The organism is Streptomyces sp. NPDC050287 (assembly GCF_044459385.1).
In the GTDB taxonomy this organism is placed as follows: Bacteria; Actinomycetota; Actinomycetes; order Streptomycetales; family Streptomycetaceae; genus Streptomyces.
Window position 1 is genome coordinate 970,394 of record NZ_JBITIY010000001.1, and the last position, 57,671, is coordinate 1,028,064.

The 57,671-nt window shown below is 70.5% G+C and carries 45 protein-coding genes and 1 pseudogene (1 of these 46 cut by a window edge); 26 read left to right on the forward strand and 20 right to left on the reverse strand.

All coding sequences use genetic code 11. The annotated features are described in order from the left end of the window. Positions 1-153 precede the first annotated feature (153 nt). The 4 genes from ACIBK3_RS04295 to ACIBK3_RS04310 are packed head-to-tail and all read left to right on the forward strand — an operon-like array spanning position 154 to position 3,243. Positions 154-900, forward strand: coding sequence for an amino acid ABC transporter permease (locus tag ACIBK3_RS04295; protein ID WP_399361690.1), 747 nt, complete (start codon positions 154-156; stop codon positions 898-900). Beyond that, complete coding sequence (locus tag ACIBK3_RS04300; RefSeq protein ID WP_399361692.1) at positions 900-1,550, forward strand: amino acid ABC transporter permease; 651 nt, start codon at positions 900-902, stop codon at positions 1,548-1,550. Before ACIBK3_RS04295 ends, ACIBK3_RS04300 begins: the two co-directional genes overlap by 1 nt. Beyond that, positions 1,547-2,323 (forward strand): amino acid ABC transporter ATP-binding protein, encoded by a 777-nt coding sequence (locus ACIBK3_RS04305; protein WP_399361694.1) that lies wholly within the window; start codon positions 1,547-1,549, stop codon positions 2,321-2,323. Before ACIBK3_RS04300 ends, ACIBK3_RS04305 begins: the two co-directional genes overlap by 4 nt. 11 nt (positions 2,324-2,334) lie before the next feature. Then, on the forward strand, positions 2,335-3,243 hold the full coding sequence (locus ACIBK3_RS04310; RefSeq protein ID WP_399361696.1) for a sugar kinase: 909 nt from the start codon (positions 2,335-2,337) through the stop codon (positions 3,241-3,243). On the opposite strand, the gene ACIBK3_RS04315 is transcribed toward ACIBK3_RS04310, so the two are convergent. Both ACIBK3_RS04315 and ACIBK3_RS04320 read right to left on the reverse strand, forming a co-directional pair. Next, positions 3,244-4,113: a RimK family alpha-L-glutamate ligase gene (locus ACIBK3_RS04315; RefSeq protein ID WP_399361698.1), complete on the reverse strand. Its 870-nt coding sequence runs from the start codon at positions 4,111-4,113 to the stop codon at positions 3,244-3,246. A gap of 140 nt (positions 4,114-4,253) precedes the next feature. Then, on the reverse strand, positions 4,254-4,985 hold the full coding sequence (locus tag ACIBK3_RS04320) for a FadR/GntR family transcriptional regulator (protein WP_399361700.1): 732 nt from the start codon (positions 4,983-4,985) through the stop codon (positions 4,254-4,256). A 201-nt stretch (positions 4,986-5,186) separates the two neighbouring features. Here ACIBK3_RS04320 and ACIBK3_RS04325 point away from each other — a divergent pair, with 201 nt between their 5' ends. The 3 genes from ACIBK3_RS04325 to ACIBK3_RS04335 are packed head-to-tail and all read left to right on the forward strand — an operon-like array spanning position 5,187 to position 9,465. Next, complete coding sequence (locus tag ACIBK3_RS04325; protein WP_399361702.1) at positions 5,187-6,566, forward strand: SLC13 family permease; 1,380 nt, start codon at positions 5,187-5,189, stop codon at positions 6,564-6,566. Between the two features lie 57 nt (positions 6,567-6,623). Beyond that, positions 6,624-8,117 (forward strand): acyl-CoA synthetase, encoded by a 1,494-nt coding sequence (locus ACIBK3_RS04330; protein WP_399361703.1) that lies wholly within the window; start codon positions 6,624-6,626, stop codon positions 8,115-8,117. After that, positions 8,110-9,465 (forward strand): carboxyl transferase domain-containing protein, encoded by a 1,356-nt coding sequence (locus ACIBK3_RS04335; RefSeq protein ID WP_399361705.1) that lies wholly within the window; start codon positions 8,110-8,112, stop codon positions 9,463-9,465. The genes ACIBK3_RS04330 and ACIBK3_RS04335 overlap by 8 nt, the downstream gene beginning before the upstream one ends. A gap of 35 nt (positions 9,466-9,500) precedes the next feature. Here the strand turns inward: ACIBK3_RS04335 and ACIBK3_RS04340 are convergent. Continuing rightward, positions 9,501-9,629, reverse strand: a pseudogene (locus ACIBK3_RS04340) (RNA-guided endonuclease TnpB family protein); the annotation flags it as partial. 151 nt (positions 9,630-9,780) lie between these two features. Here ACIBK3_RS04340 and ACIBK3_RS04345 point away from each other — a divergent pair. Then, positions 9,781-10,818, forward strand: coding sequence for a rod shape-determining protein (locus ACIBK3_RS04345; protein ID WP_399361707.1), 1,038 nt, complete (start codon positions 9,781-9,783; stop codon positions 10,816-10,818). A gap of 203 nt (positions 10,819-11,021) precedes the next feature. Here the strand turns inward: ACIBK3_RS04345 and ACIBK3_RS04350 are convergent, their stop codons facing one another. Continuing rightward, positions 11,022-11,951 (reverse strand): anti-sigma factor RsbA family regulatory protein, encoded by a 930-nt coding sequence (locus ACIBK3_RS04350; protein ID WP_399362119.1) that lies wholly within the window; start codon positions 11,949-11,951, stop codon positions 11,022-11,024. Between the two features lie 116 nt (positions 11,952-12,067). Further along, positions 12,068-12,421, reverse strand: coding sequence for an STAS domain-containing protein (locus tag ACIBK3_RS04355; RefSeq protein WP_399361709.1), 354 nt, complete (start codon positions 12,419-12,421; stop codon positions 12,068-12,070). A 188-nt stretch (positions 12,422-12,609) separates the two neighbouring features. Between ACIBK3_RS04355 and ACIBK3_RS04360 the strand changes: the two genes are divergently transcribed. The 5 genes from ACIBK3_RS04360 (at position 12,610) to ACIBK3_RS04380 (ending at position 17,923) form a co-directional block, all read left to right on the forward strand. After that, positions 12,610-13,287, forward strand: a complete 678-nt coding sequence (locus ACIBK3_RS04360; RefSeq protein WP_399361711.1) for an ANTAR domain-containing protein — start codon at positions 12,610-12,612, stop codon at positions 13,285-13,287. Positions 13,288-14,037: 750 nt separating this feature from the next. After that, the gene (locus ACIBK3_RS04365) at positions 14,038-15,096 is read left to right on the forward strand and encodes a glycoside hydrolase family 5 protein (RefSeq protein ID WP_399361713.1); all 1,059 of its coding nucleotides are present in this window, start codon (positions 14,038-14,040) and stop codon (positions 15,094-15,096) included. Between the two features lie 132 nt (positions 15,097-15,228). After that, entirely contained in the window at positions 15,229-16,107 is an 879-nt protein-coding gene (locus tag ACIBK3_RS04370) for an LLM class flavin-dependent oxidoreductase (protein WP_399361715.1), read from the forward strand. A 115-nt stretch (positions 16,108-16,222) separates the two neighbouring features. Continuing rightward, on the forward strand, positions 16,223-16,369 hold the full coding sequence (locus ACIBK3_RS04375) for a hypothetical protein (protein ID WP_399361717.1): 147 nt from the start codon (positions 16,223-16,225) through the stop codon (positions 16,367-16,369). Between the two features lie 156 nt (positions 16,370-16,525). Then, on the forward strand, positions 16,526-17,923 hold the full coding sequence (locus ACIBK3_RS04380; protein WP_399361719.1) for a glycoside hydrolase family 43 protein: 1,398 nt from the start codon (positions 16,526-16,528) through the stop codon (positions 17,921-17,923). Between the two features lie 210 nt (positions 17,924-18,133). Here the strand turns inward: ACIBK3_RS04380 and ACIBK3_RS04385 are convergent, their stop codons facing one another. After that, positions 18,134-18,427, reverse strand: coding sequence for a putative quinol monooxygenase (locus tag ACIBK3_RS04385; protein ID WP_399361721.1), 294 nt, complete (start codon positions 18,425-18,427; stop codon positions 18,134-18,136). Between the two features lie 61 nt (positions 18,428-18,488). Further along, positions 18,489-19,451, reverse strand: coding sequence for a carbohydrate kinase (locus ACIBK3_RS04390; protein WP_399361723.1), 963 nt, complete (start codon positions 19,449-19,451; stop codon positions 18,489-18,491). Positions 19,452-19,756: 305 nt separating this feature from the next. Between ACIBK3_RS04390 and ACIBK3_RS04395 the strand changes: the two genes are divergently transcribed. The 5 genes from ACIBK3_RS04395 (at position 19,757) to ACIBK3_RS04415 (ending at position 27,387) form a co-directional block, all read left to right on the forward strand. Next, positions 19,757-20,773 carry a sugar ABC transporter substrate-binding protein gene (locus ACIBK3_RS04395; protein ID WP_399361725.1) on the forward strand — a complete coding sequence of 339 codons (1,017 nt, stop codon included), beginning with the start codon at positions 19,757-19,759 and terminating at the stop codon, positions 20,771-20,773. A gap of 152 nt (positions 20,774-20,925) precedes the next feature. Continuing rightward, positions 20,926-21,921 carry an ABC transporter permease gene (locus tag ACIBK3_RS04400; protein WP_399361727.1) on the forward strand — a complete coding sequence of 332 codons (996 nt, stop codon included), beginning with the start codon at positions 20,926-20,928 and terminating at the stop codon, positions 21,919-21,921. Beyond that, positions 21,918-22,754, forward strand: a complete 837-nt coding sequence (locus ACIBK3_RS04405) for an ATP-binding cassette domain-containing protein (protein ID WP_399361729.1) — start codon at positions 21,918-21,920, stop codon at positions 22,752-22,754. The genes ACIBK3_RS04400 and ACIBK3_RS04405 overlap by 4 nt, the downstream gene beginning before the upstream one ends. Before the next feature lie 76 nt (positions 22,755-22,830). Next, entirely contained in the window at positions 22,831-23,856 is a 1,026-nt protein-coding gene (locus ACIBK3_RS04410; RefSeq protein ID WP_399361731.1) for a LacI family DNA-binding transcriptional regulator, read from the forward strand. Positions 23,857-24,159: 303 nt separating this feature from the next. Next, positions 24,160-27,387: an NPCBM/NEW2 domain-containing protein gene (locus tag ACIBK3_RS04415; RefSeq protein WP_399361733.1), complete on the forward strand. Its 3,228-nt coding sequence runs from the start codon at positions 24,160-24,162 to the stop codon at positions 27,385-27,387. A 151-nt stretch (positions 27,388-27,538) separates the two neighbouring features. Here ACIBK3_RS04415 and ACIBK3_RS04420 read toward each other — a convergent pair whose 3' ends face one another. Then, a complete protein-coding gene (locus ACIBK3_RS04420) occupies positions 27,539-29,641 on the reverse strand; it encodes a ricin-type beta-trefoil lectin domain protein (protein ID WP_399361735.1) in 2,103 nt (700 codons plus the stop codon). A 671-nt stretch (positions 29,642-30,312) separates the two neighbouring features. Between ACIBK3_RS04420 and ACIBK3_RS04425 the strand changes: the two genes are divergently transcribed. Then, positions 30,313-31,149, forward strand: coding sequence for a class II glutamine amidotransferase (locus ACIBK3_RS04425; RefSeq protein WP_399361738.1), 837 nt, complete (start codon positions 30,313-30,315; stop codon positions 31,147-31,149). Positions 31,150-31,250: 101 nt separating this feature from the next. Here the strand turns inward: ACIBK3_RS04425 and ACIBK3_RS04430 are convergent, their stop codons facing one another. The 4 genes from ACIBK3_RS04430 to ACIBK3_RS04445 form a co-directional block, all read right to left on the reverse strand. Beyond that, positions 31,251-31,814: a TetR/AcrR family transcriptional regulator gene (locus ACIBK3_RS04430; RefSeq protein ID WP_399361740.1), complete on the reverse strand. Its 564-nt coding sequence runs from the start codon at positions 31,812-31,814 to the stop codon at positions 31,251-31,253. Between the two features lie 197 nt (positions 31,815-32,011). Continuing rightward, entirely contained in the window at positions 32,012-32,998 is a 987-nt protein-coding gene (locus ACIBK3_RS04435; RefSeq protein WP_399361742.1) for a triacylglycerol lipase, read from the reverse strand. Positions 32,999-33,062: 64 nt separating this feature from the next. Continuing rightward, on the reverse strand, positions 33,063-34,496 hold the full coding sequence (locus ACIBK3_RS04440) for a prolyl oligopeptidase family serine peptidase (protein WP_399361743.1): 1,434 nt from the start codon (positions 34,494-34,496) through the stop codon (positions 33,063-33,065). Positions 34,497-34,661: 165 nt separating this feature from the next. Continuing rightward, the gene (locus ACIBK3_RS04445; protein WP_399361745.1) at positions 34,662-36,113 is read right to left on the reverse strand and encodes a CitMHS family transporter; all 1,452 of its coding nucleotides are present in this window, start codon (positions 36,111-36,113) and stop codon (positions 34,662-34,664) included. A gap of 180 nt (positions 36,114-36,293) precedes the next feature. On the opposite strand from ACIBK3_RS04445, the gene ACIBK3_RS04450 reads away from it, so the two are divergent. The 3 genes from ACIBK3_RS04450 (at position 36,294) to ACIBK3_RS04460 (ending at position 39,651) form a co-directional block, all read left to right on the forward strand. Beyond that, entirely contained in the window at positions 36,294-37,220 is a 927-nt protein-coding gene (locus ACIBK3_RS04450) for a LysR family transcriptional regulator (RefSeq protein ID WP_399361747.1), read from the forward strand. Positions 37,221-37,460: 240 nt separating this feature from the next. Continuing rightward, a complete protein-coding gene (locus ACIBK3_RS04455) occupies positions 37,461-38,678 on the forward strand; it encodes a CaiB/BaiF CoA transferase family protein (RefSeq protein WP_399361749.1) in 1,218 nt (405 codons plus the stop codon). Beyond that, complete coding sequence (locus ACIBK3_RS04460; RefSeq protein WP_399361751.1) at positions 38,668-39,651, forward strand: HpcH/HpaI aldolase/citrate lyase family protein; 984 nt, start codon at positions 38,668-38,670, stop codon at positions 39,649-39,651. Before ACIBK3_RS04455 ends, ACIBK3_RS04460 begins: the two co-directional genes overlap by 11 nt. Before the next feature lie 234 nt (positions 39,652-39,885). Here ACIBK3_RS04460 and ACIBK3_RS04465 read toward each other — a convergent pair whose 3' ends face one another. Then, positions 39,886-41,322, reverse strand: coding sequence for an MFS transporter (locus ACIBK3_RS04465; protein WP_399361753.1), 1,437 nt, complete (start codon positions 41,320-41,322; stop codon positions 39,886-39,888). 280 nt (positions 41,323-41,602) lie between these two features. Between ACIBK3_RS04465 and ACIBK3_RS04470 the strand changes: the two genes are divergently transcribed. After that, a complete protein-coding gene (locus ACIBK3_RS04470; RefSeq protein ID WP_399361755.1) occupies positions 41,603-42,478 on the forward strand; it encodes a helix-turn-helix transcriptional regulator in 876 nt (291 codons plus the stop codon). A 189-nt stretch (positions 42,479-42,667) separates the two neighbouring features. On the opposite strand, the gene ACIBK3_RS04475 is transcribed toward ACIBK3_RS04470, so the two are convergent. The 3 genes from ACIBK3_RS04475 to ACIBK3_RS04485 all read right to left on the reverse strand — a co-directional run bounded on the left by ACIBK3_RS04475 (position 42,668) and on the right by ACIBK3_RS04485 (position 49,017). Continuing rightward, positions 42,668-45,637, reverse strand: coding sequence for an RICIN domain-containing protein (locus ACIBK3_RS04475; protein WP_399361757.1), 2,970 nt, complete (start codon positions 45,635-45,637; stop codon positions 42,668-42,670). 751 nt (positions 45,638-46,388) lie between these two features. Continuing rightward, a complete protein-coding gene (locus tag ACIBK3_RS04480; protein ID WP_399361758.1) occupies positions 46,389-46,844 on the reverse strand; it encodes a (2Fe-2S)-binding protein in 456 nt (151 codons plus the stop codon). A 22-nt stretch (positions 46,845-46,866) separates the two neighbouring features. Continuing rightward, entirely contained in the window at positions 46,867-49,017 is a 2,151-nt protein-coding gene (locus tag ACIBK3_RS04485; protein WP_399361760.1) for a molybdopterin cofactor-binding domain-containing protein, read from the reverse strand. 258 nt (positions 49,018-49,275) lie between these two features. On the opposite strand from ACIBK3_RS04485, the gene ACIBK3_RS04490 reads away from it, so the two are divergent. After that, complete coding sequence (locus ACIBK3_RS04490; RefSeq protein WP_399362121.1) at positions 49,276-50,334, forward strand: VWA domain-containing protein; 1,059 nt, start codon at positions 49,276-49,278, stop codon at positions 50,332-50,334. A 135-nt stretch (positions 50,335-50,469) separates the two neighbouring features. Here the strand turns inward: ACIBK3_RS04490 and ACIBK3_RS04495 are convergent, their stop codons facing one another. Together ACIBK3_RS04495 and ACIBK3_RS04500 are read right to left on the reverse strand one after the other, a co-directional pair. Further along, the gene (locus ACIBK3_RS04495) at positions 50,470-51,081 is read right to left on the reverse strand and encodes a L,D-transpeptidase (protein WP_399361762.1); all 612 of its coding nucleotides are present in this window, start codon (positions 51,079-51,081) and stop codon (positions 50,470-50,472) included. After that, positions 51,071-51,562, reverse strand: coding sequence for a SigE family RNA polymerase sigma factor (locus ACIBK3_RS04500; protein WP_399361764.1), 492 nt, complete (start codon positions 51,560-51,562; stop codon positions 51,071-51,073). The genes ACIBK3_RS04495 and ACIBK3_RS04500 overlap by 11 nt, the downstream gene beginning before the upstream one ends. A gap of 101 nt (positions 51,563-51,663) precedes the next feature. On the opposite strand from ACIBK3_RS04500, the gene ACIBK3_RS04505 reads away from it, so the two are divergent. Together ACIBK3_RS04505 and ACIBK3_RS04510 are read left to right on the forward strand one after the other, a co-directional pair. After that, positions 51,664-52,593, forward strand: coding sequence for a L,D-transpeptidase (locus tag ACIBK3_RS04505; protein ID WP_399361766.1), 930 nt, complete (start codon positions 51,664-51,666; stop codon positions 52,591-52,593). A 96-nt stretch (positions 52,594-52,689) separates the two neighbouring features. After that, complete coding sequence (locus tag ACIBK3_RS04510) at positions 52,690-53,499, forward strand: DUF4232 domain-containing protein (RefSeq protein WP_399361768.1); 810 nt, start codon at positions 52,690-52,692, stop codon at positions 53,497-53,499. 208 nt (positions 53,500-53,707) lie between these two features. Here the strand turns inward: ACIBK3_RS04510 and ACIBK3_RS04515 are convergent, their stop codons facing one another. Continuing rightward, positions 53,708-55,312, reverse strand: coding sequence for a carboxylesterase/lipase family protein (locus ACIBK3_RS04515; protein ID WP_399361770.1), 1,605 nt, complete (start codon positions 55,310-55,312; stop codon positions 53,708-53,710). A 138-nt stretch (positions 55,313-55,450) separates the two neighbouring features. Then, on the reverse strand, positions 55,451-57,671 hold the 3' portion of the coding sequence (locus ACIBK3_RS04520) for a beta-glucosidase (protein WP_399361772.1). 233 nt of this gene lie beyond the right edge of the window; only the last 2,221 of its 2,454 coding nucleotides appear in the window; its start codon lies beyond the right edge, outside the window; its stop codon occupies positions 55,451-55,453.

Genomic DNA, 57,671 nt, shown 5'->3' on the forward strand with positions numbered 1-57,671 from the left:
CCGCGCGCCCCAAACCGGAGACACATGTTGTGGGTGGGGCGCCCCCGGTCCCCCCCCCACCCCCCCCCCCCCCCCCCCCCCGGGTGGGGGGGGGGGGGGGCCCCCCCCCCCGGGGGCCCCCCCGCCCCACCCGCGACCATGTGGAGGAGTTCCATGCTCACCGACTGGAGCTACGCACTCCAGGACTGGCCCACCTACCTGAGCGCCGCCTGGCTGTCGCTGAGACTCTCGCTCGCCGCCTTCGCCCTCGCCTTCGCGCTCGGCCTGCTCGGCGCCCTGGCCCGCAGGTCCCGGTACGCCGTCCTGCGCGCACCGGCCGCCGCCTATGTCGAGGTCATCCGCAACACCCCCGTCCTGCTGCAGATGTTCGTCGCCTACTTCGCGCTGCCGTCGGCGGGGCTGCGGCTGAGCCCCGTCCAGGCGGGCGTCCTCGCGCTCGGCGTCAACGTGGGCGCGTACCTGACCGAGATCTTCCGGGCCGGCATCCAGGCCGTCCCGTCCGGCCAGCGGGAGGCGGCGCGCGTGCTGGCACTGAGCCCCGCCCGTACCTTCGCGCACGTGGTGCTCCCGCAGGCGCTGCGCAACGTCTACCCGGCCGTGGTCAACCAGCTCGTCCAGATCATCCTGGGCTCGTCGCTGCTGTCCGCCATCTCGGTGCCCGAACTCACCGGCACCTCGATGGTCATCAACTCCCGCACCCTGCTGACCGTCCAGGTCTTCGGCATCGCCGCGGTGCTCTATCTCGTCCTCACCAACCTGGTGGTGCTGGTGGCCGGGCTGATCGGCCGGGTGGCCTTCAAACCACCGCTGCCGACGACCGTACGAGCACGTCCGCCGGCCGCCGTACGCCGGCTGCTGCCCGCGCGGGCCGTGCCCACCGTCCGTAAGGAGGCCGCGTGATGGACTGGTCGGTCATCTGGTCGAACCGCACGCTGTTCACCGACGGACTGTGGGCCACGGCCCTGCTGTCGGTCGCGGCCATCGCCACCGGCACGCTCACCGGGCTCGTCGTCGCGGCCGTACACACCAGCCGCGTCCCGCTGCTCGCCCAGGTCGCCCGGGCCTATCTGGAGGTCTTCCGCGGCACGCCGCTGCTGATACAGATGCTGTTCCTCTACTTCGGCGCGGCCTATCTCAACCTCGCGGGCATCACCGTCTTCGGCGCCGCCCTGCTGGCGCTGACCCTGTATCAGGGCGCGTACATCGCGGAGATCTTCCGGGCCGGCATCGAGGCCGTGCCCCGCGGCCAGTGGGAGGCCGCGCGGGTCCTCGGCCTCAGCCGCACCCAGACCTTCACGACCGTGATCCTGCCGCAGACCCGGGCGATCGTGCTGCCGCCGCTGGTGGGCCAGTACCTCTCGCTGGTCAAGGACACCTCGATCGCCGTCGTCATCGGCTACGTCGAACTCGTGCGCCAGGGCCAGGCGGTCATCGACCGCGCGGGCGACCCGGCGACCACCTATGTCGCGGTCGCCGCCCTGTACTTCGTCATCTGCTACCCGCTGTCGCTCGTCGTGCGGCGGATGGAACGAAAGGCTGTCATCGCATGACGACCACCGAGACCCCCAAGACCGTGGGGAAGACCGTCACGCCCGCCCGTATCGCCCTGTCCGGCGTGCACAAGCGGTTCGGCGCGCTGGAGGTCCTCAAGGGCGTCGACATCGGCGTCGAACCCGGCGAGGTCGTCGTCCTCATCGGCGCCAGCGGCTCCGGCAAGAGCACCCTGCTGCGGATCATGTGCGACCTGGAACGCGCGGACGACGGCGAGGTGTGGGTCAACGGCGTACCACTGCACGACCGCAAGCGGGCACCGGAGATCTTCGGTCACGTGGGCATGGTCTTCCAGCAGTTCAACCTCTTCCCGCACAAGACCGCGCTCGGCAACGTCACCCTCGCCCTGCTCAAGGTCAGGAAGCTGGCGCGGGCCGAGGCCGAGGAGCGCGGGCGGGCCGCGCTGGAGCGGGTCGGACTCGCCGACAAGGCCGACTCGTACCCCGCGCAGCTCTCCGGCGGCCAGCAGCAGCGGGTCGCCATCGCCCGGGCGCTCGCCATGGACCCGGCGATCATGTTCTTCGACGAGCCGACCTCCGCGCTGGACCCGGAGCTGGTCGGCGAGGTCACCGGCGTGATGCGGTCCCTCGCCGAGGACGGCATGACCATGGTCGTGGTGACCCACGAGATGCGCTTCGCGAAGGACACCGCGGACCGGGTCGTCTTCATGGACGGCGGGGTCGTCCTGGAACAGGGCCCGCCTGAGCAGGTGTTCGGCAGTCCGTCCGAGGCCCGCACCCAGCAGTTCCTGCACCGCGTCCTGGACACGTGAGGAAAGCGAAGGTGCCCACCCCTGGCTACGACGTGGTCTGCGTCGGCGAGACCATGGCCGTGCTCAGCCCGCCGGACGCACGGCCGCTCGCCGGCCAGCGCACCCTCGCGCTGACTGTCGGCGGCGCCGAGTCCAACGTGGCCTGCTCGCTGGCCGCCCTCGGGCACCGCGTCGCCTGGCTCAGCCGGGTCGGCGCCGATCCGCTCGGCCGCCGCGTCCTGGACGACCTCACCGCCCGCGGCGTCGACGTCTCGGCCGTGGAGACCGACCCCGAACGCCCCACCGGCGTCTACTTCAAGGACCCGGCCCCCGACCGGACCCGCACCTACTACTACCGCCGGGACTCCGCGGCCACGCTCATGGGCCCGGAACTGGCCCGCCTCCCCCTCCTGCGGGCGGCCCGGTTGCTCCACCTGTCCGGCATCACACCGGCCCTGTCGGACAGCTGCGCCGCCCTGACGGACGCGCTGATCGCCCACCGGGCCGCCCCGGACCCGCTCGTCTCCTTCGACGTCAACCACCGCCCCGCTCTGTGGCGGCACCGCCCCGCCGACGCGGCCCCCGTCCTGCTCGCCCTGGCCCGCGCCGCCGACATCGTCTTCGTCGGCCGCGACGAGGCCGAGACCCTGTGGGGCACCGGCACGGCGGCGGAGGTACGGGGCCTGCTGCGGCCCGCCCGCGTCGTCGTGGTCAAGGACGCCGAGCACGGAGCGACGGCGTACACGCGGGACGGCGAGGAGACCTTCCTCGCCGCGCCCCCGTCCCGGATCGTCGAACGGGTCGGCGCGGGCGACGCGTTCGCCGCGGGCTACTTGTCGGCGACGGTGCTCGAAGGCCTCGGCGCGACGGAGGGCCTGCACCGCGGGCACCGGCTGGCCGCGGCGGCCCTGGTCACCCCGGACGACGTACCGGCGGCCTGATCAGCGAGCCGCCGCGAGGATCGCCGTCACGACCGCGGGCACCGACTCCGGGTGCAGGAACAGGAAGAGGTTGGGCTCCACCAGCTCCAGTTCCATCACCCGGGGCAGGCCGTCCTCCCCGTCGACCAGGTCGACCCGGGCGTACAGCAGCTCCGGCGTGTCCGGTACGGCGGCCAGGGCGCGCTCGGCGACGGAGAGTTCCGCCGGGGCCGGGGTCCACGGCTCCAGTCCCGGGTGGGCGACCTTGTCCGCGTCGAAAGCGGTACCGGGCGCGAGGACGGCCCGCTTGCGGCTGGCGTGCAGCAGCCGCCCGCCGAAGAACTGCAGGGCCCGCTCACCCCGGACATCGATGCCGGCCATGTACGGCTGCACCATCGCGGTGAGCCCTTCCTCGTGCATGCGCGCGAGGTGCCGTACGGCGGTGTCGTGCTGCCCGGGTGTGTAGCGGGCGGCGTACCGGGCGCCCGCGCCGGAGGCCGGCTTGATGACGTACTCGCGGTCGCCGGGGAGGTCTGCGGCGTCCCCCGGCGCGAGGTACCGGGTGGGCACGACGGGCACCCCGGCCGCCGTCAGGTCCCCGAGGTAGCGCTTGTCGGCGTTCCACCGCACGACGTCCACCGGGTTGGCCAGCCGGGTCGCCTTGGCGCAGCGCTCCGCCCAGGCCACGAACTCGGCCGCCCGCCAGCTGTAGTCCCAGGTGGACCGGATGAGGGCGAGGTCGAACCCGCCCCAGTCGACGTCCGGGTCGTCCCAGAACACGCCCTCCGCCTCGGCCCCGCCCGCCCGCAGCGCCTCCAGCAGCACGGGCAGGTCGCGGTCCCTGCTGGTCTCGGGGCGGGGGTCGTAGGTGACCAGGGCTATTCGGGGCACGGCGGGCTCCATCTCTTGTGCGGCTCGACCCGCAGGCTAACCGCCGCCCCCGCAACCACGGCAACCCGTTTGACCTTCCCCCCTTGCGGCGGCCCGGACGACGTCAGCTGTGCGGTCGCGGACGTGGTGGAGACGGCCGCCTAACGCTCCCCGCGCTCGTCCTCCGGACGCTCCTCGTCCGGCTCCCAGTCCAGCAGTCGTACCTTCGCCACCGTGCGGACGTGGTTGCGCATCGCGGTGGCCGCCTGCCGGGGTTCCCGGGCGGCGACGGCGTCCAGGATGGCCTGGTGCTGGGCCAGGGAGCGGGTGGGGCGGCCGGGCTGGCGGAGGGACTCGGTGCGGCTCTCGGCGATCTGGTCGGCGATGGAGCGCATGAACTCGGCAAGCAGGCTGCTGTGTGCGGCCGCCGTCACCGCCGCGTGGAAGAGGCGGTCACCCTCGATGCCGTGACCGTCCGCCCCGATCTCCTCGGCCATGTGCGTGAGCGCGGACCGCATCGCCGTCAGGTCGTCCTCCGTGCGGCGCTCGGCGGCCAGTTCGGCGAGTTTCGTCTCCAGGGCCTCGCGGGCCTCCAGCACGTCCGGGAGCCGTCGGCGCCGCTCGACCATCCGCTCGACCGGCTCGACGTCCAGGCTGTCGCGGACCAGGTACGTGCCTCCGCCGTGCCGCGCCTCCACCAGGCCCTGCACCTCCAGGACCACGATCGCCTGTTTCACGGAGGCCCGGCTGACACCGAGCCGCTGGGCCAGGTCACGTTCCGGAGGGAGCCGGTCCCCGGCCTTCAGGCCGCCTTCGGCGACGTACTGGCGCAGCCGGTCCAGCACCTGCTCGTACAGGCGCTGCTTCGTCATGGGGCGCAGGGCGTCGGTCACGGGGTCCCCCTCTCGTCGGGAGCGTAACACCGGACCCGGCGGTGGCTGAGTGGCTGAGCCAATTCCTGCGCGACCCCTTGACGGGCGCCCCCTGCCCACCCACGCTGATCAGCCAACGCCCCAAGTGGTTCAGCCACTGAGCCACCGGGGGCGTCGCCAGTGCACCCGCAACCGCTCCGGGACCCAACGACGGGAGCCCGTATGTCCCCCGAACTCATCTCGATCCTCGTCCTGGTCGTGGTGTTCGTCATCGCCACCACCCGTTCCGTCAACATGGGCGCGCTCGCCTTCGCCGCCGCCTTCGTGGTGGGGGAACTCGTCGCCGACCTCGACGCGGACGGCATCTTCGCCGGCTTCCCCGGCGACCTGTTCGTCGTACTCGTCGGCGTCACGTACCTCTTCGCCATCGCACGCGCCAACGGCACCACCGACTGGCTGGTGCACGCGTCCATCCGGCTCGTCCGGGGGCGCGTCGCCCTCATCCCCTGGGTGATGTTCGCGATCACCGCCGCGCTCACGGCGATCGGCGCGGTCAGCCCGGCCGCGGTCGCCATCGTCGCGCCGATCGCGCTGAGCTTCGCCGCCCGCTACCGGATCAGTCCGCTGCTGATGGGCGCGATGGTGGTGCACGGCGCCCAGGGCGGCGGTTTCTCGCCGATCAGCATCTACGGCACGATCGTCAACGGCATCGTCGAACGCGAGAAGCTCCCGGGCAACGAGATCACCCTCTTCCTCGCCTCACTGATCGCCAACCTGGTCATCGCGGGCGTGGTCTTCGTCCTGTTCGGCGGCCTGAAGCTGTGGGCACGGGGCGCGGTCACAGCCGACTCAGGCTCCGACGAGGGGGACTTGGCGGAGGACGGTGGTGGGGCCCGTACGGCGGAAACCGGCAGCGGCAGCGGTACCAGCACCGGCAGCGCCACCCGCCCCGCCGCCACCGCCACGCTCGTCGAATCCCGCCCCGACATCCCGGACACCACCCGCCTCACCCCCGCCCGGACCGCCACCCTCACCGCCCTGGTCGCCCTTGTCGTCGCCGTTCTCGCCTTCGACCTCGACGCCGGTCTGACCGCGATCACGCTCGCCGTCCTGCTGAGTACCGCCTGGCCGGAGGACAGCCGCAAGGCGGTCGGCCAGATCGCCTGGTCGACGGTGCTGCTGATCTGCGGTGTCCTGACATACGTCGCCGTCCTGGACGAGATGGGCACCATCACCTGGGCCGGCAAGGGCGTCAGCGACATCGGCATCCCCCTGCTGGCCGCCGTACTGCTCTGCTACATCGGCGCGCTCGTGTCCGCGTTCGCCTCCTCCGTCGGCATCATGGGCGCGCTGATCCCGCTCGCCGTGCCGTTCCTCGCCCAGGGTGAGATCGGGGCGGTCGGCATGGTGGCCGCGCTCGCGGTGTCGGCGACGGTGGTGGACGTGAGCCCGTTCTCGACGAACGGCGCGCTGGTGCTGGCCGCGGCCCCTGACGTCGACCGCGAGCGTTTCTTCCGGCAGTTGATGGTGTACGGAGGGATCGTGGTGGCGGTGGTACCCGCGGTGGCGTGGCTGGTGATGGTCGTGCCGGGCTGGGGGTAGGCCGACCGGCGGCCCCCACCAGCCCGGCAACCGCTGAACAGTTAAGGAGTACGACGCGTGTCCTCTCTCTTCCCGGCCCTGACCGACGGCCGCACCGACCGCCCCGCCCTGCGGTTCGGCGACCGTTCCCTGACCTACGCGGAACTCGCCACCGCGGCCGACGCCGTGGCCCGCCGGCTCGCGGGCCATGCCCGGGTGGCCGTCTGGGCGACACCCGCGCTGGAGACGGCGGTCGCCGTCGTGGCCGCGCTGCGGGCCGGTGCCGCCGCGGTGCCGCTCAACCCGAAGTCCGGGGAGAAGGAGCTCGGGCACATCCTGACCGACAGCGCGCCCGCCCTGGTCCTGGCCGCACCGGGTGACGAACTGCCGTCCGCCCTGCGGGACCTGCCGCGCGTCGATGTCGACGTCGACGCGCGGGCCACCGGCCCCGCCCACGAAGCCACCGACCCCACCCCCGAGACCACCGGCTCCGCCCCCGAGGCCGAGGCGTCCGACGACGACCCCGCCCTCGTCGTCTACACCTCCGGCACCACCGGCCCGCCCAAGGGCGCCGTCCTCCCCCGCCGGGCCGTCGCCACCACCCTGGACGCCCTCGCCGACGCCTGGCAGTGGACCGGCGACGACGTACTCGTGCACGGCCTGCCCCTGTTCCACGTGCACGGCCTGGTGCTCGGGATCCTCGGCCCGCTGCGGCGCGGCGGTTCGGTCCGGCACCTGGGCCGGTTCAGCACCGAGGGCGTGACACGCGAGCTGGAGGGCGGCGCGACCATGCTGTTCGGCGTCCCGACCATGTACCACCGCATCGCGGAGGCGCTCCCCGGCGATCCCGCGCTGGCCAAGGCGCTGAGCGGGGCGCGGCTGCTCGTCTCCGGCTCGGCCGCGCTGCCGGTGCACGACCACGAGCGGATCACGAGCGCGACGGGGCAGCGCGTCATCGAGCGGTACGGCATGACGGAGACGCTCATGAACACCAGCGTCCGCGCGGACGGCGAGCCGCGCCCCGGCACGGTCGGCGTCCCGCTGCCGGGCGTGGAGCTGCGGCTCGTGGAGGAGGACGGCACCCCGATCCCGTCGTACGACGGCGAGAGTGTGGGCGAGATCCAGGTGCGCGGCCCGAACCTGTTCACCGGCTACCTCAACCGCCCCGACGCCACGGCCGCCGCCTTCACCGCCGACGGCTGGTTCCGCACCGGGGACATGGCGGTGCGCGACCCCGACGGTTACGTACGCATCGTCGGCCGCAAGGCCACCGACCTGATCAAGAGCGGGGGGTACAAGATCGGGGCGGGGGAGATCGAGAACGCGCTGCTGGAACACCCGGGCGTCCGGGAGGCGGCGGTCACCGGCGAGCCGGACCCCGACCTGGGCGAACGGATCGTGGCGTGGATCGTGCCCGCGGACCCCGCAGCACCGCCCACGGTGCAGGAGTTGGCCGACCACGTCGCGAGCCGCCTCGCTCCGCACAAGCGCCCCCGTGTCGTCCACCACCTGGCCTCCCTCCCCCGCAACGACATGGGAAAGATCATGAAGCGGGCGCTGACCCGTGACTGACCGCCCGACCGCCCGCGAGACGATCGCCGCTGTCGCCGACGACCTCACCTTCACCGAACTCCCGTACCCGGCAAGGCGGTCCGGCCCCGACGGCCCCCTCTCCTGGCAGGGTTACGACGCCGCCCGTGCCCGCGCCGCCGAACGCACCGGCGAGGAGGAGTCCGTCGTCTGCGGCACCGCGCGTGTCGAGGGCACCCGGGCCGTCCTGCTCTCCTTCGAGTTCGGTTTCCTCGGCGGTTCGCTCGGCGAGCGCACCGGGGACCGCCTGGAGGCGGCGTACACATACGCTCGTGACCACCGCCTCCCGGTGGTCCCGTTGATCGCCACCGGCGGCAGCCGCATGCAGGAGGGCATGCTCGCACTGACCCAACTCCAGCGCGTGGCACGGCAGTCGGCGCTCACCAGAGAGGCGGGGCTGCCGCAGATCGCGGTCCTGCGGGACCCGACGACGGGCGGCGGCTGGGCCACGCTGGGCGCGGGCGCCGACGTGATCCTCGCCCTGCCCGGGGCGCAGGTCGGCTTCGCGGGCTCCCGGGTCCGGCCGCCGGACGCGGACCCGGCGGCGTACACGGCGGAGGCCCAGGTGGCGGCGGGCGCGGCCGACGCGGTCGTGGCACCGCAGGACCTGCGGCGGGCCCTGGGCCGCTGGCTGCGCCTGCTGACGAGCACGTCGAGCGAACCCGCCCCGCCCCCGCCGCCGCTCGGCACGACGGACCTCCCGGCCACCGGCTGGGACGCGGTCCGCCGCGCCCGCGACCCCCGACGCCCGCGCGCCGCACGCTACTTGGACAGGTACTTCACCCACCGTCTCCCGATCAGCGGCGACCGCTGCGGCGGCACCGACCCCGACGGCATGCTGTGCGGCTTCGGCGAGCACGAGGGCCGTACGGTCGCCTACGCCGCACAGACCGGCACGGCGACCCGCCCCGCCGGCTACCGCACCGCCGCCCGCCTGATCCGCCTCGCGGACCGCTTCGGCATCCCCGTGCTGACCCTGGTGGACACCCCCGGCGCCGCCAACGACGCCGAGGCCGAGCGGCAGGGCGCGGGCGCGGCGATCGCGGACGTCTTCGGCGCGGTGGCCGCCGCCCGCACGCCGGTCACCACCCTCCTGATCGGCGAGGGCGGCTCCGGGGGCGCCCTCGCCCTCGCCGCCCCCGGCAACACCTGGGCCACCCCCGACAGCTACTTCTCGGTCATAGCCCCCGAGCCGGCGGCGGCCATCCTCAAGCGCCCGCCGGAGGAGGTGGAGGCGACGGCCGACCAACTCCGCATCCGCCCACAGGACTTGGCCGAACTGGGCCTGATCCGGCATGCCCCACGTGACAACATCGCGTACCGTCCTTGAATCCTCCCCTCCCTGAGGGTGAGGGGATTCCCGGCTCAGGCAGCCTCCTGGAGCAGCGCTCCAGGAGGTCTTGAGCCATCAGCACCAGCGGCACCGGCCGGGTCGAGACCAGCCCGGACGAAGCGCACGCGGGCGGAGTTCTTGTCCCGCGGGGACACAGTGCCTTGGCGCGAACTGACAGGACACAAAGAAACCCCCGTTCAGCCGCTCCCCGCCCGGCCCACCACAAGACGCGTACCCTCCTCCGTCCCCGCAGGATGCGTAGGAGACCGCCACCCGGCGGTCCACCGGTCTGCGCTCTCGGGAGGACCTGCCATGACCGCCAGTCTGGAGCAGCTGCGCCGCTGCCACTTCGCCGTCGACCTGGGTGCGGCGAGGACGCGGGTGTACGTGAAAGGGGCCGGGCTCGTCGTCGACCAGCCGTCCGCCGCCGCCGTGAACACCCGTACCGGCGCTCTGATCGCGGTCGGCGAGTTCGCGGAGAGGATGACGGGCCGTACGCCGGACTACATCCGGGTCGTCAGGCCCGTCTCCGGCGGCACGGTCGTCGACATCGAGATGGCTCAGCGCATGCTGCGGCACCTGCTCGGCGACAAGGTCCGCCGCGCGCTGCGCCGCAAGCCCCGGCTGCGGGCCGCCGCCTGCACCCCGCACGACGCCGACCCGCTGGCCCAGCGCGCCGCCATCGAGACGCTCGTCGGGCTCGGGGCGCGCCGGGTGGAGCTGGTCGACACGCTCATCGCCGCCGCGGTCGGCTGCGGGCTGCCCGTGGAGCGGCCCGAGGCGACCATGATCATGGTGTGCGGGGCCGCGGCCACCCAGATCGCGGTGCTCTCCCTCGGCTCGATCGTCACCGCCGAGCGCATTCCCGTCGGCGGCGAGGCCGTGGACCACGCGATCGTGCAGCACCTGCGGCACGAGCACGAGCTGATGCTGCCCAGCCAGTCCGTACGGCCGCTGCAGCTCGCCCTCTCCGGCAACGGCCTCACCGCCGAGGGCCCCGCGTCCACCGAGATCCACGGCCGGGACGTCGCCACCGGCCTCGCCCGTTCCGTCAAGGTCGACACCGCCGCCATCCGGTTCGCGATCGAGACCCCGCTGACCGCCGTCCTCGACGGCATCGGACGGGTGCTGCGCAACTGCCCGCCCGATCTGGTGGCCGACCTCGCCGACCGCGGGATCATGATGGTCGGCGGCAGCGCCCTGCTCCCCGGCTTCGACCAGATGCTGCGGCACGCGACGGGCATGCCGGTGCACATCGCCGAGCGGCCGGACGTGTGCGCCGCCCAGGGCCTGGGCTACATGCTGGAGGGCAAGATCGAACCCCTGGTCCTGGACCCACTGGCCGCCTGAGCGACGTACCGCGGCAAGCACGTCACCGGGCCCGCCCGGCAACGGGCCCGCCCGGCAACAAACTTGCCTGACTACCGCCTCGCCCGGCAACGGGCCCGCCCGGGCTACAGACTTGCCCCGCTATCGGCTCGCCCGGCCACCGGCTCGCCCGGCAACGGACTCGCCCCCGCTACGGACTGCCCATGTCCTGACCTGACGGCCCATCAGCAGGCGAACCAGCACCGCACCGTCGTCCCGTCCACCCCGGTGTGCACCCGGACCAGGTCCGCGACCAGGTTGACCATCAGCAGTCCCCGGCCGCCGCGCTGGTCGCGGGGCGCGGGCCGGCGTCCGGCCAGCGGATCCGCCAGCCGCCCCTTGTCCCGTACCTCGCACACCACGTGCCGGTCCTCGGCCCACACCCTGAGCACACCCGAACCGCCGCCGTGGACCACGCTGTTGGTGGTCAGCTCGGCGGTGACCAGCGCCAGGTCCTGCAGGCGTACGCCGGTCAGGCCGAGCTGGGCGGCGATGTCGGTGGCGACATGGCGGGCCTGCGAGAGCGAGTCCGCGTCGTAGGTGAAGACGGGCACGTCCGCGACGAGCGGCAGCGGCTCGTTGTAGCGGGCGACGACGTCGTCCGGGGCGTAGGCCTCGCTGGCCGCCGCCGGCCCGGCATCGGCGCGGATGACGACGGGGTGGGTGGCGTACGCGTCGGCGATGACCTGAGGGGCCAGCCGCCGGGTGTCGTACGGACACAGGATGCTCACCGCGCGGCCCGTGAAGGCGGCGTTGATGAGTGCCTCGTGCTGGACGCAGGCGGGGTACTCGGTGTCGCTGCGGCCCGCCCAGATCGGCTCGCCGATGATCCGCACCCTGCGGTCGGCGGGCTGGGCGTCGGCGAAGGCGCGCAGCACGCCCGGGATGATCCGGCCGGGGTTGCGCCCGGCCTCCCGCATGTCCAGCAGGCGCACGGCGTCGGCGTCCGCGCCGAGGCCGTCGCGGATCAGGGCGAGGTTGTCCCCGGGCACGGCGACCGCCACCGGGTCGCCCGCCTCCAGCCCCTCGCGGATGAAGGACACGGTGCCGGCGAGGTACTCCCGCTCGTCACCGTAGAACAGCGCGGGATGGACGAAGGGTTCGAGGGCCGCCATGGTGTAGAGGGGCTCGTCGTACTCGACAGGCCCGTTGAACACGGAAGGCCCGTCGGACACGGAAGGCCCGTCGGGCTTGAAAGGTCCGTCGGACCCGAAGGGTTCGGCCGCGGCACTCATGACATCGACACCTCGATCGCCGACAGGTCGGGCCAGAACATGTCCAGCACGCGCCGCAGGGCGTGCGGCGGGTGGTCCAGCACCATCCGCCGGCCGTCCCCCAACTCCTGGGCGGCGGCGGCCAGCGCCCCGGCACCGGCGACGTCGATGAACGTCACGGCTGACAGCTCCAGGTGATACACGTCCCCGTCCTCGCGCACGGCCCGCTCCAGCGCTCGCTCCCAGACATGGTGCGTCGCCAGACCGACCTCTCCCGCCACGCGCACTCCACTGCGCGTGGTCAGCGGTGACACCGTCAGCGCCGGCGCCGCCGCAACGACTCCGGACGGTGCCTCGTACCGGATGCCCACACCGTCTCCCCACTCTTCCCGGACGGAGCGCACATACCCAGGAACCCACGCCACATGCCTGGGCCTGGTGTGTAGTCCACCGTACGGCGGGCAGGCGCAGCATCAGCACCCCGGGCTCACCGAACGGGCCCGGCGGCGACGGGGCTCGCAACGCCAGGAAGACTGTCCGGTAACCACAGGGGGGAGACATGACCTCAGCGGCGTACACACCTCTCCCGGGGCGACTGAACGCCCTGGTCATCGAAAGCCACGTGGACGGGGACCGAGCGGTGCTCGCGCCACGCGGAGAGCTGGTCCGCGGCTGTGCGGACATCCTGGCCGAGACGCTGGCCGCGTTGCCGGACGGCGTCCGCCGGGTGGAACTGGACATGACCGGGGTGGTCTTCATGGACACCGCGGGACTGCAGTTCCTGGAGACGCTCGCCGACCACGGCCACCGGCACGGGATGCCGGTGGCGACCGTGAACTGGGACGGTCAGCCGCGCCGCATCATGGAACTCGCCGGTCTCGACCCCGCCGACCCGCCGCACGCCGCCGCGGCCACCGACCCGCACGCGTCGGCCTCCTCGGCGGTGGCCCTGGAACGCGCCGAGCAACTCCGGCTGCTCCAGGAGGAGGTCGAGCAGCTCCGCCAGGCGATCGCCTCCCGCCCGGTGATCGACCAGGCGCGCGGCATCCTGATGGCCACCCAGGCCTGCACCTCCGACGAGGCGTGGACGATCCTCCGCGAGGCCTCCCAGCTCTCCAACACCAAGCTCCGCACGGTCGCCGCGGCGGTCACCGCGAGCACCGGCTCCGACGGCACCCCGCCCCCGGAGGAGGTCCGCACGGCGTTGCGCACGGCGATCGCACACCGCGCACACTGACAAACTGTCACGGTCACTGACGCTGACGCTGACGCTGACGCTGACGCCGTGACGGTCACTGCCACTGCCACTGCAACTGCCGCTGCCACTGCAACTGCCGCTGCCGCCCGGCGACCGCCCGTACCAGCGGTGGACTCATGACAAGCGGCGCAGTCAGTACGGCACGATCCGTGCCGTCAGTACGGCAGGATCCGCCCCGACGGAGTCCTGCGGTCGATCGTCACATCGCGCGGGGCCGCGGGCCTACGGTTGACGCGCACCCGGATCTGACGGTTCATGACGTCCTCCTTGGGCCTTGGGCCGGTACGAGGTGACGGGCCACCCCGCATCCGATGTGACCAGCCTCGTCCTCCCGCAACCCGGGCACATCGTGCCCGGGGAGGCAGTCGCCCTGACCCCGGAGCAGGACCCGCGAGGGTCCGGCTGCTTCCCGGGGAGGACGCCCGACCCGCACATCCATGGGGGCGGGCCGAGACCGGCCGTGCTTCGTCTTCGTTGCCATTGCCCCCGCCATACCCTCGCGGCAACGCGATGACTCCTGTCCCGTACGACGCGATGGCCTGCGAGCCCGGGAGGACGGGAGATGTTACGTGCGGGAAACCTTGACGCGACCCAAGCCGGATGCCACGATTCCGGCGCCGCGATGTTTACGTAAACACCGATCGTCTGTTCGATCATGTTTGCGTAAACACGGCGGCCCGACGCGCCTCCCCCACGCGCCGAGCCGCCACCTCCTGAAAGGGCAAGCTGATGCGCAAGACCCCCACCAGAAACCGCCGCACCCCCCGGCTGCGGGCCGCCTTCGTGGCCGTCGCGATCGCCGCGGTCACCGGTACGACCCTCGCCGGCAGCCCCGCCTCCGCCGCCGCGCCGAGCACCGACACGACCCAGTTCAAGGGCGTCAACTGGGCCGACCCGCGCGACAACTTCGCCGACGACCCGGTCGTCCTGTCCGGCCTGTCGCTCTCCGACAGCTACCGGCAGACGTACACCAAGGCGAGCCGGATCATCTCGGCCTTCCGCGCCAACCTCGGCGCCAACACCGTGCGGCTGCCCATCAACCCGTACACGGTCAACGGCAGTTACTGGAAGTCGTACCGCGCGGTCATCGACGCGGCCTCGGCCCAGGGCTTCAAGGTCATCGTGTCGTACTGGGAGGGCACCGGCGCCCAGAAGGACGGCTTCATCGACGACGAGGCCACGTTCTGGCCGATGTGGAACACCGTCGTCAAGGCCTACCAGAACGACAAGCGCGTCTACTTCGAGCCGATGAACGAGCCGCACGGCTACACCGACGCCCAGTGGGCCGACATCGCCGCGAAGTGGCTCGCGACCTACCCCTCGGTCCCGCGCGACCGGGTCTTCGTCAGCGGCGCCGGCTACAACGACCACGTCACCTCGGTCTGCGCCGACCCGCGCCTGAAGGGCACGTACCTCTCCCTGCACCACTACGGGTTCTGGAAGGACTACGCCACCTACGACCAGTGGGTGGCCGACCTCAAGGTGCGCATCGGCGACTGCGCGAACCGCACCGTCGCCGACGAGTTCGGCGCTCCGATGACGACCGGCCTGAACTACAACAAGCCGGACGCGTCCAACAACTTCGTCAACTACGTCCAGGCCGTCACCGACACCTTCCGCGAGCTCAAGATGGGCTCCGTGTACTGGCCGGGCCTGCGCACCGACGACACGTACTCGATGCAGACTCTCATCGGCGACCCGGCCCGCCCCTGGCTGGCCACCACCAACCAGTCCGGCGCCGACCGCCTCGCCTGGGCCTGGGGCCGCGGCAAGCCGGTCCAGCGCTGACCGGAGCACCGCAGCCGCGAAGGCTCCGCCCCGGACAGGGGCGGAGTCCCGCCGTTCGCCGGCCTGTCACCGGAACCGGCGGCCTGGAACACGGCGTTGATCGATTCCGCGAGGGGAGCACAGGTTCCGACGATGACGAACCTTCGGATCGGTGTGATGTACGACCGCGACTGGGCCCCGGAGGGGCTGCCCGGATTCGCGCGGCAGGCCGAGGCACTCGGGGTGGACGACCTGTGGGTGGTCGAGGACCTCGGCTGGAGCGGCGGGGTGTCGGCGGCGGCCGTGGCGCTGGGCGCGACCGAGCGGCTGCGGGTGGGCATCGGGATCACGCCGGCCCCCTTGCGCAGTCCGGCGCTGCTGGCGATGGAACTGGCCACGCTGGCCCGGGTGTTCCCGGGACGGCTGGTGGCCGGGATCGGGCACGGGGTGCGGGGGTGGATGGTCTCGGTCGGCGTCGCGCCGCGTTCGCCGCTGGCCCTGCTGGAGGAGACGATCACCGCCGTACGCGCGCTGCTGCGCGGGGAGCGGGTCGAGGTGGAGGGCCGGGAGGTGCGTCTGGACGGCATCCAGCTGGTGCACCCGCCCGCCGAGCCGCCGCCGGTGGTCGCGGGCGTGGTACGGCCCCGGTCGCTGGAGCTGTCCGGCCGGGTCGCGGACGGCACGCTGATCGCCGAGGGCCACGGCCCGGGTGACCTGGAGACCGCCCGGGCGCTGACCGCGAAGGGCGGAGCCACCTCCGGCCACACGCTGACGGTGCTCTCCTTCTGCTGTGTCGGCGAGGACCCCGACGAGGTGGCCCGGACCCTGCACCCGCACACCGAGGGCCAAGGCGCCTGGCTCGGCCGCGCGCAGGAGGACGTGTTCGCCGTCTCCGGCCGGCCGGCGTCGGCCGCCGAGCAGATCCGCGCGCTGGAGACGGCCGGAGCGGACACGGTCGCACTGCGCATCGTCGGGCCGGAACCACTGCGTCAGCTCGCATCCGTCCTGGAAGCCCTCGGCCGCCGCGACTGACGCGGAGTCGCCCGGGAGTACCTCGCCCTACGGATTCAGAGAGCCGCGGGACGAGAAGCAGGCCTCACGCCCCGCCGCCGGCCGCCGCGTTCCTGACAGCGTCCAGAGCGGCGGCATGCCGGTCTTCGTCGACGGCGTCGGAGCGAAGACCCTGCCCGCGGTGATGATCGTCTTCGCGGCCGTAGCGCTCATCGCGGTCGCCCTCTTTCCCACCGGAATCGATTTTCCCGCTGAAATCAACGAGGAACGTCAGAACAATTGACGCGCACTCGACCCACCTCTACTTTCTGATCGATTCACCGAACTCCGTTCGAAATACCGGCCATCGGTCCTGTCGGACGGAGGGCGCGGTCCTCCAGCATGTCCTCCCCCACGCGGCACGGCCGCCCACCCGCACCGCACGCACCTTGGAGAGCAGATGAGCGCAACACCCAGTCCCGGCTCCCACCCGTCGCGCCGGCTGTTCCTCGGGATGGCCGCGACCGTACCGCTGGCCGTGACCGGAACGCTGACCCTCGGCGCACTTCCCGCCCACGCCGCGGACTCCGCCTACGTCATGGGCTACTTCACCGAGTCCACGACCATGCTCGAGGCCAACTACGGCCTGCACCTGGCGGTCAGCACCGACGGCCTGAGGTGGATGCCGCTGAACCAGAACAACCCGGTGGTCACGCCGACGGCGGGCGCGGGCGGGCTGCGTGACCCGTTCATCATGCGCAAGCAGGACGGCGCCTTCGTCGTACTCGCCACCGACCTCAAGGGCACCGACTGGAACTACAACAGCCAGTACATCCATGTCTGGGACTCGACGGACCTGCGCACCTTCACCGGCTACCGCCGGCTGAAGCTGCACGACATGGTCACCCACAGCTGGGCACCCGAGGCGTTCTGGGACGCCGGTCGCAGCCAGTACGGGATCATCTACTCGTCCGTCAACTCCAGCGGTCACAACGTGATCATGGTGAACTACACCACCGACTTCCAGACCGTGACGTCCCCGCAGGTCTTCTTCGACCCCGGTTACGACATCATCGACGGCGACCTCGCCGTGGGCGTGAACGGCGTCAACTACCTCTACTACAAGAAGGACCAGACCCTCGTCGGCGCACGGTCCACCACCCTCGCCCCGGGCAGCTTCACGCCCTTCAGCACACCGGTCTCCCACGGCGGCACCGAGGCTCCGGTCCTGGTGAAGTCCCTGACCTCCGGCACCTGGTACCTGTGGGGCGACACCTACACGCCCAACGGCGTCTTCTACGCCTGGCAGAGCACCGACCTGGCCGCCGGCACCTGGACCGCGCTGGACCAGCGCCTCTACACCCAGCCCCTCAACTCCAAGCACTGCACCATCGAGACGATCAGCACGAGCGAGTACGACAACCTCGTGGCCAAGTGGGGAAGTCCCGCCTGGAACCGGCTGAAGTCCTACAACTACCCGGACCGCTACGTCCGCCACGCCGACAACGTCGGCCGTATCGACCCCTACCCGTTCGACCCGTACCCCGACTCACAGTGGAAGCTCGTGCCCGGCCTGGCCGACAGTGCGGGCGTGTCCTTGCAGTCGGTGAACTACCCCACCCGCTACCTGCGGCACTACAACTACAACCTGCGGCTGGACGAGAACGACGGCACGTCGACGTTCGCCGCGGACGCCACTTTCCACAAGACCGCCGGGCTGGCCGATTCCTCCTGGTCGTCCTTCCGCTCGCACAACTTCCCGACGCGCTACATCCGGCACTACGACTACGTGCTGCGCATCGACCCCGTCTCCACCACGACGGAGAAAGCGGACGCCACGTTCTACGTCGGCTACTGACAAGGCAGCGGGCCGACGCGCCGAGCCGGCCGCTGCAGCGGGCCCCGGCTCACCAGTTGCCCCGGTCCCAGCGCCCCCACCCGACTCCCCGAGCCAGTAAGTCCGCGTGCCCCAGTACGTCCGCGTGATCGGGCCGCGTGGCTTGTCGCGGGTGCCGATTCGCGCCCCGGTGGGGGCCCTTGTCATGGCGGCCGCCGGCCGGCTCGCGCGTCAGGCCAGCGGATCGAGGAACGTCAGCACGGAGGCGTCCTCTTCGATCAGCGGGACGAGGGCGGCGTTGAAAGGACCGCCGTACGGGGCCTTGAGGTGCGCCTGGAAGGCGTCCTCGTCCCGGTACACCTCGAAGATCCAGAAGGCGCGCGGGTCGGCTGCCTTGGTGTAGACGTCGAAGGCGATGTTGCCTTCTTCCTCGCGCACCTTCAGGGCGTAGTCCCCGATCAGGCGGGCGACCTCGTCCTGCGCTCCCTCACGGGCGGTGAACTCGGCGAGCAGGGTTTTCTTCATGATCTCGTGTCCTTTTCAGGTTCTTCGTGAGCTCAGTGCCCGGCGTGGCCCGCCGAACCGTTCAGGCCCCACCGGCGGCCGTCAGCTGCCCCAACTGGTTCTGCCAGGGCGGATTTGGACCGGCAACCGAGCAGGTCAGGGCCGCGACCCGAGCGCCGAACCGGCAGGCTTCCGCGACATCGTCGAGGCCGAGACCGGCCAGCCGGCCACCGAGAAGCCCGGCCGCGCCGAGATGGTGCAGCAGGCCGGCGGTGAAGGAGTCCCCCGCGCCGACCGTGTCGACGACCCGCGTAGTCACCGCGGGCACCCTCAGCCGTTCGCCGTCGAGTGAGGCCAGGGCGCCCTCGGCGCCGAGCGTGATCACGACGAGCCGCACCCCCGCGGCGTGCCAGATGTCGCACGCCTCCTCGGGCGGGGTGCCCGGCAGGAGCAGTGCCAGGTCGTCCTCGCTCAGCCGCAGGATGTCGGCGAGAGCGCACCAGTGCGCCAGCCGGGCGCGGTAGGCCTCGGGTCGCACGAGCAGCGGCCGGACGTTGGGATCGATGCTGATGGTGGCCCGCGGAGCCGCCGCCGCCAGGAACTCCTCCACCACCGCCCCGCCGGGCTCCCGGACCAGGGCCAGCGACCCGGTGTGCACACAGGCCGTTTCGGACAGATCCACCCTTGCCAGTTCCCCCGGACTCCACTGCCAGTCGGCCGTCTCCTGTGCGTGGAAGGAGAACGCGGCCTGCCCGGCGGCATCCAGCTCCGCCACGGCCAGCGTGCTGGGCTCGGCGGCGGCGACGGCGTACGACAGGTCGACGCCGGACGCCTCCAGGTGGGTCCGGAACAGACGTCCGAACACGTCGCCGGACAGGCGCGCGAGGAAACGGGCCGGCGTCCCCAGCCGGGCCAGGGCCACCGCCGTATTCGCGGGTCCGCCGCCGGGCAGCACCCGAAGGGCGAGTTCGTCGGGGGCGTTCGCCGGTTCGGTGAAGGCGTCCGCGACGCACTCTCCCAGAACGGTGATCGGACGCGGGCTCATGGGGCTGCTCTCTCTCGGGAGGACACGGAAGGTTTCTTACAGGGCTCGGAAGGGCTCCGAAGGTTTCTTGCGGGGCTCGGAAAATGTCGGCGAAGGGGCGGCCCGGCGGCGCGGTCACTGACCGGCCGCAGGGCTACGACAGCGGCGTTGCCGATTTGTGACGAGTGGAAGGCATTGACGTTGCCGGGATGCGGAGTCCATCATCCTCGCCAGGCAGTGTCAACGATGACATAAGTCATCGATGACACCCCGGGCAGCCCGCTCCGATCCAACCCCGTGCCGCCCGCTACCCACAGGAGTCGTTCATGTCTCGCACCACTCGCCTGTCCTCCTCCCTCCTCAGAGCCGCCGCGGTCGCGGGTGTCGCGACCCTCACGCTGACGGCCTGTGGGTCCGGCTCCGGTTCGGGCTCCACGAGCTCCGGCTCGGGCAGCGTCAAGGTCGGTCTGATCACCAAGACCGACACCAACCCGTTCTTCGTGAAGATGAAGGAGGGCGCGGAGAAGGCCGCCAAGGAGAACGGCGCCCAACTGTCCACCGCCGCAGGCAAGTTCGACGGGGACAACGCCGGTCAGGTCACCGCCATCGAGAACATGGTCGCCGCCGGGGTGAAGGGCATCCTGATCACCCCGAGCGACTCCAAGGCGATCGTGCCCGCGATCCAGAAGGCCCGCGCCAAGGGCGTCCTGGTCATCGCGCTGGACACCCCGACCGAGCCGGAGGACGCGGTCGACGCCCTCTTCGCCACCGACAACCTCAAGGCCGGCCAGCTGATCGGCGAGTACGCCAAGGCCGCCATGAAGGGCAAGACGGCGAAGATAGCCGCTCTCGACCTGGCGCCGGGCGTCTCCGTCGGCGTGCAGCGGCACAACGGTTTCCTGAAGGGCTTCGGCGCCACCGACAAGGACGTCGTGTGTGCCCAGGACACCGGCGGCGACCAGGCCAAGGGCCAGACCGCCATGGAGAACTGCCTGCAGAAGGCGCCCGACATCAACGTCGTCTACACCATCAACGAACCGGCCGCCCTGGGCGCGTACACCGCCCTGAAGGCGAAGGGCCGGGAGAAGGACGTACTGATCGTCTCCGTCGACGGCGGCTGCACCGGCACCCAGGCCGTCAAGGACGGCAAGATCGCCGCGACCTCGCAGCAGTACCCGCTGAAGATGGCCGCCGAGGGCGTCAAGGCCGTCGTGACGTACGCCAAGGACGGCAAGAAGGCGTCCGGTTACACCGACACCGGCGTCACCCTGATCACCGACAAGGCGCAGGACGGGGTCACGTCCAAGGACACCGCGTACGGCCTGGACAACTGCTGGGGCTGAGCCGCCCCGGGACCGTACGACACCGCCACTCCCCTGAGCGGGGCGGTCGGCTCACCTCCCCGACCAGGGACGACCGCCCCCCTTGTCCCGGCGGCGGGGCCTTGAGCCCTCGTCCTCCGACAAGGACATCTGTCTTCCGACAAGGACTTCGCATGACAGCCACGACCACGCCGTACGCCGAGCTCAAAGCACCGACCACAGCCCGCAGACTGCTCACCGCGCCGACCACCGGACCCCTGGCCGCCCTCCTCCTGGCCTGCGCCTTCTTCTCCTTCTCCACCGACCAGTTCCTCACCGGCGGCAACTTCTCGCTGATCGTCCAACAGGTCATGGTCGTGGGCACCCTCGCCATCGGGCAGACCCTGATCATCCTCACCGCGGGCATCGACCTGTCGTGCGGGGCCGTGATGGCCTTCGGCAGCATCGTGATCGCCAAGATGGCGGCCGAGGGCTCTCTTCCCCCGCTCGTCGCGATCGCGCTGGGCATAGTCGTCTGCGGTGGTTTCGGGCTGCTCAACGGGCTGTTGGTGCAGAAGATCCCGCTGCCGCCGTTCATCGTGACCCTCGGCATGCTCAACGTGGCGTTCGCCCTGACCCACATCTACTCCGCGGAGCAGACGGTCACCAACCTGCCCGGCCCGCTCACGGCGCTCGGGGAGACCTTCCCCCTCGGCCACACCGACATCACCTACGGCTCCCTGGTCACCATCGCCCTGTTCCTGCTCCTCGCCTACTCGCTGAGCAGCACCGGCTGGGGCCGGCACGTCTACGCCCTGGGCAACAGCGCCGAAGCGGCCCGCCTCAACGGCATCCGCACCTCCCGCCTCACCATCGGCATCTACACCGTGGCCGGCCTGCTGTACGGCATCGCCGCCCTGCTGCTCATCTCCCGCACCGGAGTGGGCGATCCGCAGGCCGGGCAGACCGACAACCTCGACAGCATCACCGCCGTGGTCCTCGGCGGCACCAGCCTCTTCGGCGGACGCGGCTCGGTGCTGGGCACGTTCATCGGTGTCCTCATCGTGGGCGTGTTCCGCAACGGCCTCCAGCTGATGGGCGTTGCCTCCATCTACCAGACCCTGATCACCGGCGTTCTGGTCATCCTCGCGGTGACCGTCGACCAGATGTCCCGGAAGAAGGCCCGATGAGCGCCACCTCGTCCCCCACCCCCGTGCTGCAGGCCCGTGGTCTGGTCAAGCGGTACGGCCAGGTCACCGCCATCGACGGTGCCGACTTCGACCTGCTGCCCGGCGAGGTCCTCGCGGTCATCGGCGACAACGGCGCGGGCAAGACCAGCCTCATCAAGGCCCTCACCGGCGCGGTGGTCCCCGACGCGGGGGAGATACGGCTGGGCGGTGAGCCCATCACCTTCTCCGGTCCCCAGAGCGCACGCGCCCACGGCATCGAGACGGTCTATCAGGACCTCGCCGTGGCCGCCTCCATGGACATCGCCTCGAACGTGTTCCTCGGGCGCGAGCTCCGCCGCCCCGGCTTCCTCGGCAGCACCTTCCGCATGCTCGACAAGAAGCGGATGCGCCAGGAGGCCGCCGAGCACATGGCCGACCTGAAGATCGGCCTGCGCTCACTCACTCAGGCGGTCGAGACCCTCTCCGGCGGGCAGCGGCAGGCCGTCGCGGTCGCCCGCGCCGTCGCCTGGGCCCGCTCCGTCGTCGTCATGGACGAACCGACCGCCGCCCTCGGCGTCAAGGAGTCCGGCCAGGTCCTGGACCTCATCCGCCGAGTCCGCGACAAGGGCATGCCGGTCGTCCTGATCAGCCACAACATGCCCCACGTCTTCGAGATCGCCGACCGGATCCACGTTCACCGACTGGGGCGACGTGCCGCCCTGATCAAGCCCTCCGACTACTCCATGGCCGAGGTCGTCGCCATCATGACCGGCGCGCTCAGCATCGACGAGGCCGGAGATACTGTCGTGGCGGATTCCGAGGCCGCGAAGGCCGCGGGCGTCCAGGCCAACTGACGTACGACTGAAGCCACTCACGGATTCCGGCCGAGGCCGCGGCCGGAACCGACGAGCACAGGAGACCGTTTCCGCGATGGCAGCGAACCGCCGCCCCACCCTGGCCGACGTCGCCCGAGAAGTCGGCGTCAGCGCCAAGACGGTCTCCCGGGTCCTCAACGAGGACGGACCCGCCTCCCCACAGACCAGGGAACAGGTGCTCGCCGCGGTGGCCAAGCTCGGCTTCCAGCCGAACCTCATGGCCCGCAACATCCGCGTCGGCGGACCCGACACCACCATCGGCCTGGTCATCCCCGATCTCGCCAACCCCTTCTTCGGAGCCGTTGCCCGCGCCATCGAGGACACCGTCCGCGAACGCGGACTGACCCTCCTCATGGGCTCTTCCGCGGACGACCCCGATCGCGAACGTGCCCTGACGGACAAGTTCCTGGCCCGGCGCGTCAGCATCCTCATCGTCGTTCCGTCCGTCGGCGCCGACCACTCCCACCTGAAGTCCCATCGCACGGCGGGACTGCCGGTGATCTTCCTCGACCGGCCCGGAGCCGGCCTCGCCACGGACAGCATCGTCAGTTCCAACCGAGCCGGAGCCCACGCCGGCGTCGCCCACCTCGTCGCCCACGGACACCGGCGCATCGGCTTCCTCGGCGACCTGCCCCCGAAGCTCTACACCCGCCGTGAACGGCTGGCCGGCTACCGCTCCGCGCTGCGGGAAGCGGACATCCCCTACGACCGCTCGCTCGTCACCAACGCCCACGACCAGCAGCACGCCGAGGCCGCGACCGCCCAGCTCCTCGGCCTCGCCGATCCCCCCACGGCCCTGTTCGCCGGCAACAACATCATGGCGCTGGGCATCGTCGCCGAACTCGCCCGCAGCAAGCGCAAGGACGTGGCCGTCGTCGCCTTCGACGACGTGTCGCTCGCCGAGGCACTCGAGCCGGCTCTGACGGTCGTCTCCCAGGACGCGGAAGAACTCGGCAGGGCAGCCGCGACCACCGCGCTGGCCCGACTCGACGGCGACCGCTCGCGCGCCCGCACCATCACCGTTCCCACCCGACTGATCGTCCGAGGCTCGGGCGAGCTTCCGGCGCCGCGGGAGGCGTGACCACGGCCTGGTCCACCCCGCCGACGTCCACTCCTTCGAGCGCGACTCCTGACGAACCGCACCGCACCGCCTGGCATTTCGCGCGTGCGACAGCGGGGAGAACGAGCCGACCGGGCCTGCCATTCGGGGCGTGCGCGGCGACCTGGGTACTCGTGCAATCTTCTGTTGAATCCTGTCCCGAACATTGCCCGACTGCGTGAGCTCCTGTAGCACTGTGCGCGGAGTTGTTCCCTCCGCCACCCTGTAACACCGGGAGCGCGTATGTCCCAGTCGCAACGGAGCCGTGCACCCAGACTGGGCGCCGTGGTCCTCACCGCACTCGCGCTCCTGCTGTCACCGACGGCAAAGGCCGGGGCCGCCGGAATCCGCGCGGCAGACACCGCCGCCACCGCCACCACCGTCACCGTGGACGACTCCGTCCAGGGAAGCGGCCGGGATCAGTTCGACTACCAGGGCTCGGGCTGGGGCCACGCGAGCGGCGAAGGAGCGCCCGCCAATCCCTATCAGGGCACCAACAGCTGGACCGAACACACCGGCGACTCGGTCGACTTCGCCTTCACCGGCACGCAGCTCACCTTCCGGGCGATCACCGACCCGGGCCATGGCATCGCCGCCGTGTCCGTCGACGGCGGCACCCCCGTCGACGTAGACCTCTACAGCGCCACCCGTACCGGCGACGTCTCCGTATGGACCAGTCCCACGCTGCCCGACGGCCCGCACACCTTCACGCTCACGTCGACCGGCCGGAAGAACGCCGCCTCCAGCGGCACCGCGGTGACCGTCGACCGGATCGACTTCGTCGGTGAGGCACCCGTTCCGGGCAAGACCGACATCACGGTGGACGGCTCCGGCACCGGGCGCACCTTCGACGGCATCGGTGCCATCAGCGGCGGCGGCGGCAACTCGCGGCTGCTCATCAACTATCCCGAGCCGCAGCGCAGCCGGATCCTGGACTACCTGTTCAAACCGGGCTACGGCGCCGCCCTGCAGATGCTCAAGGTGGAGATCGGCGGTGACACCAACTCCACCGACGGGTCCGAGCCCAGCATCGAGCACACCAAGGGAACCGTGCGCTGTGACAGCGGCTACGAGTGGTGGCTGATGGAGCAGGCCAGGAAGCGCAACCCGCACATCAAGCTCTACGGCCTCGCCTGGGGCGCCCCCGGCTGGATCGGCAACACGGACAACTCCCCCGGCGGCGGCGACTTCTGGTCCCAGGACATGATCGACTACCTGACCGCCTGGCTGGGCTGCGCCCGCCGGCACGGCCTGGACATCGACTACCTGGGCGGCTGGAACGAGCGCGGCTACGACATCTCCTGGTACGAGAAGCTGCACGCCACGCTCGCCGCCAAGCATCTCCCGATACAGATCGTCGGGGCCGACTCGGGCCTGGACGTCGCGGACGACATCGTCTCCGACCCGGACTTCGCCACGTCGGTCGACGTCGTCGGCGTCCACTACCCCTGCGAGGGCGGCGACGGCGGCAGCGCCAACACCTGCGACAGCTCCGCCAACGCCCAGGCCACCGGCAAACCCCTGTGGGCCAGCGAGAACGGCTCCCTGGACGAGAACACCGGCGCCGGCGCCCTGATCCGCTCCATCACCCGCGGCTACCTCGACGGCAAGTTCACCGCCTACCTCAACTGGCCGCTGCTGGCAGCGATCTACCCCAACCTGCCGTACGACACGGTCGGCCTCGCGGTGGCGAACCAGCCCTGGTCCGGGGCGTACGACCTCGGCACCAGCCTCTGGACGACGGCCCAGGTCACCCAAGTCACGCAGCCAGGATGGAAGTTCCTCGACAAGGCGAGCGGCTACCTCGGCGGAGACCGGACCAATGGCAGCTACGTCACGCTGAAGTCTCCGGACGACTCGGCGTACAGCGCCATCCTGGAGACCTCGACCGCGAGCAGCGCCCAGACCGCCGACTTCACCGTCACCGGCGGACTGCCGACCGGCACGGTGCACATCTGGGACACCGACCTCCAGTCCGGCGGCACCTCCGCCGGTTTCGTGCACACCGGTGACGTGACCCCCGAGGGCGGGCACTTCTCGGTCACCCTCCAGCCCGGCCACGTCTACTCCCTGACCACCACCACCGGCCAGGGCAAGGGCAGCGCCGTCAGCCCGCCCCAGGGCCACCTGGCACTCCCGTACCGCGACTCCTTCGAGCAGGACACTCCGGGACGGGAGGCGAAGTACCTCTCCGACATGCAGGGTTCCTTCGAGACCGCGCCCTGCGGCGGAGGGCGTACGGGCACGTGCGTCCGGCAGATGGCCGCACAGCAGCCCATCGAGTGGCAGGACGACAGCGACGCGTTCGCCCTCCTCGGGGACACCGACTGGAAGAACTACACGGTCAGTTCGGACGTCTACCTGGAGCAGCCCGGCACCGTCGAACTCATCGGCCGGGCGGGCGAACAGCAGCGGCCGCAGTCGCATCAGGCGGGCTACTTCCTGCGGGTCGGCGACACCGGTAAGTGGTCGGTGGTCAAGAGCGACACCAGCGGCCGGCTCACCACACTCGCCGACGGCACCACCCGGGCGCTCGGCACCCACCGCTGGCACACACTCGGCCTGAGCTTCAGCGGCACCACGATCACCGCGAGCGTCGACGACAAGGCGGTCGGCGCGGTGGACGACTCCGCGTACGCGGCCGGACAGGTCGGCCTCGGCGTGGTCGGCTACCAGACCGACGAGTTCGACAACCTCAGCGTCACCCCCGTACGGCACCCGGCCGACCCCCCGGCCACGGTCGCCGCGGAACTGCCGCCGACGGTCCACCGGGGTGAGTCGGCGACCCTCAGGGCCACCTTCACCGTCCCGGCGTCGGGCGACGAGGCCACCGGCCTCACCCTGCGGCCCGGTGCCCCGGCCGGCTGGACGGTCGCCGCCACCACACCGACGGCCTTCTCGAAGGTCACACCCGGCCACTCGGTCACGGCGAGCTGGACCGTCACCGCCCCCACAGCCGCCGCCACCCCCGTGTCCGTCACCTTCTCGCCGCTCGCCACCTATGTCCGCGGCGGCGTGCGGCACTGGACGTACGGCGCCGCGAAGACCGAGGTGCCGATCCCGCCGCCCACCGGAAGCCCCTACCTGAGCGACCTGTCGTTCGTCGCCGACAGCAACGGCTGGGGCCCGGTGGAACGGGACACCTCCAACGGCGAGCAGGCGGCGGGCGACGGACTGCCGATCACGATCCGCGGTACCGTCCACGACAAGGGTCTCGGCACCCATGCCGACAGCGACGTGGCGTTCTTCCTCGGCGGCGCTTGCAGCCGGTTCACCGCCACAGTCGGGATCGACGACGAGGTCGCCCCGTACGGCTCGGTCACCTTCTCCGTGACCGCCGACGGCCGGACGCTGACCACGACCCCCGTCCTCACCGGCACCTCACAGCCCCTGCCCGTGGACCTCGACGTGTCCGGTGCCCAGGAGCTGCACCTCGTGGTCTCGGACAGCGGCGACGGCAACGCCCACGACCACGCGGACTGGGCCGACGCCCGGCTCGACTGCGCGGGGTAGGGCGGGTCGGCACAGCTCCGGGCGGGCGACGGCCCTCAGCCGCCGCCCGCCCGGCAACCTGCCGGAGATGGCCCGGCCAGACGGTCGCGCTGGGTCCGTGTCGGCCTTCAAGACCACAACCGGGTCTTGAAGGCCGACGTCACGCAGCGGACTACGACAGGGTCCACTTCTGGTTGTTGTTGCCGTTGCAGGTCCACAGGACCAGCTTGGTGCCGTTGGCGGTTCCCCCGCCGGTGGCGTCCAGGCAGAGGCCGGCGTTCACGTTGGTGATGGTGCCGTCCGCGTTGACGTTCCACTGCTGGTTGTTCTGGCCGTTGCAGTCCCAGATGACGACCCTTGTGCCGTTGGTCGTGCCACGGTTGTAGGCGTCCAGGCACTTGTTGCCGTAGACCACGAGTTGCTTGCGGGAGGTGTTGTTCCACGACTGGTTCTCACCGCCGCTGCAGGTCCACAGCTGCGCGTCGGTACCGTTGCTGATGGTGTTGTTGTTGATGTCGAGGCAGCGGTTCGACTGCGTTCCGACCACCTGGGCGCCGTTCGCGCCGGGCAGCGGGCGGACCTCGATGGCGTCGAAGTCCGGTGTCCAGGCGGAGGAGTTGGAGAACGTCAGGGTGTTCGACGAGCCCTTGGCCAGGGAGACCTCGACCGAGACGGTGCCGGGCGTGGTCCAGGAGCCGGTCGGCGGGAAGGACACCGTGGTGGCCTGCTGTCCGTTGACCTGGAGGACGGCCGTACGGGCGGCGTTGGCGCCGTTGGTGTAGGCGATGTCGACGACCTTGGTGCCTGTGGCGCCGGCCGTGACGTTGTTGAAGCGGAGGGTGTTGGCGGCGCCGTTGCCGACGTTGCCCACCTTGGTGCCGCCGGAGCAGTTGGCGCAGGTGGCGTTGGCCGCGGAGCCGCCCTTGGTGTTGGCGGTGGCCTCTGCCTCGTACGTGGAGCTCGCGGCCTCGGTGCCGCCGGTGACCGTGAGCATCACGGAGTCCTTGGCGGGAACGGAGACGGTGTAACTGGTACCGAAGCTGCCCACGTCGGAGCGCGTCCAGAGGTTGCGGACCGTGGCGGAGGCACCTGTCAGGCCGAGGTCGGACCAGCGGACGGTCATGTTCTGCGCGCTGGAGGTGCGGTTGAGCAGGACGACGGCCCGCTTGCCGGTGCCGGACAGGACCTTGCCGTAGACCTGCAGTCCGGTGGTGTCCTCGGCGACCTTGACGCCCTGGAGGCCGCGCGGGTCCTGGTCGACGGCGACGACCTCGGGGTTGGTGAGGATGTCACGCGTCTGCGTGCTCATCGTGGTCATGTCGTTGCCGGCCAGGAGCGGGGCGCCCGAGATGGCCCACAGGTTCATGTGGCTGCGGTTCTGGGCGGCGGTGAAGCCGTTCAGACCGACCATGAGCATGTCCGGGTCGTTGTAGTAGCCGGTGTGCTGGGCCGAAGGGTGCACGTTGGTGTCGAAGTTGGCGAGCATGCTGTCCCACGACGGCGATTGGCCGTGGAAGATGATGTCGGTGTTGGTACGCCACAGGGCGGCCATGCCGGCGCCCCAGTTCCAGGGGTTCTGCTTGCCCCAGTTGCAGACGGACAGTTTCAGCTCGCGGCCGGTGGTGGCGGTCGCCTTGGCGGCGGCGTCGCTGATGGCCTGGTACGTCGTCTTCGCGTCGAGGCCCTCGACGTCGCCGCCGCACCAGTCGACCTTGACGTAGTCGAAGCCCCACTTGGAGAACTGGAGCATGTCCTGCTCGTAGTGGCCCTCGCTGCCGCTGCCGGGTGCGGCCGGGCGGCCCGTCGGGTAGTAGTAGCCGCAGCCGTCCTTGCCCGCGTCGGTGTAGATGCCCGCCTTGAGGCCCTTGCTGTGGATGTAGTCGGCGATGGCGCTCATACCGCCGGGCCACTCGGACTCGTCGATGGTGATGTTGCCCTGGCTGTCGCGGGTGCCCTGCCACCAGCCCTCGTCGAGGTTGATGTACTTGTACCCGGCCGCCGGCAGTCCGGCCGCGACGAACGCGTCGACCTGCGCCTTGATCACGTTGTAGTCGATGTTCGCGGCGAAGGTGTTCCACGAGGCCCAGCCCATCGGCGCCGGGGGCACCGTGATCTGGTTGGACGTCACCGCGACCGGTTCCGCCCGGTCCAGTTCGGTGGCCTGCTGGTGCTGGAGGCCGACCAGGGCACCGGCGGCCATCGCGAGCACCGCGGTACGGACAAGGACGGCTCTGCACAAGCGTCTTGTTCGGGGGGCGAAACGCTGAAGGGGCATACGGGTTCCTTCCGGAGGCGTACAACCGAACACGGAAGATCGTTCGGTATATCGAACAGCGCACGGTTTGCCGAACCGGCCGACGCTGAAGCTAGGGTTCCGGCCGCCCAGAAGTCAACGGATCGTGCGTGCTTTTCCGAGGCGTCCTGGCGGTCGGGACATCTGCTCCCAGCCCGGCAGGGCAGGGAAGTTCGACGTCCTCGGCCGGCTGCGCCGCCACCTGACCGTGGTCCACGGGAGAGAGGCGGCGACGTGATCCTGCATCGGAGATCAGCCTCCGGTGGCGAAGCCGGGAAACAGCCTTCCCCGGCCGACGTTCATGCGGGGCCGTCGGAACCGTGTGACGTCCCGGGCCCTTGCCCGGCCGACGTCATGCGGGCCCCACACGACGCCGGCGGGCCCTGCGGGACGCCGGGCCGCAGTGCCGAGGCGCCCGCATGGCGATGCGGAGCGAGGGAGGCGAAAATGAGATTGGCCAGGAACCACCCGGTCAGCGGACACGGCGGCCTTCAGCGCGGGAAAGGCGGCAACCCGTTTCCAGCGCGCTCGAAGCAGACCACCAGGGAGCGGGCCCCGGCAGCCGGGCAGCCGGCGAAACCGATGACGACTCCGGATACCCGAGTGAGACATCAAGGTATTCCCGGAGGTGCAGGCAGGACAGGTGATCGCTCATGTGTCGATGGCTCGCTTACTCGGGAACACCTCTGCTGCTCGACACCATCCTCTACAAACCGGCTCACTCGCTGATCGATCAGAGCCTCCACTCCAGGCTGGGTGTCGAGACGACGAACGGCGATGGTTTCGGGGTCGGATGGTATGCGCAGGAGAAGATCGACACCCCGGCCTTGCTCAGGGACGTCGGCCCCGCCTGGAACAACCGCAACCTGCGGGAGATCGCCGATCATGTCCGCTCCCCGTTGTTCTTCGCCCACATACGGGCGTCGACCGGCACGGCGGTGCAGCAGTCGAACTGCCACCCGTTCCGGCACGGCCGCTGGATGTGGATGCACAACGGTGGCATCACAGCTTTCCACCTCACGCGCCGCGAGCTGGCCCTGCGAGTCGACCCCGCGCTGTACTCCGACATCGAGGGGACGACGGACTCGGAGACGATGTTCTACCTGGCGATCACCCTCGGCCTGGAGCAGGACCCGCCGGGCGCTGTGGCCCGGATGGTGGGAGTGGTGGAGCGCATCGGCCGCGACCACGGGGTCGAGTTCCCGCTCCAGATGACCATCGCCGTGACCGACGGCGAACGCCTGTGGACCTTCCGCTACTCGACCCAGGGCGCTTCCCGGTCCTTGTTCTTCAGCACCCGCGTGGACACACTGCGCCAGCTGCACCCTGATATCGCGTTCCTTCGGGAAGTTTCCGACGACACCCGCCTCATCGTGTCCGAACCCCTCGCTGACCTGCCTGGCGCCTGGAACGAGATACCCGAGAGCAGCTACGGCGTCGTACAGGCCGGATCCGACGAGTTGTATCCCTTCACCCCGCAGCCGGCCTGACGCGACGTCACCTTCACCCGTCCAACGCCGGGGTCTTCACGCATCGCTCACTGCTCAAAAGTGATGGGACCGACGCTCCGGTTCATCGTGGATTGCACCGGTCAGCGGCGTGGCCCTGCCCCGTACAGGAGTGTGTCGATGACGAGCGTGGCCAGCCCTTCCGGGTCCTGGTCCGCGCCGGGCCTGTTGAGGGCTTCGCCGAGGAGGGCGTAGTACACCTGCCGCGTCCAGTCCAGGTCCGCCTCGGGGGCGAGGAGTCCCTCGTTCCGCGCCCTGGTCAGGAGTTCGACGGTGTAAGCGTCGATCTCTTCCCAGAGCGCGGCCGCGGCGCTGGTGTGGGGTGTGGCGTGACTGAGGGTGAAGCGCCAGGTGTTCTTGACCCGCAGGACGTTCGCGGTCACCCGGTACAAGGCCACGAGCGCGGGAGCGGAGTCGGGGCGGGCTTCCCCGATGGCGTCGAGGAGCTGCTGTTTCGCGGAGACGGCGAGGGCCTCCAGCAGGGACTGCCGGTTCGCGAACCGGCGGTGCACCGTGATCCTGGTCAGCCCCGCGGCCTCGGCGATCTGCTCCATGGAGGCGCCGGCGTCCTCGGCGAGGACCCGCTCGGCCGCCTCCAGAATCGCGCGCACACTGCGCTCGGCGTCTGCCCGCAGTGCTCGGCCCATGCCTGTCTCCCGTCTCGTTCGCTACCTGGCCCCTTGTAGGGGATACGTGAACGCTACAGGTACCTCGTTAATCGATTCTTCCTTGTTGCGACAGGGTTATTATTTGATACATACGTGACACAGATTGCACGTGTGCCCTGGGCAAGCAGGCTCGGAGCGCTCCGTCGGCGGGCCGCGGAGCACTCCGAGCGAGCCGGTCAGAACGGGCAGGTGTCCATCCAGCGCGTGACCAGGGAGGGGTTGTTCTTGTCGCCGTCACGGACGGGACCGCACAGGAACGGCCTGAAGCGGGTGTCGGCACGCAGCCAGAGACTGAGGAACGACACGATCCACTTGCCCTGCTTGGCCTTGTCGCCGTAGCCCGTCATCGGGCACAGATGGTCGCCCGGAACCTCGATGTAGAGCTTCTCGGCCCGCGACATGGAGTTGTACCAGGGCACCGCGTAGCTGTTGCCGTGGGCGACGGGGTCGCTTTCACAGGTCAGGAAGAACGTGGGGTCGGCGACTGAGGAGAAGTTCGCGTTCGGGTAGTACGGGGCCGTGGGCACGCCCGCCCGGAAGCGCGGGTCGTCCCGGAGGGCCGCCATGACGCCACCTCCGCCCATCGAGTGGCCGACCGCGCCGAGCGTGCCGTTGACCTTCCCCGCAATCGGGTTGCCGGTGGCGTTGCCCAGCGCGAGCAGTTGGGTGCCGGCGGCGCTGATCTGGCGGCCACGAGAGGCGGGATCGTCGGTGAGGGTGTTGGTTCCGACGTTGATGACGACGAAGCCCCAGGAAGCGAGGCGCGGTGCGAGCCACTGCAGGTTCTGCTGTGTGCCCTGATAGCCCGGCATCAGTACGACGCCGGGGTACGAGCCACCGGTCGTCGGGTAGGTGACCGTGCCGGAGCCGTACCCGACGGGACGGGGCACGGTGTAGGTGGCGGTGGTCAGCGGCCCGTTGGTGGCCTCCAGGGAAGCGGTCGTCGGGGCCGGGATCCCGTTGCCCTGAAGGGTGCTCGACCAGCGCGTACCGGTGTCGCCGTCCACCGCCGCCGACGCGGGGATGGACCCGTTCTCGGTGGACGAGGAGGTCGCGGGCTTGCCCTGGGAGAGCAGGTCGGCGGCGGCCGCCGGCGGGGCGGCGGCCGTCAGCGGAGTCAGCGCCAAGCCGATGGCGGTGACCAGTGCGATCAGTGCCGTCACGGCAGGGGGTCGGGTCCGTAACGGCACGGTCGTGTCGGTCGAGCGACCGGGTGAATGCATTGTTCTACCTCCGGAAAGCGGTGTGAGCGCGGTCACCGGACGGCTGGCGGGACTGCTCGAAGAGCCAGTCGATGACCACGTCGTTCTCGTACGTCTGGCCCCATGCGAGGTGTGGGTTCACCGGTGTCGTGCCCGGCGTGTAGCTGGTGAACAGTACGTGGCTGCGCGTGGCCCGGGCCTGCCGCAGGAGCTCCCGGGACCGGGCCTCGAACTGCGCCTTCGGCAGATCGTTGGCCCACTCCCCTCGGCTGACCCGCGCGCCCGCGGTCTCCAGGGCGTTCATCAGTGTCCAGGTGCCGGGCTTGCCGAACCGGCCCTCGCGGTAGGGGACGACCGGGTCGTCGACGGAGTGGTCGGCCCAGATCGGGATGTGCGTGATCTTTTCCATGGTGGCCCGGTCGCCCCAGCCGGCCGTGGGCAGGGCGGCCGCGAACACGTCGGGTCGCTTCGCCAGCAGGCCGTAGATACCGCGACCGCCCGAGGACAGTCCGACGAGATAGAGCCGGTCCGTGTCCACGACTCGGGAGTGCTCGCGCACGAAGGTGTCGATGAGTTCGCTCAGCGCGGCCTGGACCTTGGCGTCGGTCCAGTCCGTGCCGTCGGGTCCGTCCATGGGACGGGGCAGGGGGATCTGGGGAGAGAGGACGAACGCGGGGTTACGGCGCTGTCGTTCCGGTGTGGCGAATGTGACCGCGATCCGGTTGGAGGTGAGCTGGGTCATGTTGTTGTCCGCGACTTCGCCACCGCCGTGCAGGGTGACGACGAGCGGGTACCGCGTGCGCGTCCGAGGGTTCCGTACGAAGTCCGCGGGCTGGTACAGCCGGAAGTCCAGTTCGAAGCCCGCGGAGTCGGTGAAGGAACCGGCGGTGAAGTCGTCGGCCACCGGAGTGATGACGTCGTCGTTCCGGCTCGCGAACGGGCCTGCCTTGAGCACCGGTTCACCTCCCGGAGCACGTACGTCCGCCACCTGTCTGACGGAGTACGCGCGGTCGAGCGGCAGGGGATCGGTGCCGGCAGCCCGCGCGTTGGGGTCGTTCGGGTCGAGTTCGACGATCAGGCGGTCCCCCGGCCGTCCGGGATGGGACCGGTCGTCCACTTCGGCGGCGGTGCTGGAGTAGACCCGGGTCACCGTGCGAGCCGCTGTCTGCCCGCCGACTGTGGCCCGCACCTCGAAGGCGGAGGGTGGGATCACCGCACCGCGTAGGTCGATGCGCTGCGCGTACTGGATGGCGACGGCCGTCACCAGCCAGTTGTTCCTCGGCGTCACCCGCGTGACGAGGTCCGTTCGCAGGACCGGATTGAGTCCTGAGGCCGCTTGTCGTCCCTCGGATGTGGCTGTCGTGCGGTCGGCGGCCTCGGCGGTCGCCGAGCTCACGGCCGGCGCCGTGACCGCACCCGCGGTGGCGGCGAGCACCGTACGTCTGGTGATCCGTCTCATGGGTCCTCGTCTCAGTCGGTGGGGGCACCCGGACCAGGTGCCTCTGTGGGTGGCCCCGGTCGCTCGGCTCCGGGCTCGCGCCGGACTTCGGAGGCGGGTGGCACGTCGCAGACCTGAGCGGCATGCGCGGTGACTGCCGGGAGTACGCGGTCGGCGGGACACCGGTCACAGGGGGAAGGCGCCGGTCACCAGGGCGCCCGCGGTCATGACGAGGGTGGTGCCGAACGCCCAGCGGAAGATGAAGCGCTGGTGTTCGCCGAGCGACACACCGCTCATGCCGACCAGGATGAACGTGGACGCGGTGAGCGGACTGAGCGGGAACCCGGTGGTCATCTGGCCGAGAATGGCGGCCCGGGCGACCTCGGCCGGGTCCGTGCCGAATCCGTTCGCGGTCTCGGCGAGCACGGGCAGCACCCCGAAGTAGTAGGCGTCCGGGGTGAAGACCAGGCTCAGCGGCATGCCGGTGACGGCCACCGCGACGGGCAGGTGCGACCCGAAGGAGTCGGGGACGACGGAGACGAACGTCTCGGCCATCTCGTCGATCATCTTGGTGCCGCTGAGGATCCCGGTGAGGACACCGGCCGCGAAGATCATCGTGGTGACCAGGACCACGCTCTTGGCGTGCTTGTCGAGCAGCGCCTGTTGCTGTTCCCAGGTGGGGTGGTTGACCAGCGCCGCGATCGCGAACCCGAGGACGAACAGCACCGGAAGCGGCAGCACTTCCTGGATCAGGCAGACCACGAGGGCGACGGTGAGCAGGAGATTGAAGATGTTCAGCCAGGTCCGCGGCAGCGGCGGGACCCGGACGGCGCCGGGCCCGTCCCCGGGGGATCGAAGGGCCTGACGCTCCTGCCCGTCGGCCGTCGTGGGAGTGACCTGCCGGCTCGGCTCGGCAGCTGCGACAGTCGCGGCAGTCACGGTCGTCGTCGAAGCGGCGGGTTCACGGTTGCCCCGCTCGTTCTCGCTCTCGGGCAGGTCCGTGGCCGGACCCGGCGGGGACAGCGTGCCGAGACGGTTGCGCTCCCGGCGGCCGAGCAGGTACGAGGCCACCAGCACCCAGGCGACACCGAAGCCCATCGCGGGCAGCACGGGGTTGAAGACCTCGGAACTGTCCAGCTTCAGCGCCGCCATGGCACGTACGGTCGGACCACCCCAGGGGACCATGTTCATCACGCCCGCGCCCAGGCAGACCACTCCGGACAGCACCAGGGGATTCATGCCGAGCCTTTTGTAGACCGGCAGCAGCGCGGAGACGGTGATGAGGAAGGTGGAGGCGCCGTCGCCGTCCAGGGCCACGCACAGCGTGAGGACGGCCGTGGCGACGGTGATCCGCAACGGGTCCCCCTGCGCCGCACGCAACAGACCGCGGATCAGGGGATCGAAGAGCCCGGCGTCCACCATCAGGCTGAAGTACAGGACCGCGAAGGCGATCATGATGCCGGTGGGGGCCACCTTGGACAGCCCACCGAGAATCAACTCGCCCAGATCGCTCGCGAAGCCGCCGATGAGCGCCGCCAGCACCGGAAGCAGGATCAGAGCGACCAGGACCGAGGCGCGTTTGGTCATGGTGAGCAGCAGGAGGACGGCGATCGTGGCGAAGCCCAGGGCTGCCAGCATGACGGCGCTCGCTTTCTCGGGGACGGCCCTCGGCGGCGGTGGGCGGGGCTGGGCGGGGGCAAAGCCGAGGTGTTACGCGAGAGTTTCGGAGCACTGCCGGATCGGTGTCCAGCATCAAACCGAGATCTGTCCATGCGATAAGCGCATCAATGTGCGCGGGCGCGCCTATGCTCGTCGGCCATGGAGGCCACCACCCTGCGACAACTGACGGCATACGCGGCCGTCGCCCGGGCCGCGAGCTTCACCGCGGCCGCCGCGGAGATGCACGTGTCCCAGTCCTCGCTCAGCCGCGCCGTCGCGGACCTGGAGCGACTGCTCGGCGTCCAACTCCTCGAACGGGACACCCGTAACGTGCAGTTGACCGCGGCGGGCGTCGAGGCCCTGCGTATCGCCGAGCAGATCGTCACCGCTCACCGGGCGGGCATGAAGGAACTCAGGCGCTTCCTGCTCGGCGAGTCGGGAACGGTCGCCGTGGCCACCCTGCCCTCGGTCGCCGCGGTGCTCCTGCCTCAGGTGATCTCCGGCTTCCGCGAGCGGCGGCCGCAGGTGGCGGTACGCCTCCTCGACGGGCTGGAGCGGCTGGTACTGGACCGGGTCCTGTCCGGTGACGCCGATTTCGCGATCACCACCGTCGGGGATCCGCCCGAGCAGTTGGAGCACCGCCCCCTGGTCAGGGACCGCTTCGTCGCGGTGCTGCCGGAAGGCCACCCGCTCGCCGACCGCCACGAGGTCGCCTGGGACGACCTGGCTCGCCGGCCCTTCCTGGCCGTCGGGCGCGACTCGAGCGTGCGCCGGCTCACCGACGCGGCGTTCGCCCAGATCGACGCGCACGCGGCACCGGCGGCCGAGGCGGGCAGCATCGCGACCGTGGGCGGACTGGTGACCGCCGGACTCGGGGTGTCGGCGATGCCCGCCCTCGTGATCCCGCTCATGGGCGCCGGACGCGTCGTCTGCCGTCCTCTGGTGGAACCCGTGGTGGACCGGCGCCTGGACATCGCGCTGCGCGCTCGGCGAACGCTCCCGGTCGTGACGCAGCGGTTCCTGGAGACGCTTGAGGAGTTCCGCCTCCAGGGCCACCCCCTTCCGCCCGGGGTTTCGTGGGCATGAGAGCCGCCCGGGGTGCGGCTGGGGCCGAAGCTGAGCACCACCCTGGACACCCGCCGCACCCGCACACCAACCCCTCCCCATTCATGCGTTCTTCGCATTGATTGATGGCCTTTTTTTGCTCGACAGGCATTTCCCCGCTCCTGCAATGTGGAAGACCCCGAACGGCGACGACCGTGCCGCACAACGCCGACGACGCAGCCGGGGGCCAACGCGAAACAGCAGGGGCGAGGGAGCGCATCGGTGTCGGAAGACGAGCGGAACACCACCGGACGCGGGCAGTTGCGCGGGCTGAAAGTGGTCGAGTTCGCCCATGTGGTGGCCGGGCCGCTGGCGGGCTCGATGCTCGCCGACCAAGGGGCCGACGTCGTACACGTGGAGCCCCCCGGCGCCGGAGACGCGGCCCGCGCCATGGGGCCTCAACGTGACGGCGTCCCCCTGTGGTTCAAGGTCGCCGGCCGCAACAAACGCTCGGTCACCCTCGATCTGCACCACGAGGCCGGCCGGGAAGTCGCCCGCCGGCTCGTCGCCTGGGCGGACGTCGTCATCGTCACCCTGCGCGCCGGACGCCTGCGCAGCTGGGGACTCGACTGGGACTCCGTGCACCGGATCAACCCCCGGGCCGTACTGCTGCAGATCTCCGGATTCGGCGCCACATCGTCGCAGGCGGACGCCCCCGGCTTCGGCAAGATGGGTGAGGCACGCAGCGGAGTCGTCCACCTGACCGGTTTTCCCGACGGCCCACCCGTCCACACCGGCTTCTCGCACGGCGACGCCGTGACCGGTCTGATGGGCGCCTACGCCGTCCTCGCCGCCCTGCACCGCCGTGACCACGACCCCGGTTTCGACGGCGAGTGGATCGACCTCGCTCTCTTCGAGTCCCTGTTCCGTCTCGTGGAGTGGCAGGTCATCGTCCACGACCAGTTGGGACAAGTGCCCGACCGCTCCGGCAATCAGCTGGCGGTCGCCCCCGCGGCCGTGATCAACACCTACCGCTCCCGCGACGGCGAGTGGATCACGGTGACCTCCGCGACGCTGCGCTCGGTCCTCAACATCGTCCGCCTGCTGGGACTCCCCGAGAAGGAGTTCGCCACAGCGCGGCAACAGTACGACCGGCGCGGGGAGTTGGACGAGGGACTGCGGAACTGGGTGGCGGAGCGCGGCACCGGTGAGTGCCTGGAGGAGTTCGCCCGTGCCGAAGTCGTGGCCTCACGGGTGTTCGACGCCGCGGACATCGCCGCCGACCCTGTGTACGCCGAACGCGAGGACATCGTCACCGTCGACGACCCCGACCTCGGTCCGGTGCGTATGCAGGCGGTGATCCCGCACTTCCGGCAGCGGCCCGGCCGGGTCTGGCGCACGGGACCCGCCCTCGGGCAGGACAACCACCTCGTCTACGGGCAGTGGCTCGGACTCAGTGCGGACGAACTGGCTCGCCTGGAGAAGAGCGATGTCATCTGAGGCGTCGTCGGCGAGGCGTGCCGAGGCGGACACGAGAGCGGTCGACCGGCCCCCGCTGCGCTCCCTGCTCTTCGTCCCCGGCACCAGAACCGACTGGCTGCCCAAGGCCCGGGCGGCGGGCGCCGACGCGGCCATCCTGGACCTGGAGGACGCGGTGCCCGCCTCCGGCAAGCTCGCCGCCCGGGCACAGGTGGCCGACGCCGTCGCCCGGGCCGCCGCGGCGACCGGTCAAGCGGGACGGATGGCGCTCTTCGTCCGTGTCAACCCGCTGGACACCTGGGCGGGGGCCGAGGAACTGCGGGCGATCGTACGGCCCGGGCTCACCGGCATCGTGCTCCCCAAGGTCCGCTCAGCTCAGGACGTGAGGCTCGCCGACCGGCTGCTGGACTGGTGCGAACAGGAACAGGGCCTGTCGCCGGGGCGGGTCGCCCTGGTGCCCCTGCTGGAGACGGCCCGTGGCCTGCGCGAGGCCTACGACATCGCCCGAGCCGCCTCCCGCGTCGCCTACGTGGGCGCACTCACCGCCGCGGGTGGCGACGTGGAACGAGCCGTCGGCTACCACTGGAGCCCGGAGGGAACCGAAACGGTGGCTCTGCGCTCCCGTGTCCTGCTGGACGCCAGGGCGGCCGGAGTGCCCCACCCGGTCAGCGGATTGTGGACGCGCATCGCCGACCTGCCGGGGCTGCGTGCCTTCGCCGAACAGAACCGCTCCCTCGGCTACGAGGGGATGATGGCGATCCACCCTTCCCATGTCCCCGTCATCAACGAGGTGTTCTCTCCCAGCCCCGACGAACTCGCCCGCTGCGCAGAGCTGGTCGCGGCGGTCGAGGCGGCACAGGGAGACGGGACGGGCGCTGTGGCATTCCGGGGTGAGATGGTCGACGAAGCCATGGCCGCCACGGCACGCCTTGTCCTCGAACGACACGGGGCGCCGGTTCGCGCCGCTGAGGAACTCCCGCCGTCCGGCCCGTGATCACGAAACGCCGCCGCTACCAGCGGGCCGTGGTCTGTGGTGGTCGTCGGCCACGCGGACGGGCCGCCGTCCGGCGTGTCCGCGTCGGCCGGACGGCGGCGAGGATCTCCGGGGCGCCGCGTCCCCGCGTCCCGGCGTCGAGCCACCGCGCCGCCCGGTGGGCTTCGTGGGGACGTGGGTCACCCGCCCCCGGCATCGGTGGTCAGGCCGCCGTGGGGCTCGTACCGCCGTGAGTCACTGTGCGCTCGACCGGGCACCACGCAGGAACAGGGCGCTGGTGAGGGCTCCGAAGAGCACGAGGGCGGCGTTCACCGCGATCGCGACCTTCAGACCGCCGAGGATGGCCGCGCCACCGGTACCGGTCATCGCGGCGGTGGCGATGGCGCTCATGATCGGCGTGCCCATGGTGATGCCGATCTGCTGGGTCATGGTCGCGAGCCCGGTGGCCAGACCCTGCTCGTGATCGGCCAGCCCGGAGGTCGCGGTGACCATGAAGCCGACAATGACGAGCATGTTGCCGACTCCGCCGGCGAAAGTGGCCACGAGCAGCAGCCACATCCAGGAGCGGTCGTCGCCGAGGCCGAGCAGGGCGGCCGTGAACACGGTCTGCAGGATGCCGCCGGTGATCAGCGTCCGCTTGCTGCCGATCTTCCCGATGCCCTTCGGGGCGACCCAGCCGCCGACGACCGTTCCCAGGCCCAGCACACCGAAGGACAGGCCGGCGGCGAGCGGGGAGAAGCCGAGCACCTCCTGGAGGTACAGGGTCAGCAGGAAGACGAGGGACGTCTCGGTGAGGAACGCGAGCAGACCGGCGACATTGCCCCAGGCCACCGACCGCTTGCCGAGCACGCTGAGCGGCACCAGCGGCGCGGCCACCTTGCCTTCGACGACCCAGAACACGATCAGCAGGACCACTCCGGCCGCCAGCGACAGCAGCGCGGACGACGAGCCCCAGCCACGTTCACCCGCCTGGGTCAGGCCGAAGACGACGGCCAGCAGGCCGAGCGTGACGCTGACAGCCCCGGGCAGGTCCAGCTTCGGACGCTCGTCGGGCCGGGACTCCTTGATGACCGTCGGGGCGATGAACAGCACGGCGAGGGCGACAGGGACGTTGATGAAGAACGCCCAGCGCCAGGACAGCAGGTCGGTCAGCACACCGCCGAGGATCGCTCCGGTGGTGAACCCGGCAGACATCAGTGCCCCGTTGAGGCCGAGCGCTTTCTCCCGCAGTGGGCCCTCGGGGAACGACGTCGTCATGAGCGACAGCCCGGCGGGGGTCACCGCCGCGGTGGCCAGGCCCTGGAAGACCCGGGCCGCGATCAGCACCTCCGGGTTCTGCGCCAGGCCGCCCACCAGAGAGGCCGCGCCGAGCACCACCAGCCCCCCGAGGAACAGCCGGCGGCGGCCGAACAGGTCCGCGACCCGGCCGAACAGCAGGGTGAACCCCGCCGCGCACAGGGCGAACGCGGTGCCGATCCACTGCAGGTGCCCCAGCGAGAAGCCCAGGCCCGCACCGATCACCGGCAGCGCCACGTTCAGGATGGAGAAGTCCACAGCCAGCATGAACTGGGCGGCGAGCAGCAGCACCAGAACCAGCCGCAGCCGGGGAGTGAGGACGGCTGGTGCTGAGCGGACGGCTGTGCCGGCTGTCTCCGATTCAGTGACGGACATGAGGCCGAGACCCTTTCTCTCGTGTTCTCGCGCGATCTCTCGCGCTTCTGTCGTGCGCGGGCGTCGGTCACGCACCGCTCGGGAAAGAGGCTCGCCTCAGCTCGGGCTCCCAGCCAGAACCCTGTTTCGCGCAGCCACCGTAAGGGTGGTCATGACATGACCACCCTTACGGCTCACGGGCTCCGCGGTGGGCGGGCATCATGGAGGGATCACCAGCCGCTCGCCGGGCACCGGTGCTCAGGAAGCCGTGCGGCCGGACGCCCAAGAACCGGAGGCATCGATGGACGCTCCATCCGAGCTCGGAGACTTCCTCAAGTCCCGCCGTGCCGCGGTGCGTCCGGAAGACGTCGGCATCTCGCCGCATCCGACCCGCCGCCGCGTCACCGGCCTGCGCCGGGAGGAGCTGGCCATGCTCGCCGGCGTCAGCATCACCCACTACACCCGCCTCGAGCAGGGCCGCGCCATCAGCGCCTCGGACTCCGTGCTGGACGCGATCGCCCGCACCCTGCGCCTGACCGACGACGAGACCGCCCACCTGAAAACCCTCGCCCGCCCCGCCGCGTCCCGCCCTGCTCCACCCCGCGTCGAGTACGCCAGTGCGTCGGCACGGCAGCTGCTGGCGGCCATGTCGGAGGTACCGGCGCTCATCCTCGACCGCCGCAATGACGTCCTCGCCTGGAACCGGCTGGGCCACGCGCTGCTCGCCGGGCATCTGCCCCCCGAGAGCCCCGACACGCAGGGCGCCCGCCCCAACCTGACGCGGATGCTCTTCCTGGACGAGCAGTACCGGGACCTGTACCCGAACTGGGACGAGGAGGCCCAGCTATCCGTCGCCTCGCTGCGTCTGGTCGCCGGCCGTCACCCCGACGACCGCCGCCTGGCCGAGCTCGTCGGCCAACTCACCGTGCGGTGCGAGGAATTCACCTCTCGCTGGGCCCGCCACCCCGTGCGCACCTGCACATCGGGAGTGAAACAGCTGCGTCATCCGCTGGTCGGCACCATGGACCTCAGCTTCGAGAACCTCGTCGTCCCCGGCTCGTCCGGCCAGCGCCTGATCGCCTACACGGCCGAGCCCGGCTCGCCCTCCGAGGCGGCTCTGCGTCTGCTGGGCAGCGTCACCGCACCGGAGGCCGAGAGCACCTCCGCGACGGTGTGACGCCGACTGCGCCGTTCGGCCGGGAGAGGGTACGGCCCTCCCGGCCGATGCCGTTTCAGGCGCCGCGCCGCCCGGCCAGAAGCAGGCGGCCGAGTGCCCGCAATCCGCGAGGCGCGGACGGGCGTACGCCGCCGACGCCATTGTCATGTTCCTCAGCCGTCAGGATGCGGGTGACGGCTGAGGAACGGATCACGCCGGTACCAGCTGCCATTGCTGGTTGGCGCCGCCGCCGGCGGTGTACTGCACGACCTTGGCGCCGTCGCTGGTGTCCCAGCCGTACACGTCCGCCACCAGCCCGCTGTCGTGGCTGACGATGGTGAAGTACCCGTCGCCGGTGGGCCGCAGGTACCACTGCTGGTTGGTGCCACCAGTGGGCGTCCACTGCTGAAGCTGGAGCCCGACGGTCGTGGAGTAGCCGTTGACGTCGAGCGCCTTGCCGGTGGGGACGTACTTCAGCGAGTACGCACCTCCCGCGACGGCGTTCGTGGTCCACGCGCCGCCACCCGTCGTCTGGACGGCCAACGCGCCGTCCGCCGTCGAGTTGCCGGCAATGGCGAGCGGCTTGCCGCTGTTGCGGTTGACGATGCGGTAGTTCGTGCCGTCCACGGGCTGGTTGGCGATCTCGAAGCGGTCGACGACGCCGTAGTCGCCCGTCGCAGCGGACCGCTGGGTGCCGGTGACGCGCACCCGGATGGAGTGCGTGCCGGAGGCGAGCCGGGGGCTGCTCCAGATCGAGACGTCGCCGGTGCGCGTCGCCGAGTACTCGTCGACCAGCGACTCGTTCCCGCCGTCGACGGAGACGCCCACGATGCCGTGGTTCGGCCCGGTCACGCCGTGCAGCGTCACGCCGGTACCCACGAAGCTCAGCGTCGCCGTGTCGCCCGCGGCGTTGCTGTAGGAGTTCGTGCCGGCGTACGGGCCGCCGGTCTCGCCGCTCGCGTGGCCCCAACCGCCGGCGTAGGTCACCGTGGAACTGGCGTCGTCCACACTGGTCGTGGGGGTGCCCAGGTTGAGGTACTCCACCGAGTCGGTGAACGTGGTGCTGCCCGACTTCGTGGTCGACAGCACCAGGTACACCCGGTTGCCGCTGGCCGGCGCGGTGAACGAGATCGGCTGGGTGACCCGGGAGCCGAGCGGGACGGTGAGGGGCTCGCTCCCGGACGCGATGACCGTGCCGTTGGGCTGGTCGAGGCGCGCCGTCCAGTTCAAGGTGACGGAGGTGTTGCTGAAATCGTCGTTGAAGACGGTGATGTTCCGGGTGACGGTGCTGTTGAAGTTGTAGGTGTCCACCTTCTCCGGGAGCGGGAAGGTGCCGTTCGTGTCCGACTGGCCGGAGGCCGACCAGTAGGGCAGGTCGATCGCGGCGACCGGGTTGAACGCGGCCTGGATCCGCTGGATCTGCGGGTTGCTCCACGGGTCGGACAGGTTGTCCACGCCGTAGACGGGGTGGCCACCCTCTTCCGGGGTGAAGTCGGTGGTCCGCACGCCCGGCACGAAGCTGGCCCAGCCGGACAGCAGGGTGTAGGGGCGCAGGTCGCTGGCGTCCTTGCCGCGCTTGGCCGCCGTCGCGGTGGCGAACCACTCGAAGCCCTGCTTGGTGTTGGAGGCGTTCCAGACGTACTCGCCCTCACCGTCGGGCCGGCCGGCCAGGTTGGCACGCGCCTCGCCGTACGTGCCGATGCCGTCGATGTAGTGGGAGAAGACGGCGAAGTTGCCGTTCAGCATGTTGGGGTAAGGGTTGGTGGCCGAGCCGGTGTCGACGCTGACCGGCCGGGTGCCGTCGTTGCCGTTCATCGCCGCGTACAGGTCCTTCTCGAACGACTCGGAGTCGAAGCTGCTGTAATCCGCCTCGTTGCTCTGGCTCCAGCGGATGATCGCCGGGTGGTTGCGGTCACGCAGCGTCAGCGCCTTCGCGTGGTTGACCATGTTGTCGTGCCCGGCGACGAAGTCCTGGCAGCTGCAGGTGCCGCGGATGGCGGTCTCGTCGATGACCATCAGGCCCATCTCGTCGGCCACGTCGAGCATGTAGGGGCTGGCCGGCTCCTGGTGGATGCGGACCACGTTGTAGTTGAGCCGCTGGTAGTTGTCGACCGCCTTCGGCCAGCCGCCGTTGCCCGTGGACGGCGCGAGGAAGCCGGGCAGCGTGTCGTAGGCGTCGCCCTTGCCGCCGTTGTCGATCCGGTCGTAATCCGCGCCCTGCAGGCTGTCACCGCGGAAGTTCACGCGCACGCCGTTGAGGTAGTAGTACTCGCCGTTCTGGGTGGTCTCCCGGAAACCGAACCGGTAGGTGGCGTCGCTGGTGCGCCCGTCGTCGGTGGACGCGTGCACTGACAGCTTGTGCAGCTGGGCCCGGTACCCGGACTGGTAGGGCACGTTCGGCCACCAGTACGAGGTGGAGCCGAGGTTCCACGCCACCGGACCGACCGTCACCTTGGCGGTCGAGTGGGCGGCCACGGTGACCGTCTTGCTGGGCAGCGACGGGTAGCTGAACGACGCGCCGTTGTCCGAGGCGAGCGAGCCGGTGAGCGTCACCGACCGCGAGCTGCCGGAGGTGTTCGTCACGGACACGTCGTAGGTGAGGGTCTGGTTGGCCACGGAGGTGCGGACGAACGTGTCGCTGACGTACACCGCCGGATACACGCGCAGGAACGCCGAACGGTAGATGCCCTGGGGGATCGCCTCGGACCACTGGGCGGCGTCGGGAACCAGGGTCTGGCTCCCATTCGTCAGGGCATAGCGGCCCTTGACGTTCACGCTGATCGTGTGGGTGGTGCCGGGGGCGGCGAAGGCGGATATGTCGAAGTTCGACTGGGTGAAGGAGGTGGTCTGGGTGGCGACCACCTGCCCGTCCACCGACAGCGTCGCCTGATGGTTCACCGCGCCGAACTCGATCCACGCCGACTGCGGCTGCCCCGTGTCCGGCACGGTGATGGTGCGCGAGTACGTCGCCTCGTTCACGTCGGTGAAGCCCTGCTTGTACCAGCCGCCGCCGGGCACGGTGATCGACGTCGCCGCGCGGCCCTTCGGCGTGAAGCTCCACGTTCCTGCCAGGTCCACCGACCTGACCGCGGCGTTGCCCGCGGTGAACCCGTTGATGTCCGAGACCGTTGTGGCGGACGCCGGCTGCGGCGTCGCCAGGGCGGCGGAAAGCAGCGCCACGACAGACGCGAACAACGATGCGAAACGTCTACGGCGCGGCGGCGGACTGTGCTCGTGCATGAGTACCTCTCGGTGTCGGATCCGGGAAATGTGAGCGCTAACATCCATGGCTGTGCAATGCGTTGGCGCGCATGCCGGAGTGGCGGATGTGATCGGGGACTGACTTGCTTCCGGCCCTGACGCCTGGCAGTCCACGTCGTCACTCAAGCGGCCGGCGGATGAGAGAAAGCCCGGCTTAGTGTGTCGTCGAGCACCGTTCACGTGCGGGCGGACGGGTGACAGCGGCTCCCGGTACGTGCCAGTTCTCGGTCGCTCAAGTACGGGTCACCCCGGCCGTCATTGATCACTGAAGGACATGCAGGCCCCTGTCGTGAATGCGTCGAGGAGATGTCCGGCCTTCAATAAAGCCACTCGGACATGGGATGTATATATAGAGCGCACGGGAAGCCTTGTCCATACTTCACACAGAAGAGGTGATCACGGAGAGGACTTACCTCTGGTTACAGAGAAACGGACATGATCCCGCGCTGATGCGGTCACTCCGCTACTTCCTGATCCTTCCCGAGGCATGGGACGTATTGCTACGCTGCCCCCTCCTGGGCGATGAGCAGGAAGCGCGGCCGGCGACGCCGGCGTTGGAGCACCCTGGGCCACCAGCGAGAGCGTCCCGTGCTCACGCCGGGTCAGCTCCAGCAGGAGGGGGTCTGCCGAGCGGTGGGCGGGGCGACGCCCTGACCCCCAGGGCCGGCCGTCAGCCGTTCGCCGCGGCCTTCTTGATCGCTTCGCGGATCCGGGAGTAAGTACCGCAGCGGCAGACGTTCTCGATGCCGTCGATGTCGGCGTCCGTCGGTTGCGGCGTCTTCTTCAGCAGGGCCGCCGCGGCCATGATCTGTCCCGGCTGACAGAAGCCGCACTGCGCGACATCGCGGTCGAGCCATGCCTGCTGCACGGGGTGCAGCTTGTCGCCGTCGGCCAGGCCTTCGATCGTGGTGACCTCGCGGTCCGCACAGTCCGCGACCCGCACGACACAGGGCTGGATCTCCTCGCCGTCGAGGTGGCTCGTACAGGCACGGCAGACGCCCACGCCGCAGCCGTACTTGGGTCCAGTGACGTTCAGCATGTCCCGCAGGACCCACAGCACCGGCATGTCGGACGGGGCCTCGACAGTGACCGGCTTCCCGTTGAGGACGAAGGAGTAGGAGGGCATCAGCACCTTCTCGGAGGTCGGGTCAGAAGTTGAGAGGGAAGCGGCGGGGCTTGGAACCGGTCGCCCGGGCATAGGCGTTGGCGACAGCGCCGGCCGCGGCCGGGACGCCGAGCTCGCCCGCCCCGCCCGGTTCCCGCCGGGAGGGCATGATGTGTGCCTCGAAGCGCAACGGGGCGTGCCGCTGGCGGGCGTAGTGGAAGTCGGCGTAGCTGCTCTCGCGGACGGCGCCCCGGTCGATGTGCAGACCGGCCTGGAGGACGGTGGAGATGCCGTCGATCGCGGTGCCCATGAGCTGGGCCTCGATGCCGCGCGGGTTGACGGCCGTTCCCACGTCGGCCGCCATCACCACCCTGGTCACCCGGGGGTTCTTCGGGTCGGTGGCGTCGATCTCGACCAGGCAGGCCACGCAGGAGCCGTACTCCTCGTGGACGGCGACGCCCTGTGCCTGGCCCGCCGGCAGGGCCCGGCCCCAGTCACCGGCGACCGCGACCTTGTCGAGCACGGCTTTGACGGCCTTGTTCCTGAGTGTGGTGCGCCGGAAGGCGATCGGGTCCTTTCCCAGGCTCCTCGCGACCTCGTCGACGACGATCTCCTCCGCGGTCCGCATCGTCCCGGAGTCCACCGACCGCCAGGCGCCGAGGGGTATCGCCAGTTCGACCGATCCCGAGTCCCCGGACACACGGCCGAAGTTGTACAGGCCGCTGTCGCTGGGCAGCGGGCCGGAAGCACGTGCGACGGCCGGCGTCACCCCGCCCCGGGCGGACCCCTGAACGGACCCCTGAGCGGAAAGGCCCTGCCCCTCGTACGACTCGTTCACCGAGGCCATCGCGTGGGTGAACGCCACCACCCTGCCCCGTGCGTGGCTGGCCCGGATCCGGTGGTGGCTGGCCGGGCGCATCCGGCCGTGCCGGATGTCGTCGGCGCGGCTCCACATCAGCTTGACCGGCCGGCGTGCCGCCTTCGAGATGAGGGCCGCCTCGATCGCGGCGTCGTGGTCCAGCCGCCGGCCGAAGGAGCCGCCGCCCCGTACGACGTGGACTTTCACCTTCGAATTGGGAAGCCCGACCGCCGAGGCGATGCTCTCCCGCGCGTCCATCGGCGCCTGGGAGGAGAACCAGATCTCCGCGTGGCCCGCACGAACGTCCGCCACCGCGGTCAGCACCTCCATGGGGGCGTGGCTGACGAAAGCGAACTCGAACTCGCCCTCGGTCTGCGCCGATCCACGCGGCGGGTTGCCGAGCCGTGGGACGGCGGCCCGCAGCCGCGAGCGGATCGCGGCATCGGAGAGCGACGCGAGCGGCCCCGGTGCCCAGGTGATCCGCAGGGCGTCCCGCGCCTTGAAAGCGTGGTGGAAAGTCTCTGCCACCACGGCGACCCCACCAGCGACCTTGACGACGGCGTGGACTCCCGGCATCGCGCGTGCGACCCGGGAGTCGACCGAGACGAGCTTCCCGCCGAGCGTCGGCGGCCGGGCCACCACGGTCGGCTTCGCTCCGGCCACCGCCAAGTCCCCGGCGTACTCGGCCTTGCCGGTGACGATGTCCAGAGCGTCGATCCGGGTCGTCGGCCGCCCGATCACCCGGTGCCGGGACGCGGGCTTGGGTTTGCTCGACACGGCCGGCCGGCGGATCCGGGCGGCGCTCGCGGTCAGTGAACCGAAGGTGGCCGAACGCCCGTCCGGTGCGATCACCTTCGTGTCCCGGGTGCGCAGGAACCGGGCGGGAAGATTCCAGCGCCTGGCCGCCGCGGTCACCAGCTTGGCACGCGCCAAGGCGGCCAGCTCACGGGCCGGACCGTACAGCGAACTCACCGAGCTCGAACCGCCCGTGTACTGGTTGCCCTTGGCACGGGCGTCGGCGAGCGGGATGTCGACGTCGGCGAGCCGGGCATCCAGCTCCTCGGCGATCATCATGGCGACCGCGGTGGTGACACCCTGGCCGACCTCGACGCGCGGCAGTCGTACGACGACCTTGTTGGCTTCGGTGACTTCGAGGACCAGCATCTCCTCGTCGGTGCCGGTCACCAGGACGTCGGACGGCCGGCGCGTCGTGGCCGCGGTGGGCTCGACGCCGTCCGCCGTCGCCGCGTCACAGCCGAGCGGCGCGGCGACGGTCAGCGTGGATGCCGCGAGCGAGTAGACGACGAACTTCCGGCGGGACCACTGGCGGGCCAAGGGGAGCTCCTCTCCGAGTATCCCGGTGGTTCGACTGGTATGAGGGGTCAGCACTCTTCGGGGTTGCCTGCGGGAGCCGGCCGCCTGGGTGTGTTCCGCCGGGTCGAGCGGACGCCGCTCGCACGGCTTCGGCGGCGTCTCCTGGATGCCGGACGCCGCACTGCACGCAGGCAGGTGATGAAGCGTCAAGCGCCGTTGTCAGTGCCTCCCCATAAAGTGAGGACATCACTCGGGGAGCCTCGGAGGGGGAACACAAACGTGTCCGCAAACAAGATCCAGCACAAGGTGAATCACGTCGCGCTGGTCGTGGACTGTTCGGGTTCGATGCGTCCGCACCAGAGTCAACTCATTCGGGTTGTGGACGAGTTCGTGGCGGGACTGAAGGCCGAGTCGGACAGCCTCGGCCACGAGACACGGATCAGCCTCTATTCCTTCGACCACAAGGTGGAGAACCTGGTCTGGGACATGGACGTGAAGCATCTGCCGTCCATGCGGGGGCTGTATCAGGTCAACAATGGCGCTACGGCGCTCATCGAGGCTTCTCTGAAGTCCCTGGACGACCTGGGCCATATCTGGGAGGAATACGGCGAGCACAGCTTCCTCCAGATCGTCGTCACGGACGGTGAGGAGAACGCCTCCGGCGGCGACCGGCGGCACGACGGAGACATGGCCGTCCTCGGCCCCTGGCTCGACAGGATCACCGCGAAGATGCGCGGGCTTCCGGGCCACTGGACCTCGGCGATCCTCGTTCCGAACTCCCTGGCCAAGCGCACCGCGCAGAACTACGGTTTCCCGGCCGGGAACATCGCCATCTGGGACGCGGACTCCCAGAAGGGCGTCGAGGAGGCGATCGGCACCGTGCGCGCTGCCGCCACCAGCTTCCTCCGCGGGCGAGAGCAGGGGGTGCGCGGCACGAAGAACCTGTTCGCCGTTGGCCAGGACATATCGGTTGACGACGTGCGGGCGAACCTCGAACCGATTCCGGCTGACAAGTACCGGCTCCTGAAAGTCGACAAGGAAGTCGAGATTCGCGCCTTCGTCAACTCGCATCCGGGCGTGACGTACGAACGTGGTTCGTGTTACTACCAGCTGGGCGCCCGGGCTCAGGTTCAGCAGAACAAAGAAGTCATCGTGGTCGAGAAGGACACCGACCGCGCCTATACGGGCGACGCGGCACGCAGCCTTTTGTTCGGCTCCGATGTCCAGGGGACCGTCTCCGTGAAAGCGGGGAACAATCCCAAGTTGGAGGTGTACGTACAGAGTCGTTCGGTGAACAGGAAACTCAAGCCGAAGACGCGTCTGCTCATCATGCTGTGAAATCGGGTCGGCCTCCTCGACCGCCTCGGGTTTCGCGTCGGGCGTCGCGTCTGCCTGCGGCCCGGGAGTGTGGTCGCCCTCGGGCGGCGGTGTCCGGGAGGCCGCCACGGACTGCGTCACCGGTCCGCACCCGCTCTAGCTGACGCTGAGCACCATGCCGGGTTTCACCTGCGCGTACAGCCACTTGGCGTCGGCCGTCCGCAACCCGATCCAGCCATGCGTCACATCGCTCTTGCCGGGTGCCTTCTCGTCGTAGTTCAGAGCGACGACGTAGTTCGTACGCCCGTCGGCCGTGCGCAGTTCGACGACCCACGGCAGCGTGAGATCGTATCCGTTGCCGTTGCCGAGGCCGAGCTCCGCGCTGTCCATGGTCTTCGTGGGGAACTTGGCGGTCACGGTCATCAGCCCGGTCGGCGTGGGGTATTGGGCCCTGCCCGACGAGACGGCCAGCTCGCGGCCGGCGATGGTCAGCAGCCGCCGGGAGAGGTCGACCGTGGCGGCGGGCGAGGGCGCGGTACCCGACGCCGCCGCAGCCGGACGCTGCTCGGTGCCGCCGAGTCCGGTGGTGAAGCCGATGACGACGGCTGCCACGACGGCGGCGACGGCGGTTCCGGCGAGAGCCCCGTGCCGTCGGCGTCTGCGCCAAGCCGCCCGGCGGCGGATCTCCGTGCCGGGGACCCGCGGGGGCGTCTGGTGGGCGTCGGCGACATCCCGCAGCGCGGTGATGAGGTCGCGGTCATCGGACACGGCCGTCCTCCTTCTCCCCCAAGTGCCCGGCGAGCGCCGCCCGGCCGCGCGTCAGCCGGGCCTTGACCGTCCCGAGGGGGGCGCCGGTCTCGGAGGCTACCTGCTCCACGCTCAGGTCGCACAGGTGGTGCAGCACGATCGCGATCCGCTGGACCTCCGGCAACTGCCGCAATGCCTCGACCAGCGCGGCGTGTTCCGGGCCCGGCCCGGGCGTGTGCGCCTCCGGCGGCGTACGCCGTACGAGCTCCAGCCAGCGCCGCGCCCGGCGCCAGCGGCTCACGGCCAGCCGGGTGGCCACCGTACGGATCCACGCCTCCGGCGCCTCGTCGGCGAGGAAGTCGCTCCGCCGGTCCCAGGCCCGTACGAACGCCTCCTGCACGACATCCTGCGCCTCGCCGTGGTCACCGGTCATGGCGAACAACTGGCCCACCAGCCGCGGGAACGCCGACGCGTAGAACGCGTAGAACTCGTCCTCCGTCATCTCCCGCCGCCCCCGAAAAATTCACGCCATCGCGTGCAACCCGACCTGACCCGCCGTGCGTACAGGTCGCGTACATCGAAGCACAACGAGGGGGGAACCCGATGACCACGGGAGTCAGGATTCGTCACGCGGCCCTGGCCTGGACAGCGGCAGCCGCCTGCGCACTCGCGCTCGCGGCCTGCGCGAAGCCGGTGGCCGGCGCGAGTCCAGCGCCGGCGACCACCGCACCGGCGCCCCCGCCCACACGTACGGCCACGCCGACACCCATACCGGATCCCGCGGCCCTCAAGGGCGTACACGTCAACATCGCCGACGACCGGACGGTCGGCGTCGGCATGCCGATATCGCTCACCTTCGACCGCCCCGTCCCCAGCGCCCAACGGGCCGCCGTCCAGGGGGCCTTGACCGTCACCACCGCCCCGCATGTCACGGGTGCCTGGAGCTGGATCAAGGACCGCAACCTCCTCGACGGTCAGCGCCTCGACTACCGCCCCCGCACTCCCTGGGCCCCCGGCACCGCCATCACCTTCCGGGCGGGCTCAGCCGCTGCCCGCCACTTCGCAGTCGGCCGTTCGCTGGTCGCCACGGTGGACGTCGCCGCCCACACCATGACCGTGGTCAAGGACGGTGTCACCCGCCGCGTCCCCATCACCGCCGGCGCACCCGGAATGGACACCTGGAACGGCACCATGGTCGTCGCCGACAAGCAGCGCCGCGTCTTCATGGACTCGCGCACCGTTGGCTACGGTGACGCCTACCGGGGCTACTACGACTACGCCGTCCACCTCACCGCCTCCGGCACCTACCTCCACGAGAACCCCAAGGCCGACCGTTACGCCGGCAGCCAGAACGTCACCCACGGCTGCGTCGGCCTCGCCACCGACGGCACCGCGCGGCGCTTCTTCGACGAGGTCATCCCCGGTGACATCATCCGCGTCGTCCACTCCAAGGACACCGTCGCTCCCGGCAACGGCTACGGCGACTGGAACATCCCCTGGGACCAGTGGCTTGCGGGCAGATCGTCGCGCTAGCGCCGGAACCGGGAGCCGGAGGGCAGCAGTCTCTCCGGAGCAGAGTCCAATGACCAGCCAGGCAAGTTCAACCACGTAAGGACAACGGGGACCACCATGCACGTCGCGCGCAAGAACTGGAAGTTTTCCGTCCTGGGAGCGGCGGCCCTCGCCGCCCTCCTCTCCACCACGGCCTGCGAGCCGGACGGCACGAACAACGGCGCGGGCACCACCGCGACCGCCACCCCGAGCGCGACCCCCTCCACCCAGCCCGGCGGCACGGCCACCACCGCGACCGCCACCCCGAGCGCGACCGCCTCCACCCAGCCCGGCGGCACGGCCACCACCGCGACCGCCACCCCGAGCGCGACCGCCTCCACCCAGCCCGGCGGCAGGGGCGCCGGCACGACCGGCGGCTCGCAGGGCTCGGGCGGTGGCTCGGGTCACTCCGGTGCGTCGGGCAGCGGTGAGAGCGTCACGGCCGCCTGCGCTCCCGCGAACATCTCGATAGCTACGACGGCCTACGCACACGACTCGGTCCGGCACCTCCTCCTCACGGCCACCAACACCGGCGACAAGGAATGCGCCCTCTACCGCTACCCGACCGTGCGCTTCGACAACGGGCGCGTAGATCAGGTCGGCCCGATGGAGTCCGAGATGAAGGGAGCCACCATCGGGCCGGGCAAGAAGGCGTACGCAGGCATGCTCCTTTTCCGGACCGGCGCGCGGACCGACGTCGTGGAGACCATGACCGTCAGCCTCGCGGGTCGCGTCTCCAACGTCGATGCGGACAGCCGGCCGATCGACGTCCCGCTGCCCGACGAGACGCCCTTCCTGAACATCGACGACGACCCCCTTGTCTCGTACTGGAACATCAGCCGCAAGACGGTTGAGAACAACATGTTCAAGGCCGCAGGCGGCAACTGACCATCGACCGAAGACCGCGCCGACGGGGACCCGGGACCCTCCAGGTCTACGACGCCGGCAGAATCGGCTGTCGGGACAATGCTCGCCGACCACCGGCGCAGACGTGAACGGCGTCGGCCCACCGGACTGTGCCGGCGGGCCGACGCCCCATTGGCAGGGACGGGGACTGGCACGGTGGCTGATGCTCCGTTTCCAGTCCCCGGCCTGCTCAGGAGTGCTGTGTGCCCGGCATCGTCTCCCAGAACGCGCACTGGTGTTCCGTCGAGTACCGGTCATCGTCGATCAGGGCACTCCTGCCCCCCGCCCGCAGCGACAGCATCAGGCCCTTGCCGCTGTGATAGCCGGGCCAGCTCGTCTGCCGGGCGACGGCCGGCCGGCCGGTCTTCGTGAACGCGCCCCAGTACCGCGTCATCTCGTGGGCGAGCCGGCGCTCGTCGGCGTTGAACAGCGGGGCGATGGGTGTGCCGTTGTTGAAGCTGGGCCAGATGTAGGCGAGTTCCGCGGCGTGGCCGGCCCCCCAGACGTAGCCGGGGATCTGCGTCAGGCCAGGGCCGGTCCGGTGGTCGAACTCGTACGCATAGGTGGGGGTGTACCGCGCGAAGGTCCGGGCGAGCGAGCGGAGTCCGCACCCTCCGATCCCCGAGATCATCCCCGAGTCGGTCATGATCCCGCCGATGAGGTACGCCGCGGTGTACCGGTCGGACGTATCGGGCCAGGGGTAACGGGCGAGGACCTCGTCGGCGCGGGCGCCGGCGATGCCCTGGACGAAGGCGAGGTAGGCCTCCTTGCCCGCGCCTATGTAGCCCGCGGCGAAGGTGCGGCCCTCGTCACGGTTGGCACCGACGACGACGGGCACACGGGCGAACCCCCCGCTGTCCAGCGCCTCGCGTACTCCGGTCGGGAACGTCCCAGTCCCGTCCACGAAGCCGGCCGAGAAGGTCCGGCTCGCGTCGAGGAGCGTACCCACCGAAGCCGACCGCAGACAGTCGAGGACGGCCGCCTGAGCCGTGCCGTCGCAGCCCGCCTGCCGGGCGAACGCCGTCCCGGCGGCCTCCGCCCGGGCCTGCGGTCCGCTGGTACAGGAGCCGCTCTGGATCATGGCGCGGGCGAACAGCCCGCGCGAGCCGGGCGACACCAGATGCCCGCAGACGGACCAGCCGCCCGCGGACTCGCCGTCGATGGTGACCTCATCGGGGTCCCCGCCGAAGGCGGCGATGTTGCGCTGCACCCAGCGCAGCGCGGCCTGCTGGTCCATGAACCCGTAGTTGCCGGACTCGCCGTCCTCCTCGGTGAGGGCGGGCAGGCCGAGGAAGCCGAAGGCGCCGAGTCGGTAGTTGAGCGAGACGCCGATGACACCCGTCTCCTTGACGAGCTTCGACTCGTCGTTCTGCGAGCCGCTGCCGTTGGTCAGGCCACCGCCGTGGATGAAGACGTGCACCGGAAGGCGGGCGCCGGCCCGTACGCCCGACGGCCGCCACACGTTGACGTCGAGGCAGTCCTCGGTCTCGCTGCGTGGTCCGTTGCCGCTGGGCAGTACGGGGCAGGGATTGCCGAAATCGGCCGCGTCCCGGACGCCGGTCCACCGCGCCGCGGGCTGCGGCGGCTTCCAGCGCAGGGAGCCGGTGGGCGCCGCCGCGTAGGGGATGCCGAGGAACCTCTCGACGCCCTTCGAGGTGGCGCCGCGCACAGCGCCCTTGTCGGTGGGCACCACGGTCGGCGCACTCGCGGAGGCCGTCGCGGGCAGCAGCCCGACGACGGCGAGGGACATGGCTAACGCGCCGCCCAGGACAGTACGGATTCTGCTGGCAGTCATGGATGAGAACCTCTCTGGCCGGGTGCCGGCCGCGGCGGCGCGGCCGGGCACCCTTGGTGGTGGGGGGAGGGAGCCGGGCCCGGGCGGGCCCGGCATCAGACGCGGCTCGGCACCCGGTTGACGGTGCGAGCCGTGCGGTCAGCGCGTGACGTCGACCCCGCCGTGCAGGGGGAGCGTCCGCGACGAGGAGCCGACCCACACCTCCCGGTGCCCGGTGCCGAGCACCCAGGCGTGGGAGGACGTGTTCCAGTACTTCAACTGCTGGGCGTCGACCCGGATGTGTACGGTCTTCGACTCACCGGCGCGCAGATGCACCTTCTCGTAGCCGCCGAGCGAGCGCACCGCCTGCGGCGCGGTGGTCTTCGGGCTCGCACCGACGTAGACCTGGGCGACCTCGTCGCCGTCACGGGTGCCGGTGTTCTTCAGGGTGAACGAGACGGTCACCCCGCCGTGACTCTGCCGTACCGCGAGGTCGCGGTAGGCGAAGGAGGTGTACGACAGGCCGTGGCCGAAGGGGAACAGCGGGGCGGCCTTCTCCTTGTCGTACCAGCGGTAGCCCACGTAGACGCCCTCGGAGTAGTTCTCCTGGTTGTCCACTCCCGGGTACCTGAGCGGGTCGCCGGCGACCGGTGTGGCGGACTCGCTCGCGGGGAACGTCTGGGTGGTCCTGCCCGACGGGTTCACGTCGCCGTAGAGCAGCCGGGCGGTGGCCTCGGCCCCGTTTTCCCCGGGGTAGTACGTGTCGAGCACCGCCTTGACCTTGGACAGCCATGGCATGGTGACCGACGATCCCGTGTTGAGGACGACGATCGTGTTCGGGTTGGCGTCGGCGACGGCGGAGATGAGCCCGTTCTGGTCGGCCGGCAGGGAGAGGCTCTTCCGGTCGAAGCCCTCGGTTCCGTCGTCGTAGGCGAAGACGATGGGGGTCTTCACCTGGCGGGCCAGGGCCACGGCCTGCTCCCGGGCGGCCCGCGCGGCCTGCGGGGTGACCCAGTTCAGCCGGATCTTGGTCGGTGCGCCCTGGATCGCGGAGGCGCCGGCCGCGATGCTGTGCGTTCCCGCCGTCAGGTGCACCGTGGCGCTGCTGGAACCCAGGAAGCCGGTGATGACGCTCTTGCCGTCGATCTTCAGCGTGCCGTACGCCGCGGGAAGGTCGTAGACGAAGGAGTAGTCGCCGTCGGCCGGCACGGTGAGGGTGCCGCTGTAGTTGAAGGAGGCGTCCGGTGTGACGGGGATCGTGCCGTCCGAGCCGACCGGCAGGGCGGGGTTGAGGGCCGCCGCGGGAATGGGGGCGCCGGTGTTGTCGCCGCCGGCGGCGTAACGCACCTTGGCATTCCGGCCGGCCCGCTGCGTGATGGTGTCCAGCGGCGAGGACGCTGAGTCCGGTACGACGTAGGAGCTGCCGCCGCCGGTGACCTTCGGCGTCTTCGCCGTCGGGCCGATGACTCCGATGCTGGTGTCCTTGCCGGTCAGCGGAAGCGCCTTGCCGGTGTTCTTCAGCAGGACGGAGCCGGACTCGGCCACCTTCTGCGCGATCTGGGCGCCGCCCTTCGGGTCGCGTGCGGGCCGTCGGCCCGCGGCGCCGTCGAGGAGACCGAATTTCTTCATCTGGCCCAGGATGCGGGCGACCGCGTCGTTCAGCTCCGAGACCGGAATGGTGCCGTTCGTTATCGCGGTCTTCAGTTCGTCGCCCAGAAAGACACCGCTCGGCATCTCCTGGTCGAGGCCGTTCACGATGTCGGTCGTCGCGTGGGCCGCGCTCCAGTCCGACATGACCCAGCCCTGGAAGCCCCACTGCTCTTTGAGGATCGAGTCGAGCAGTTCGTCGCTGCCGCAGCCGTGCTTGCCGTTCACCGAGTTGTACGAGCACATCACCGCACCGGCGCCGGCCTTGACGGCGGCCTCGAAGGCGGGCAGCTCGATCTGACGCAGGGTCTGCTCGTCGACGTTGACGTTCACCCCCATGCGGTTGTCTTCCTGGTTGTTCTCCGCGTAGTGCTTGACGGTGGCGATCAGGCCCTGGCTCTGAACGCCCGCGATCTCGCCGGACACCATGCGTGAGCTGAGCAGCGGGTCCTCACTGAAGGTCTCGAAGTTCCGCCCCGCGTACGGCACCCGAATGATGTTCGTCATCGGTGAGAGCAGCACGTCCTGGCCGAGCGCACGGCCGTCGCGTCCGATGACCTGGCCGAACGTACGGGCCAGTCGGTCGTCGAAGGACGAGGCGAGCGCGACCGGCGCCGGCATCGCGGTGGCGTGCGCGTTGACCCGGACGCCCGCCGGCCCGTCGGTGAGCCGCAGTTCGGGGATACCGAGGCGGGGAACCCCGGGGATGTATCCGGCCTGGCCGAGTTTCCGG

Excerpts from the sequence above, each read along its gene's own strand:
- ACIBK3_RS04370 (WP_399361715.1), top strand. The coding sequence starts at position 15,229 with ATGACGAACCTTCGGATCGGTGTGATGTACGACCGCGACTGGGCCCCG.
- ACIBK3_RS04385 (WP_399361721.1), bottom strand. The coding sequence starts at position 18,427 with ATGAAGAAAACCCTGCTCGCCGAGTTCACCGCCCGTGAGGGAGCGCAG.
- ACIBK3_RS04410 (WP_399361731.1), top strand. The coding sequence starts at position 22,831 with ATGGCAGCGAACCGCCGCCCCACCCTGGCCGACGTCGCCCGAGAAGTC.
- ACIBK3_RS04325 (WP_399361702.1), top strand. The coding sequence starts at position 5,187 with ATGTCCCCCGAACTCATCTCGATCCTCGTCCTGGTCGTGGTGTTCGTC.
- ACIBK3_RS04470 (WP_399361755.1), top strand. The coding sequence starts at position 41,603 with ATGGACGCTCCATCCGAGCTCGGAGACTTCCTCAAGTCCCGCCGTGCC.
- ACIBK3_RS04400 (WP_399361727.1), top strand. The coding sequence starts at position 20,926 with ATGACAGCCACGACCACGCCGTACGCCGAGCTCAAAGCACCGACCACA.
- ACIBK3_RS04350 (WP_399362119.1), bottom strand. The coding sequence starts at position 11,951 with ATGGCGGCCCTCGAACCCTTCGTCCATCCCGCGCTGTTCTACGGTGAC.
- ACIBK3_RS04295 (WP_399361690.1), top strand. The coding sequence starts at position 154 with ATGCTCACCGACTGGAGCTACGCACTCCAGGACTGGCCCACCTACCTG.
- ACIBK3_RS04300 (WP_399361692.1), top strand. The coding sequence starts at position 900 with ATGGACTGGTCGGTCATCTGGTCGAACCGCACGCTGTTCACCGACGGA.
- ACIBK3_RS04465 (WP_399361753.1), bottom strand. The coding sequence starts at position 41,322 with ATGTCCGTCACTGAATCGGAGACAGCCGGCACAGCCGTCCGCTCAGCA.
- ACIBK3_RS04515 (WP_399361770.1), bottom strand. The coding sequence starts at position 55,312 with ATGACTGCCAGCAGAATCCGTACTGTCCTGGGCGGCGCGTTAGCCATG.
- ACIBK3_RS04440 (WP_399361743.1), bottom strand. The coding sequence starts at position 34,496 with ATGAGACGGATCACCAGACGTACGGTGCTCGCCGCCACCGCGGGTGCG.
- ACIBK3_RS04405 (WP_399361729.1), top strand. The coding sequence starts at position 21,918 with ATGAGCGCCACCTCGTCCCCCACCCCCGTGCTGCAGGCCCGTGGTCTG.
- ACIBK3_RS04430 (WP_399361740.1), bottom strand. The coding sequence starts at position 31,814 with ATGGGCCGAGCACTGCGGGCAGACGCCGAGCGCAGTGTGCGCGCGATT.
- ACIBK3_RS04345 (WP_399361707.1), top strand. The coding sequence starts at position 9,781 with ATGACCGCCAGTCTGGAGCAGCTGCGCCGCTGCCACTTCGCCGTCGAC.
- ACIBK3_RS04505 (WP_399361766.1), top strand. The coding sequence starts at position 51,664 with ATGACCACGGGAGTCAGGATTCGTCACGCGGCCCTGGCCTGGACAGCG.
- ACIBK3_RS04450 (WP_399361747.1), top strand. The coding sequence starts at position 36,294 with ATGGAGGCCACCACCCTGCGACAACTGACGGCATACGCGGCCGTCGCC.
- ACIBK3_RS04480 (WP_399361758.1), bottom strand. The coding sequence starts at position 46,844 with ATGCCCTCCTACTCCTTCGTCCTCAACGGGAAGCCGGTCACTGTCGAG.
- ACIBK3_RS04305 (WP_399361694.1), top strand. The coding sequence starts at position 1,547 with ATGACGACCACCGAGACCCCCAAGACCGTGGGGAAGACCGTCACGCCC.
- ACIBK3_RS04395 (WP_399361725.1), top strand. The coding sequence starts at position 19,757 with ATGTCTCGCACCACTCGCCTGTCCTCCTCCCTCCTCAGAGCCGCCGCG.
- ACIBK3_RS04445 (WP_399361745.1), bottom strand. The coding sequence starts at position 36,113 with ATGCTGGCAGCCCTGGGCTTCGCCACGATCGCCGTCCTCCTGCTGCTC.
- ACIBK3_RS04510 (WP_399361768.1), top strand. The coding sequence starts at position 52,690 with ATGCACGTCGCGCGCAAGAACTGGAAGTTTTCCGTCCTGGGAGCGGCG.
- ACIBK3_RS04420 (WP_399361735.1), bottom strand. The coding sequence starts at position 29,641 with ATGCCCCTTCAGCGTTTCGCCCCCCGAACAAGACGCTTGTGCAGAGCC.
- ACIBK3_RS04365 (WP_399361713.1), top strand. The coding sequence starts at position 14,038 with ATGCGCAAGACCCCCACCAGAAACCGCCGCACCCCCCGGCTGCGGGCC.
- ACIBK3_RS04360 (WP_399361711.1), top strand. The coding sequence starts at position 12,610 with ATGACCTCAGCGGCGTACACACCTCTCCCGGGGCGACTGAACGCCCTG.
- ACIBK3_RS04500 (WP_399361764.1), bottom strand. The coding sequence starts at position 51,562 with ATGACGGAGGACGAGTTCTACGCGTTCTACGCGTCGGCGTTCCCGCGG.
- ACIBK3_RS04380 (WP_399361719.1), top strand. The coding sequence starts at position 16,526 with ATGAGCGCAACACCCAGTCCCGGCTCCCACCCGTCGCGCCGGCTGTTC.
- ACIBK3_RS04460 (WP_399361751.1), top strand. The coding sequence starts at position 38,668 with ATGTCATCTGAGGCGTCGTCGGCGAGGCGTGCCGAGGCGGACACGAGA.
- ACIBK3_RS04390 (WP_399361723.1), bottom strand. The coding sequence starts at position 19,451 with ATGAGCCCGCGTCCGATCACCGTTCTGGGAGAGTGCGTCGCGGACGCC.
- ACIBK3_RS04375 (WP_399361717.1), top strand. The coding sequence starts at position 16,223 with ATGCCGGTCTTCGTCGACGGCGTCGGAGCGAAGACCCTGCCCGCGGTG.
- ACIBK3_RS04425 (WP_399361738.1), top strand. The coding sequence starts at position 30,313 with ATGTGTCGATGGCTCGCTTACTCGGGAACACCTCTGCTGCTCGACACC.